51 protein-coding genes, 1 tRNA gene and 1 pseudogene (2 of these 53 running past the window's edge) are annotated in these 57,342 nt (G+C 70.2%); 29 read left to right on the top strand and 24 right to left on the bottom strand.

What is annotated here, in order from left to right; all coding sequences use genetic code 11:
- The 8 genes from typA to ddaH form a co-directional block, all read left to right on the top strand.
- On the top strand, window positions 1-1,555 hold the 3' portion of the coding sequence (gene typA, locus ACPW96_RS09385; RefSeq protein WP_425820163.1) for a translational GTPase TypA. It extends 359 nt beyond the left edge of the window; only the last 1,555 of its 1,914 coding nucleotides appear in the window; the start codon falls outside the window, past its left edge; the stop codon is at window positions 1,553-1,555.
- 75 nt (window positions 1,556-1,630) lie between these two features.
- Window positions 1,631-2,359 carry an AzlC family ABC transporter permease gene (locus tag ACPW96_RS09380; RefSeq protein WP_425882838.1) on the top strand — a complete coding sequence of 243 codons (729 nt, stop codon included), beginning with the start codon at window positions 1,631-1,633 and terminating at the stop codon, window positions 2,357-2,359.
- Window positions 2,356-2,670: an AzlD domain-containing protein gene (locus ACPW96_RS09375; RefSeq protein ID WP_425820165.1), complete on the top strand. Its 315-nt coding sequence runs from the start codon at window positions 2,356-2,358 to the stop codon at window positions 2,668-2,670. Before ACPW96_RS09380 ends, ACPW96_RS09375 begins: the two co-directional genes overlap by 4 nt.
- Before the next feature lie 22 nt (window positions 2,671-2,692).
- On the top strand, window positions 2,693-3,121 hold the full coding sequence (locus ACPW96_RS09370; RefSeq protein WP_425882837.1) for a DUF6113 family protein: 429 nt from the start codon (window positions 2,693-2,695) through the stop codon (window positions 3,119-3,121).
- A 9-nt stretch (window positions 3,122-3,130) separates the two neighbouring features.
- A complete protein-coding gene (fdxA, locus tag ACPW96_RS09365; RefSeq protein ID WP_425820167.1) occupies window positions 3,131-3,451 on the top strand; it encodes a ferredoxin in 321 nt (106 codons plus the stop codon).
- A 4-nt stretch (window positions 3,452-3,455) separates the two neighbouring features.
- Window positions 3,456-4,574 (top strand): succinyldiaminopimelate transaminase, encoded by a 1,119-nt coding sequence (gene dapC / locus ACPW96_RS09360; RefSeq protein WP_425820168.1) that lies wholly within the window; start codon window positions 3,456-3,458, stop codon window positions 4,572-4,574.
- A gap of 128 nt (window positions 4,575-4,702) precedes the next feature.
- Window positions 4,703-6,007 (top strand): citrate synthase, encoded by a 1,305-nt coding sequence (locus tag ACPW96_RS09355; protein ID WP_425820169.1) that lies wholly within the window; start codon window positions 4,703-4,705, stop codon window positions 6,005-6,007.
- Window positions 6,008-6,011: 4 nt separating this feature from the next.
- Window positions 6,012-6,770: a dimethylargininase gene (gene ddaH, locus ACPW96_RS09350; RefSeq protein ID WP_425882836.1), complete on the top strand. Its 759-nt coding sequence runs from the start codon at window positions 6,012-6,014 to the stop codon at window positions 6,768-6,770.
- A gap of 33 nt (window positions 6,771-6,803) precedes the next feature.
- Here the strand turns inward: ddaH and ppk2 are convergent, their stop codons facing one another.
- Together ppk2 and dapD are read right to left on the bottom strand one after the other, a co-directional pair.
- Window positions 6,804-7,697 carry a polyphosphate kinase 2 gene (ppk2, locus tag ACPW96_RS09345; protein WP_425820171.1) on the bottom strand — a complete coding sequence of 298 codons (894 nt, stop codon included), beginning with the start codon at window positions 7,695-7,697 and terminating at the stop codon, window positions 6,804-6,806.
- Window positions 7,698-7,723: 26 nt separating this feature from the next.
- The gene (dapD, locus tag ACPW96_RS09340) at window positions 7,724-8,680 is read right to left on the bottom strand and encodes a 2,3,4,5-tetrahydropyridine-2,6-dicarboxylate N-succinyltransferase (RefSeq protein ID WP_425882835.1); all 957 of its coding nucleotides are present in this window, start codon (window positions 8,678-8,680) and stop codon (window positions 7,724-7,726) included.
- A 67-nt stretch (window positions 8,681-8,747) separates the two neighbouring features.
- On the opposite strand from dapD, the gene dapE reads away from it, so the two are divergent.
- The 3 genes from dapE to ACPW96_RS09325 all read left to right on the top strand — a co-directional run bounded on the left by dapE (window position 8,748) and on the right by ACPW96_RS09325 (window position 11,318).
- Window positions 8,748-9,824, top strand: a complete 1,077-nt coding sequence (gene dapE, locus ACPW96_RS09335; RefSeq protein WP_425882834.1) for a succinyl-diaminopimelate desuccinylase — start codon at window positions 8,748-8,750, stop codon at window positions 9,822-9,824.
- Window positions 9,806-11,062 carry a mannosyltransferase family protein gene (locus tag ACPW96_RS09330; protein ID WP_425882833.1) on the top strand — a complete coding sequence of 419 codons (1,257 nt, stop codon included), beginning with the start codon at window positions 9,806-9,808 and terminating at the stop codon, window positions 11,060-11,062. Before dapE ends, ACPW96_RS09330 begins: the two co-directional genes overlap by 19 nt.
- An 82-nt stretch (window positions 11,063-11,144) precedes the next feature.
- Complete coding sequence (locus ACPW96_RS09325; RefSeq protein ID WP_325485000.1) at window positions 11,145-11,318, top strand: DUF3117 domain-containing protein; 174 nt, start codon at window positions 11,145-11,147, stop codon at window positions 11,316-11,318.
- 67 nt (window positions 11,319-11,385) lie between these two features.
- On the opposite strand, the gene ACPW96_RS09320 is transcribed toward ACPW96_RS09325, so the two are convergent.
- The gene (locus ACPW96_RS09320) at window positions 11,386-12,024 is read right to left on the bottom strand and encodes an O-methyltransferase (protein WP_425820175.1); all 639 of its coding nucleotides are present in this window, start codon (window positions 12,022-12,024) and stop codon (window positions 11,386-11,388) included.
- A gap of 71 nt (window positions 12,025-12,095) precedes the next feature.
- On the opposite strand from ACPW96_RS09320, the gene ACPW96_RS09315 reads away from it, so the two are divergent.
- On the top strand, window positions 12,096-12,476 hold the full coding sequence (locus ACPW96_RS09315) for a Sec-independent protein translocase TatB (protein WP_425820176.1): 381 nt from the start codon (window positions 12,096-12,098) through the stop codon (window positions 12,474-12,476).
- Between the two features lie 62 nt (window positions 12,477-12,538).
- Here ACPW96_RS09315 and ACPW96_RS09310 read toward each other — a convergent pair whose 3' ends face one another.
- The 3 genes and pseudogenes from ACPW96_RS09310 to ACPW96_RS09300 form a co-directional block, all read right to left on the bottom strand.
- Window positions 12,539-13,642 carry an Mrp/NBP35 family ATP-binding protein gene (locus tag ACPW96_RS09310; protein ID WP_425882832.1) on the bottom strand — a complete coding sequence of 368 codons (1,104 nt, stop codon included), beginning with the start codon at window positions 13,640-13,642 and terminating at the stop codon, window positions 12,539-12,541.
- Window positions 13,590-14,205 (bottom strand): annotated as a pseudogene (locus tag ACPW96_RS09305) (DUF1003 domain-containing protein); the annotation flags it as partial. The gene ACPW96_RS09310 and the pseudogene ACPW96_RS09305, both read right to left, overlap by 53 nt.
- Window positions 14,205-15,530 (bottom strand): magnesium transporter MgtE N-terminal domain-containing protein, encoded by a 1,326-nt coding sequence (locus tag ACPW96_RS09300; RefSeq protein ID WP_425820179.1) that lies wholly within the window; start codon window positions 15,528-15,530, stop codon window positions 14,205-14,207. The pseudogene ACPW96_RS09305 and the gene ACPW96_RS09300, both read right to left, overlap by 1 nt.
- 84 nt (window positions 15,531-15,614) lie before the next feature.
- Here ACPW96_RS09300 and ACPW96_RS09295 point away from each other — a divergent pair, with 84 nt between their 5' ends.
- Together ACPW96_RS09295 and ACPW96_RS09290 are read left to right on the top strand one after the other, a co-directional pair.
- Entirely contained in the window at window positions 15,615-16,313 is a 699-nt protein-coding gene (locus ACPW96_RS09295; protein ID WP_425882831.1) for a general stress protein, read from the top strand.
- Complete coding sequence (locus ACPW96_RS09290) at window positions 16,310-17,014, top strand: alpha/beta family hydrolase (RefSeq protein ID WP_425882830.1); 705 nt, start codon at window positions 16,310-16,312, stop codon at window positions 17,012-17,014. The genes ACPW96_RS09295 and ACPW96_RS09290 overlap by 4 nt, the downstream gene beginning before the upstream one ends.
- Here ACPW96_RS09290 and ACPW96_RS09285 read toward each other — a convergent pair.
- The 3 genes from ACPW96_RS09285 to ACPW96_RS09275 all read right to left on the bottom strand — a co-directional run bounded on the left by ACPW96_RS09285 (window position 17,011) and on the right by ACPW96_RS09275 (window position 21,472).
- Window positions 17,011-18,801, bottom strand: a complete 1,791-nt coding sequence (locus ACPW96_RS09285; RefSeq protein WP_425882829.1) for a gamma-glutamyltransferase family protein — start codon at window positions 18,799-18,801, stop codon at window positions 17,011-17,013. The genes ACPW96_RS09290 and ACPW96_RS09285 overlap by 4 nt on opposite strands.
- Window positions 18,802-18,948: 147 nt before the next feature.
- Entirely contained in the window at window positions 18,949-20,394 is a 1,446-nt protein-coding gene (locus ACPW96_RS09280) for an aminopeptidase P family protein (RefSeq protein ID WP_425882828.1), read from the bottom strand.
- 49 nt (window positions 20,395-20,443) lie between these two features.
- Entirely contained in the window at window positions 20,444-21,472 is a 1,029-nt protein-coding gene (locus tag ACPW96_RS09275; protein WP_425882827.1) for an endonuclease/exonuclease/phosphatase family protein, read from the bottom strand.
- 83 nt (window positions 21,473-21,555) lie between these two features.
- On the opposite strand from ACPW96_RS09275, the gene ACPW96_RS09270 reads away from it, so the two are divergent.
- Window positions 21,556-22,425, top strand: coding sequence for a PHP domain-containing protein (locus ACPW96_RS09270; protein WP_425882826.1), 870 nt, complete (start codon window positions 21,556-21,558; stop codon window positions 22,423-22,425).
- 107 nt (window positions 22,426-22,532) lie between these two features.
- Here the strand turns inward: ACPW96_RS09270 and ACPW96_RS09265 are convergent, their stop codons facing one another.
- Window positions 22,533-22,958 carry an SHOCT domain-containing protein gene (locus ACPW96_RS09265; RefSeq protein WP_425882825.1) on the bottom strand — a complete coding sequence of 142 codons (426 nt, stop codon included), beginning with the start codon at window positions 22,956-22,958 and terminating at the stop codon, window positions 22,533-22,535.
- A gap of 119 nt (window positions 22,959-23,077) precedes the next feature.
- Window positions 23,078-24,541: a DEAD/DEAH box helicase gene (locus tag ACPW96_RS09260; protein WP_425820187.1), complete on the bottom strand. Its 1,464-nt coding sequence runs from the start codon at window positions 24,539-24,541 to the stop codon at window positions 23,078-23,080.
- A gap of 190 nt (window positions 24,542-24,731) precedes the next feature.
- On the opposite strand from ACPW96_RS09260, the gene ACPW96_RS09255 reads away from it, so the two are divergent.
- Window positions 24,732-25,445, top strand: coding sequence for a ferritin-like fold-containing protein (locus ACPW96_RS09255; protein WP_425820188.1), 714 nt, complete (start codon window positions 24,732-24,734; stop codon window positions 25,443-25,445).
- Window positions 25,446-25,537: 92 nt separating this feature from the next.
- Here the strand turns inward: ACPW96_RS09255 and ACPW96_RS09250 are convergent, their stop codons facing one another.
- Window positions 25,538-25,828, bottom strand: a complete 291-nt coding sequence (locus ACPW96_RS09250; RefSeq protein ID WP_425820189.1) for a hypothetical protein — start codon at window positions 25,826-25,828, stop codon at window positions 25,538-25,540.
- A 1-nt stretch (window position 25,829) separates the two neighbouring features.
- Complete coding sequence (locus ACPW96_RS09245; RefSeq protein ID WP_425820190.1) at window positions 25,830-26,054, bottom strand: DUF3107 domain-containing protein; 225 nt, start codon at window positions 26,052-26,054, stop codon at window positions 25,830-25,832.
- A 157-nt stretch (window positions 26,055-26,211) separates the two neighbouring features.
- Between ACPW96_RS09245 and ACPW96_RS09240 the strand changes: the two genes are divergently transcribed.
- Together ACPW96_RS09240 and ACPW96_RS09235 are read left to right on the top strand one after the other, a co-directional pair.
- Window positions 26,212-29,454: an ATP-dependent helicase gene (locus ACPW96_RS09240; RefSeq protein ID WP_425882824.1), complete on the top strand. Its 3,243-nt coding sequence runs from the start codon at window positions 26,212-26,214 to the stop codon at window positions 29,452-29,454.
- Entirely contained in the window at window positions 29,451-32,936 is a 3,486-nt protein-coding gene (locus ACPW96_RS09235; RefSeq protein ID WP_425882823.1) for a UvrD-helicase domain-containing protein, read from the top strand. The genes ACPW96_RS09240 and ACPW96_RS09235 overlap by 4 nt, the downstream gene beginning before the upstream one ends.
- Here the strand turns inward: ACPW96_RS09235 and ACPW96_RS09230 are convergent.
- On the bottom strand, window positions 32,834-34,120 hold the full coding sequence (locus ACPW96_RS09230; protein WP_425882822.1) for a phosphotransferase: 1,287 nt from the start codon (window positions 34,118-34,120) through the stop codon (window positions 32,834-32,836). The genes ACPW96_RS09235 and ACPW96_RS09230 overlap by 103 nt on opposite strands.
- Before the next feature lie 63 nt (window positions 34,121-34,183).
- Here ACPW96_RS09230 and nudC point away from each other — a divergent pair, with 63 nt between their 5' ends.
- Both nudC and ACPW96_RS09220 read left to right on the top strand, forming a co-directional pair.
- Entirely contained in the window at window positions 34,184-35,101 is a 918-nt protein-coding gene (gene nudC, locus ACPW96_RS09225; protein ID WP_425882821.1) for an NAD(+) diphosphatase, read from the top strand.
- Window positions 35,080-36,864 (top strand): ATP-dependent helicase, encoded by a 1,785-nt coding sequence (locus ACPW96_RS09220; RefSeq protein WP_425882820.1) that lies wholly within the window; start codon window positions 35,080-35,082, stop codon window positions 36,862-36,864. The genes nudC and ACPW96_RS09220 overlap by 22 nt, the downstream gene beginning before the upstream one ends.
- A 1,030-nt stretch (window positions 36,865-37,894) precedes the next feature.
- On the opposite strand, the gene ACPW96_RS09215 is transcribed toward ACPW96_RS09220, so the two are convergent.
- Complete coding sequence (locus ACPW96_RS09215) at window positions 37,895-39,373, bottom strand: zinc-dependent metalloprotease (RefSeq protein WP_425882819.1); 1,479 nt, start codon at window positions 39,371-39,373, stop codon at window positions 37,895-37,897.
- A 127-nt stretch (window positions 39,374-39,500) separates the two neighbouring features.
- Between ACPW96_RS09215 and ACPW96_RS09210 the strand changes: the two genes are divergently transcribed.
- From ACPW96_RS09210 to ACPW96_RS09200, 3 genes are read left to right on the top strand one after another with little or no spacing between them, the layout of a single operon-like run.
- Window positions 39,501-40,628, top strand: a complete 1,128-nt coding sequence (locus tag ACPW96_RS09210; protein WP_425882818.1) for a YlbL family protein — start codon at window positions 39,501-39,503, stop codon at window positions 40,626-40,628.
- 48 nt (window positions 40,629-40,676) lie between these two features.
- The gene (locus tag ACPW96_RS09205; RefSeq protein ID WP_425820198.1) at window positions 40,677-43,598 is read left to right on the top strand and encodes a UPF0182 family protein; all 2,922 of its coding nucleotides are present in this window, start codon (window positions 40,677-40,679) and stop codon (window positions 43,596-43,598) included.
- Window positions 43,599-43,600: 2 nt separating this feature from the next.
- The gene (locus tag ACPW96_RS09200; protein ID WP_425882817.1) at window positions 43,601-44,641 is read left to right on the top strand and encodes a zinc-binding dehydrogenase; all 1,041 of its coding nucleotides are present in this window, start codon (window positions 43,601-43,603) and stop codon (window positions 44,639-44,641) included.
- 27 nt (window positions 44,642-44,668) lie between these two features.
- Here ACPW96_RS09200 and ACPW96_RS09195 read toward each other — a convergent pair whose 3' ends face one another.
- Genes ACPW96_RS09195 through idi form a run of 7 tightly spaced genes read right to left on the bottom strand, consistent with a single transcriptional unit; the run spans window position 44,669 to window position 50,350 of the window.
- Window positions 44,669-45,562 carry a prenyltransferase gene (locus tag ACPW96_RS09195; protein ID WP_425882816.1) on the bottom strand — a complete coding sequence of 298 codons (894 nt, stop codon included), beginning with the start codon at window positions 45,560-45,562 and terminating at the stop codon, window positions 44,669-44,671.
- Complete coding sequence (locus ACPW96_RS09190) at window positions 45,559-45,885, bottom strand: lycopene cyclase domain-containing protein (protein WP_425882815.1); 327 nt, start codon at window positions 45,883-45,885, stop codon at window positions 45,559-45,561. The genes ACPW96_RS09195 and ACPW96_RS09190 overlap by 4 nt, the downstream gene beginning before the upstream one ends.
- Complete coding sequence (locus tag ACPW96_RS09185) at window positions 45,882-46,223, bottom strand: lycopene cyclase domain-containing protein (RefSeq protein ID WP_425820574.1); 342 nt, start codon at window positions 46,221-46,223, stop codon at window positions 45,882-45,884. Before ACPW96_RS09185 ends, ACPW96_RS09190 begins: the two co-directional genes overlap by 4 nt.
- Entirely contained in the window at window positions 46,223-47,809 is a 1,587-nt protein-coding gene (gene crtI / locus ACPW96_RS09180) for a phytoene desaturase family protein (protein WP_425882814.1), read from the bottom strand. Before crtI ends, ACPW96_RS09185 begins: the two co-directional genes overlap by 1 nt.
- A complete protein-coding gene (locus ACPW96_RS09175; protein WP_425820203.1) occupies window positions 47,806-48,744 on the bottom strand; it encodes a phytoene/squalene synthase family protein in 939 nt (312 codons plus the stop codon). Before ACPW96_RS09175 ends, crtI begins: the two co-directional genes overlap by 4 nt.
- Window positions 48,741-49,796 carry a polyprenyl synthetase family protein gene (locus tag ACPW96_RS09170; RefSeq protein WP_425882813.1) on the bottom strand — a complete coding sequence of 352 codons (1,056 nt, stop codon included), beginning with the start codon at window positions 49,794-49,796 and terminating at the stop codon, window positions 48,741-48,743. The genes ACPW96_RS09175 and ACPW96_RS09170 overlap by 4 nt, the downstream gene beginning before the upstream one ends.
- On the bottom strand, window positions 49,793-50,350 hold the full coding sequence (gene idi, locus ACPW96_RS09165) for an isopentenyl-diphosphate Delta-isomerase (protein WP_425820205.1): 558 nt from the start codon (window positions 50,348-50,350) through the stop codon (window positions 49,793-49,795). Before idi ends, ACPW96_RS09170 begins: the two co-directional genes overlap by 4 nt.
- A gap of 74 nt (window positions 50,351-50,424) precedes the next feature.
- On the opposite strand from idi, the gene ACPW96_RS09160 reads away from it, so the two are divergent.
- Window positions 50,425-50,895: a MarR family winged helix-turn-helix transcriptional regulator gene (locus ACPW96_RS09160; protein WP_425820206.1), complete on the top strand. Its 471-nt coding sequence runs from the start codon at window positions 50,425-50,427 to the stop codon at window positions 50,893-50,895.
- 60 nt (window positions 50,896-50,955) lie between these two features.
- Here the strand turns inward: ACPW96_RS09160 and ACPW96_RS09155 are convergent.
- Window positions 50,956-51,029 (bottom strand) — tRNA-Met (locus tag ACPW96_RS09155).
- A gap of 102 nt (window positions 51,030-51,131) precedes the next feature.
- Here ACPW96_RS09155 and ACPW96_RS09150 point away from each other — a divergent pair.
- Together ACPW96_RS09150 and ACPW96_RS09145 are read left to right on the top strand one after the other, a co-directional pair.
- Window positions 51,132-51,653: a DUF6328 family protein gene (locus ACPW96_RS09150; protein WP_425820207.1), complete on the top strand. Its 522-nt coding sequence runs from the start codon at window positions 51,132-51,134 to the stop codon at window positions 51,651-51,653.
- Window positions 51,650-52,450, top strand: coding sequence for a carbon-nitrogen hydrolase family protein (locus ACPW96_RS09145; protein ID WP_425882812.1), 801 nt, complete (start codon window positions 51,650-51,652; stop codon window positions 52,448-52,450). The genes ACPW96_RS09150 and ACPW96_RS09145 overlap by 4 nt, the downstream gene beginning before the upstream one ends.
- Window positions 52,451-52,483: 33 nt before the next feature.
- Here ACPW96_RS09145 and ACPW96_RS09140 read toward each other — a convergent pair whose 3' ends face one another.
- A complete protein-coding gene (locus ACPW96_RS09140) occupies window positions 52,484-53,590 on the bottom strand; it encodes an aminotransferase class I/II-fold pyridoxal phosphate-dependent enzyme (protein ID WP_425882954.1) in 1,107 nt (368 codons plus the stop codon).
- Window positions 53,591-53,781: 191 nt separating this feature from the next.
- Between ACPW96_RS09140 and ACPW96_RS09135 the strand changes: the two genes are divergently transcribed.
- The 3 genes in view from ACPW96_RS09135 to ACPW96_RS09125 are tightly spaced (at most 53 nt apart) and all read left to right on the top strand, a layout consistent with a single transcriptional unit that may run on beyond the window.
- Window positions 53,782-55,320, top strand: coding sequence for a S1C family serine protease (locus tag ACPW96_RS09135; RefSeq protein WP_425882811.1), 1,539 nt, complete (start codon window positions 53,782-53,784; stop codon window positions 55,318-55,320).
- A 53-nt stretch (window positions 55,321-55,373) separates the two neighbouring features.
- Window positions 55,374-56,639 (top strand): CDP-glycerol glycerophosphotransferase family protein, encoded by a 1,266-nt coding sequence (locus ACPW96_RS09130; RefSeq protein WP_425882810.1) that lies wholly within the window; start codon window positions 55,374-55,376, stop codon window positions 56,637-56,639.
- A protein-coding gene (locus ACPW96_RS09125) for a CDP-glycerol glycerophosphotransferase family protein (protein WP_425882809.1) crosses the window boundary here: on the top strand, window positions 56,636-57,342 show its 5' portion. It continues 730 nt past the right edge of the window; only the first 707 of its 1,437 coding nucleotides appear in the window; it begins with the start codon at window positions 56,636-56,638; its stop codon lies off the right edge, out of view. The genes ACPW96_RS09130 and ACPW96_RS09125 overlap by 4 nt, the downstream gene beginning before the upstream one ends.

Here is a 57,342-nt window from a genome sequence, read left to right as displayed (position 1 = left end):
CCGCTTCGTGCTGCGCAAGGCGCTGGAGGCGAAGCTCCCGGTCATCCTGCTGGTGAACAAGACCGATCGACCGGATGCCCGGATCGCCGAGGTCGAAGAGGAGAGCCACGACCTGCTGCTCGGCCTCGCCAGCGACCTCGTCGACGACGTGCCCGACCTCGATGTCGACGCGCTGCTGGATGTGCCTGTCGTGTACGCGAGCGGCCGCGCCGGCATCGCGTCGCGCACCCGGCCCGAGAACGGCACCCTGCCCGAGGGTGAGAACCTCGAGCCGCTGTTCGAGGCGATCCTCGAGCACGTGCCCGCCCCGGCCTACGACGACGACGCACCCCTGCAGGCATGGGTCACGAACCTCGACTCGAGCCCGTTCCTCGGCCGCCTCGCGCTGCTGCGCGTCTTCAACGGCACCCTGAAGAAGGGCCAGACGGTCGCCTGGGTCCGCCACGACGGCACCACCAGCAGCGCACGGATCACCGAATTGCTGAAGACTCGCGCACTCGACCGCTACCCCGCCGAGAGCGCCGGCCCGGGCGACATCGTCGCGATCGCCGGCTTCCCCGACATCACGATCGGCGAGACGATCGCCGATCCCGAGGACGTGCGGCCGCTGCCGCAGATCCACGTCGATGACCCCGCGATCTCGATGACGATCGGCACCAACACTTCGCCGCTGGCCGGCAAGGTCAAGGGCCACAAGCTGACCGCGCGCATGGTGAAGGACCGCCTCGACCGCGAGCTCGTCGGAAACGTCTCGCTCAAGGTCGTCGACATCGGCCGTCCCGACGCGTGGGAGGTGCAGGGCCGCGGTGAGCTGGCCCTCGCCATCCTCGTGGAGAACATGCGCCGCGAGGGCTTCGAACTGACCGTCGGCAAGCCGCAGGTGGTCACGCGTCGTGTCGACGGCGAGCTGCAGGAGCCGTTCGAGCACCTCACGATCGACGCCCCCGAGGAGTATCTCGGGGCCATCACCCAGCTTCTCGCGACCCGTCGCGGCCGCATGGAGGGCATGACGAACCACGGCACCGGCTGGGTGCGCATGGAGTTCGTCGTCCCTTCGCGCGGGCTCATCGGCTTCCGCACCGAGTTCCTCACCACCACGCGCGGCACCGGCATCGCAAACGCCATCTCGCACGGCTACGAGCCCTGGGCCGGCAGCATCGTCACCCGCCAGAACGGCTCCATCGTCGCCGACCGCAGCGGCGTCGTGACGCCGTTCGCGATCATCGCGCTTCAGGAGCGGATGTCGTTCTTCGTGCAGCCGACGCAGGAGGTGTACGAGGGCATGGTCATCGGTGAGAACTCGCGCAACGACGACATGGACGTGAACATCACCAAGGAGAAGAAGCTGACGAACATGCGTCAGTCGACGTCGGACACCTTCGAGTCGATGACCCCTCCTCGTCAGCTCTCGCTCGAGGAGAGCCTCGAGTTCGCCCGCGAGGACGAGTGCGTCGAGGTCACGCCCGAGATCGTCCGCATCCGCAAGGTGAACCTGGATGCCACCGAGCGCGCGCGCGCGACAGCCCGCCTCAAGCGTCAGGACGCGAACGCCTGAAGCCCCGCGCGAGCGGTCCAGAGGTCCCCAGGCGGCCCGCCGGCCGCGTCCCCGGCCCTGGGTAGGCTTCGTCGGGTGACGCACGAGCCCGATGTCGAGGCGCGCCGCGCCCGGCGGCAGGGCGTCGCGGTGGCGCTCGCGACGAGCGCGTACGGCATATCGTTCGGCGCGCTGGCCGTGGCATCCGGACTCGACGTCTGGCAGACGTGCGTCCTCAGCCTCGTGATGTTCACCGGCGGGTCGCAGTTCGCCTTCATCGGCGTGATGGCATCGGGCGGGCTCTCCGCGGCGCCGGCGGCGATCGCGTCTGCGGCGCTTCTCGGCGTGCGCAACGTGGCGTACGGCATGCGGATGTCGCCGGTCATCGGCCCCGGCTGGCCCAAGCGGCTGGCCGCCGCGCACTTCACGATCGACGAGTCGACGGCCGTCTCCCTCGCCCAGACCTCCCCGCGCGCCCGCACCCTGGGGTTCTGGGTCACGGGGGTCGCGATCTACATCGGCTGGAACGCGACGACCCTGGCCGGCGCGCTCCTCGGCGATGTACTGGGGGATCCGCGGGCGTATGGACTGGATGCCGCGGCCGCAGCCGCCTTCCTGGCACTGCTGTGGCCGCGGCTCCGCTCACGCCAGGCGATCGCCGTCGGTGCGGCGGCCGCCGTCGTGGCCGCCTGCCTCACGCCGTGGCTCATGCCCGGCCTGCCCGTGCTGATCGCCGCCCTGGTGGCCGTGGCAGTCGGCTGGTTCAACTGGCTGGGCCGTCCCGCCCCCGAGAACGGCGCCCAGCGCGCGCGGGGAACGCCATGACGATGTGGAACGCGGTGCTGCTCGCCGCCATCGCCTGCGTGCTGCTGAAGATGCTGGGGTACCTGACGCCCCCGCATTGGCTCGACGCTCCACGACCCGCGCGCATCAGCGATCTGCTGACCGTCGCCCTGCTCGGAGCCCTCGTCGCGGTGCAGACACTGGGCGACGGCATGGCGATCGTCGTGGATGCCCGGGTTCCCGCCGTTCTCGTGGCCGGGGTGCTGCTCTGGTTGCGCGCCTCCTTTCTCGTGGTGGTCCTCTCGGCAGCGCTGGTCGCGGCCCTGCTGCGCCTGCTCGGCTGGGCCGCCTGACCGGCGCGGGTAGACTCGCCGGATGCGCTCCAGGTGGCTCTCGCGAGCGGTTACGTGGCTGCTGGCCTTCCTGGTCGGCTGCGTCTACTCGCTGGCGGGGACGATCGCGCACGCCTACATGCTCGGCTGGTTCCCTCTGGGCCTCGTGCTCGCCGTTCTCGGCAGCGCAGCGCTGCTGATCGCCGTGCGCGCGCTCACATCCGATCGCTGGGCGACCCTGGCCACCGGCCTCGGCATGATGACGACGCTGGTGGTCATCTCGGGACGCGGTCCTGGCGGCTCCGTGGTCGTGCCTCAGGAGGGTCCAGGAACGATCTGGACGATCGCTCTCGCCCTCTGTGTGACGATCGTGGTGGCGTGGCCCGACATGTCGCGCATCCCCGGCCGCGCGCCGTCGGCACCGCCGCCGACCCCCCTCGGGTCAGACTCTGCTTCTCACGGCGCGACGTAGACTGGTTCGGTGACCTATGTGATCGCCCTGCCCTGCGTCGATGTGAAGGACCGGGCGTGCATCGACGAGTGCCCGGTGGACTGCATCTACGAGGGCGATCGATCGCTGTACATCCACCCGGACGAGTGTGTGGACTGCGGCGCCTGCGAACCGGTGTGCCCCGTCGAGGCGATCTACTACGAGGACGATCTCCCTGAGGAGTGGTCGGACTACTACAAGGCCAACGTCGAGTTCTTCGACGACATCGGGTCCCCGGGCGGTGCCGCCAAGGTCGGCGTCATCCACAAGGACCACCCGGTCATCCACGCCCTCCCCCCGCAGGCGCCGTAGCGCCGTGGGCGTCAGCGGTCTGGCCGACTACCCCTGGGACGCGGTCGCACCGTACGCCGCCCGCGCTCGCGCGCATCCGGATGGCATCATCGACCTGTCGATCGGATCGCCCGTCGATCCCACACCGGGCATCATCCGCGACGCACTCCGCGATGCGACCGACGCGCATTCCTACCCTCAGACGACGGGGACGCCGGCGCTGAGGGCCGCGATCGCCGACTGGTTCGGCCGTCGGAGGGGCGTCCCGGGGCTCGGCCCCGAGCACGTGCTGCCGACCATCGGCTCCAAGGAGCTGGTCGCGCTGCTGCCGACGCTGCTCGACCTCGGTCCCGGCGACGTCGTGGTCCACCCGCGCGCCGCGTACCCGACCTACGAGGTAGGCGCGCGCATCGCCGGTGCCACCCCGTTCGCGAGCGACGATCCGCGGGAGTGGCCGGCCGAGACGAAGCTGGTGTGGCTGAACTCGCCGGGCAATCCCGACGGGCGGGTATGGGATGCCCAAGCCCTGCGAGACGCGCTGGCCGGAGCGCGCGCGAGGGGGGCCGTGCTCGCTGGCGACGAGTGCTACGCCGAACTGGGCTGGGACGCGCCGTGGGATACGCAGCCGATCCCGTCCGTGCTCGACCCCGGCGTCACGAGCGGCGACGTCACGGGGGTGCTCTCGGTGTACTCGCTGAGCAAGCAGTCCAACCTGGCGGGCTACCGAGCGGCGTTCCTCGCCGGCGACCCGGTGCTGGTGAACCGGCTGCTGACGGCCCGCAAGCACATGGGCCTGATGCTCCCGGCGCCGGTCCAGGCAGCCATGACGGTCGCGCTCTCGGACGACGTGCACGTCGAGGCGCAGAAGCAGCGGTACAGGGCACGGCGCGACATGCTGCGACCCGCGGTCGAGGCGGCGGGCTTCCGCATCGACCGCAGCGAGGCCGGTCTCTACCTGTGGGCGACGGAGGACCGCGACGCGTGGGAGAGCATGGAGCGCCTGGCGGCCCTCGGCATCCTCGCCGGACCGGGCCACTTCTACGGACCCTTCCACCCGCATCACGTGCGACTCTCGCTCACCGCGACCGACGAGCGCATCTCCGCAGCGGCCGCCCGGCTCACCGCGGCGCAGCCGGCCTGGTAGCGGATTCCTCCACCCGAACGGCCCGTTGTTTGGCGGTGTCAACTGAGGCTTCGGGGGGCTACTAGGCTGTAACGGCGGCCCACGAGCCGAGCGAGACCCATCACGACCAGAAATCGCGAGGAGGCGCCGTGAGCGACGCGGGAACGCCCATTTCGGACCAGACGGCTACTCTGCATGTGGACGGCAGAACGGCCGAGTTCCCCGTTCACCGCGGCACGAACGGTGCGGCGAGCATCGACATCGCTTCGTTCACGCGGCAGACGGGCCTCACCACCCTGGACTACGGATTCGTGAACACGGCGGCCACCAAGTCCTCGATCACCTACATCGACGGCGACAGGGGAATCCTGCGCTACCGCGGCTACCCGATCGAGCAGCTGGCCCAGAACAGCACCTACCTCGAGGTCGCGTGGCTGCTGATCTACGGCGAGCTTCCGACGGCAGACGAGCTGGCGGCATTCGATGACCGCATCCGTCACCACACTCTGCTGCACGAGGACCTCAAGCGCTTCTTCTCCGCCCTGCCGCACACCGCGCACCCGATGTCGGTGCTCTCGTCCGCGGTCTCCGCGCTCTCGACCTACTACGAGCGCGAGTCCGACCCGGCCAACCCCGAGCACATCGAGCTGAACACCATCCGCATGCTCGCGAAGCTCCCGGTGATCGCGGCCTACGCCCACAAGAAGAGCATCGGTCAGGCCTTCCTCTACCCCGACAACTCGCTGAGCTTCGTCGACAACTTCCTGAAGCTCAACTTCGGGGTGCTCGCCGAACTGTACGACGTCAACCCCGTCATGTCGCGGGCGCTCGAGCGCCTGCTGATCCTGCATGAGGACCACGAGCAGAACGCGTCGACCTCGACCGTTCGGCTCGTCGGCTCGACCGGCGCCAACCAGTTCTCCTCGATCTCTGCGGGGATCAACGCGCTGTACGGACCCCTGCACGGCGGGGCCAACGAGGCCGTGCTCGACATGCTGGGTCGCATCCAGGCATCCGGTGAGGGAGTCCGCCGCTTCGTTGAGCGGGTCAAGAACAAAGAAGACGGTGTCAAGCTCATGGGCTTCGGGCACCGCGTCTACAAGAACTACGACCCGCGCGCCAAGCTCGTGAAGGAATCCGCCGACGAAGTGCTGCGCGAACTGGGGGTGCACGACCCGCTGCTGGATCTCGCGAAGGAGCTCGAGGAGATCGCGCTCGAGGACGACTACTTCAAGGAGCGCCGCCTGTATCCGAACGTCGACTTCTACACGGGTGTGATCTACAAGGCGATGGGATTCCCCACGCGCATGTTCACCGTGCTCTTCGCCATCGGCCGTCTCCCTGGCTGGCTGGCGCACTGGCGCGAGATGCAGGTCGACCCGCAGACGAAGATCGGTCGCCCGCAGCAGCTGTACGTCGGTGCGCCCGAGCGCCAGTACCCGGGCGCCCGCTGAGGCCATGCCCCGGCTCCTGGTTCGGCCGCCGTCGCCCCTTCTCGCCGACGGAGAGCTGACGCACCTGGATCGCTCGCCCGTGGATGCGGAGCTCGCGACCCGGCAGTGGCAGACGTACGTGGATGCCTATCGCCGACGCGGCTGGACGATCGTCGAGGCGCCGGGCGCCGACGAGCACGCGGACGGCGTCTTCGTCGAAGACGCAGTTGTGATCTTCGACCAACTCGCCGTGCTCACGAGGCCCGGCGCCGCGTCGAGACGCGGAGAGGTGCAATCGGTGCGCCCGGTGGTCGAGCAACTCGGTCTCGAGATCGCGTCCATCGAGGAACCGGGAACGCTCGAGGGCGGCGACGTTCTGAAGGTCGGCCGCGTCGCCTACGTCGGCGCGAGCTCCCGGACGAACGCCGACGGGATACTGCAGCTGCGGGCGCTCGTGGAGCCCCGGGGGTGGACCGTGCGAGAGGTGCCTGTGACCAAGGTGCTGCACCTCAAATCAGCGGTCACGGCCCTGCCGGACCGCACGATCATCGGCTATGAACCCCTGGTCGATGACCCGTCGCTCTTCGATGCCTTCCTGCCCGTCCCGGAGGAGCACGGCACCGCGGTCGTCGTACTCGATGAGCGCACCGTGCTGATGTCGGCCGACGCTCCGGCAACGGCCGAGGTGTTCGCCGCCCGCGGCCTCCAGGTGCAGACCGCGCCGGTGACGGAGTTCGAGAAGCTCGAGGGCTGCGTCACGTGCCTGTCGGTGCGGGTCCGCTGAGGCGCGACACGCCCCGGTGCCCCGCGCGGCGACTCACCCGGCCTTCTTGCGCTCCTTCTTGGCGATCTGAGCCGCGTCCTTCTCCTTGTCGCGCTTGCTCTTCTTGCCCTTGACGCGCTCCTCCTCGCTGCGGCGCTCCAGCTCGGCGGAGTAGTCGGGAACCTGCGAGTTCTCATCCTGCGGCGGGCGCTCGTACCCACCCGATGGCGGGCGGGGCGGGATGACGATCTCCTCGCGCTCGACGAGCTCGTAGGGGATCTGCGACAGCAGGTGCGCGATCGCGTTGATGCGACTGCGGCGCTTGTCGTCGGAGTCGACCTCCCACCACGGCGCCTCCGGGATGTTCGTGTGCACGAACATCGTGTCCTTCGCGCGGGAGTAGTCCTCCCACTTCGTGATGGAGAGCACGTCGTTCTGGCTCAGCTTCCATCGCCTCATAGGATCGGCCAGCCGCGAATGGAAGCGCTCCTCCTGCACCTCGTCAGAGACGCTGAACCAGTACTTCAGCAGGATGATGCCGTCCTCGACGAGCAGGCGCTCGAAGATCGGGGTCTGGTGAAGGAAGCGGTGGTACTCGTCGCTCGTGCAGTAGCCCATCACCTGCTCGACGCCGGCGCGGTTGTACCAGGATCGGTCCATCAGCACGATCTCGCCGGCTGCGGGAAGGTGTGGCACGTACCGCTGGAAGTACCACCGGGTCTTGTCACGGTCGCCGGGGGCAGGCAGGGCGACGATCTTGCTGACCCGAGGGTTGAGGTACTCGGTGACGCGTTTGATGGTGGAGCCCTTGCCCGCGGCATCCCGTCCCTCGAAGATCACCACGATGCGGGCGCCGCTCGCCTGCACCCAGGCCTGCATGTCGACCAGCTTGGCCTGCAGCACCATCAGTTCGGACTCGTACAGCTTCTTGGACATTCGGTTGGCCATGGGGCTCCTTCGCCGTCTGTGCGACTCTACGCGTGCAGCACTTCGTTGAGGGTGACCCCCGCGCCGGTGCGCGGGACCGCTTCGACGGCGCCGGTGAGCGAGTTGCGGCGGAACAGGATGCCGGGGACGCCGGACAGCTCCGCGGCCTTGACGCTCTGCAACGTGCCGTCCGCTCGGCGCGAACGATCCGGCAGCACGACCTTCGTCCCCGCGGTCACGTAGAGGCCGGCCTCGACGACCGAGTCATCGCCGATGGAGATGCCGACCCCGGCGTTCGCGCCGAGCAGAGCACGGGCGCCGATCGAGACACGATGCTCGCCGCCGCCGGACAGGGTTCCCATGATGGAGGCTCCGCCGCCGATGTCGCTGCCGTCCCCGACGACGACCCCCTGGGAGATGCGTCCCTCCACCATGCTGACACCCAGGGTGCCGGCGTTGAAGTTCACGAAGCCCTCGTGCATCACCGTCGTGCCAGGCGAGAGGTACGCGCCGAGGCGCACGCGCGAGGCGTCCGCGATCCGGACGCCGACCGGGGTGACGTAGTCGAGCAGGCGCGGGAACTTGTCCAGGCCCTGCACCTGGATGCCGTCGCGCAGCAGCAGGGGGCGGAGGCGGGTGAAGTCGTCCGGATGCATCGGCCCGGCGTTCGTCCACGCCACGATCGGCAGGTGCGTGAAGATGCCATCGAGATTCACCTCGTTCGGGCGCACGAGCAGGTGCGACAGGGCGTGCAGGCGCAGATAGGCATCCGGCGTGGACGCCGAAGCGGCATCCAGATCGATCTCGATGGTCACGTCATCGACCGTGACCGCCCGACGCGGGTCGGCGACCGCGAGCCGATCGACGCCCTCGCCGACGATCTGAGGATCGCGGCCCTGCGGGATGCGGCCGGTGCGCGGTGCGGGGAACCACGTGTCGAGGATGGTGCCGTCTGCGGAGATCGTGGCGAGGCCGTCGCCCCACACCTGCCGGGATTCGCTCATCCCTCAACGCTAGCGGCTGGCATCCGGGCGGATGAGGGGGTGGACATCCGCTGGATAGACTCGGTGGATGCCCGAGCTCGATCTGACCGCGTCATCCCTCGATCTCACCCGAACGATCTGCGACATCCCGAGCGTGTCGGGCGACGAGGCCGGACTGGCCGACGCCATCGACGCCGCCATCGGCTCGCTCGGCCACCTCGAGGTGTACCGCGACGGCGATACGATCGTCGCCCGGACGGGCCTCGGGCGGGCGCAGCGTGTGGTGATCGCCGGTCACATCGACACGGTGCCCATCAACCAGAACCTGCCCACCCGCGACATCCACAACGACGGCGAGGCCTACCTCTGGGGCCGCGGGACGGTCGACATGAAGGCCGGTGTCGCGGTGCAGCTCAAGCTCGCGGCCGAGCTGGCCGAACCCCGGGTCGACATCACGTGGATGTGGTACGACCACGAAGAGGTCGACGCGGACCTCAATGGGCTGACGAGGCTCGCACGGACGCGCCCCGACCTGTTCGCAGGGGACTTCGCCATTCTCGGTGAGCCCTCCAACGGCACCGTCGAGGGAGGGTGCAATGGCAACCTGCGGGCGATCGTGCGCACGCACGGCGTTCGCGCCCACAGTGCACGGGCGTGGATCGGCGAGAACGCCATCCATGCCGCTGCACCGGCGCTCGGGCGCCTGGCCGCCTACCGGCCGCGCGATATCGCCGTCGACGGTCTGGTCTACCGCGAGGGGATGAACGCCGTCCGGATCAGCGGGGGAGTAGCGGGCAACGTGATCCCTGACCTCTGCGAGATCGAGGTCAACTACCGCTTCGCCCCCAGCCGCACCGCGGAGGAGGCGGCGGATCACGTTCGCAACGTCTTCGAGGGCTTCGATGTCGACGTGGTCGACCTGGCGCCCGGAGCGCGACCCGGTCTCGACGCCCCCATCGCGCAGGAGTTCTTGGCGGCGGTCGGCGGCGAACCGCAGCCCAAGTATGGGTGGACCGACGTGGCGCGCTTCTCCGCCATGGGCGTGCCGGCCGTCAATTACGGCCCCGGTGACCCGCATCTCGCGCACCACGACGAGGAGCGTGTGCCCGTGGCACAGATCGACGCCGTGGAGCAGGGCCTGCGGGCGTGGCTGAACGGCGGCTGACGCTGAAGGCACCGGCTGATCGACGCTGGGCCGGGCTGCCGGCCGCGCTGCGGATCGGCATCCTCTACGTCGCAGCCCGGTTCGTCACCACCGGATTCCTGCTCCTCGCCGCCCACCTGGCCGGACCGGGCTCACGCTTCGGCGAGGATGCGACCCTTTCGCATTTCATCCTCGGCTGGGATGCGCAGTGGTACTGGCTCGTGGCGCTTGAAGGCTATCCGAGCCAACTGCCCCTCACCGACACAGGACAGGTGGCCGAAAACCAGTGGGCCTTCATGCCCGTGTTCGCATATCTCGCGCAGCTGCTGGGCGGCCCGCTGCGGGCCGCCGGCATCGGCGGGTCGTTGGGCCCATGGGGAATCGGTGCCTTGACGATCTCGCTGGTCGCGGGCTACCTTGCCTGCCTCGTGCTGTACCGGGTGCTCCGCGACCGTCAGGATGCGGCGACGGCCACCTGGGCTGCCCTGTTCTTCGCCGCCGGCCCCCTTTCCGTGCTGTTCCAGGTCGGGTACGCCGAGTCGCTGTTCCTGCTCTGGCTGATGTTCTCGCTGTGGTGCGTGCAGCGTCGCCGCTACGGATGGCTGTACCTTCTGATCCCCCTCATGGGATACACCCGGCCGGGCGTGCTCGCGTTCGCCCTGTTCCTCGGGATCTACGGCGTGTGGCGATGGTTCTCGCGGCGCCGGGAACCACTGGGTGCGGGCGAGGTTCTGCACATCCTCGCACTCGGCGCACTCGCAGTGCTGGTCGGCTTCTCCTGGCAGGTGCTCGCCGGATGGGTGACCGGGGACTCCGGCGCCTACCTCGCGACGGAGCTCGCCTGGCGACGAAGCTGGATCCGCGACTCGACCGGCGTCTTCGTTCCGTTCGACGGCTGGATCCAGGGCGCCGCGTTCTGGTTCGGGGTGTGGGGGCTGGGCGCCGGAACCGGCTACGTCGTGCTGGCGCTGCTCGGCATCGGGCTCGCGGGGTTGCTGCTGTTCGAGCCGCACGTCAAGTCCCTCGGGGTGGAGGTTCGGCTCTGGGCGGCGAGCTACCTGCTGTATCTGCTCGCCGTGTTCTTTCCGCAGTCCAGCTTGTTCCGGCTGCTGCTGCCGCTCTCGCCGCTGTGGGGAGCGGTCGCCGCACCCCGCTCGACGGTCTACCGCGTCTCGGTGCTGGCACTCTGCCTGATCGGACAGTGGTGGTGGATCCACAACATGTACGCACTGGGCAATACGTACTGGCAGATCCCGTGACTCGATGCATCCACCGGTGAATCGGAGAGGCCGTGGAGGGGGATAAACTTGAGGTGCAGACCAGCGACGAAAGGGAGCCACGATGGCAGCCATGAAGCCGAGAACCGGAGACGGGCCAATGGAGGCCGTGAAGGAGGGTCGACTCATCATCGTGCGCGTGCCGCTCGAAGGTGGGGGGCGTCTCGTCGTCTCCGTCAACGACGCGGAGGCCAAGGAACTCTATGGCGTGCTCGGTGGGGTAGTCAACGCCGCGTAGCACCGCACGTCACACGAAAGGCCGGGTCGGATGATCCGGCCTTTCGCGTCGGTGCCGGCGTGCCTGCTCAGGCGGGGCCGGCGATCGTGGTGAGTTGGAGAAGACCTTCGCCGATGGTGGAGAGTGCTCCGATCACGGCGGGCGAGGCCTGGGTCTCCTGAATGAGCGACCGGTAGGCCTTCGTGGCCTCGTCGCGCTGCACCGGATCGGCGACCTTTCCCCCGTTGAGCACTCGCGGGATCAGTACCGTGCCGCCGAGGCGCACCAGCCTCAGCCCGTGCTCGACGTACTCGATGACCTTCTCCGGGTCGGCGTCCACCAGCACCACGTCGTACGACGCCTCGTTCATCCGGGGCAGCACGTCACTGGCCCGCCCGGTGATGAAGCGGGCGCGGGCGGCGGGGATCTTCGCCTCGGCGAAGGACTGACGCGCAACGCCGAGATGCTCGGGTTCGCTGTCGATGGTGGTGAGCGTCGCGCGCGGCGAGCCGTGCAGCAGCCACAGTCCTGAGACGCCCGCTCCCGTCCCGATCTCGACGATGTTGAGGGCTCGGGATGCCGCCGCGATCACCGCGGCCTGCGCGCCGACGCCCGGGCTGATCGGCGCCGCGCCGATCTCGAGGGCGTGCGTGCGGGCCCGGGCGATGTGCTCGGGTTCGATGATGGCGTCCCGCGCATATCTGGCGTTCGCGTCGTGCTCGCTCATGGGTCCTCCTCCGGCCAGGTTACGCGGGGGATCCGCGCGCCGGGCACAGGCGCGACCGGTAACCTGGAGCCATGTTCTTCGGGCTTACGATCGAGAAGCTCATGCTGATCGGCGTGATCGCTGCGATGCTCGTGGGTCCCGAGCGCCTGCCTCGCTACGCGGAGGGCCTCGCACGCTTCGTCGGCCGGGCCCGCGAATACATGCGCGGGGCCAAGACGAGGGTGCGCGAGGAGATGGGGCCCGAGTTCGACGACGTCGACTGGCGCAAACTCGACCCCCGGCAGTACGACCCGCGGCGCATCATCCGCGAGGCCCTGCTCGATGACACCCCTGTCGCCCCGGTGAAGGCGGTCTCGCTCGGCGCGGCGGCGATGGCGACGGCCGGCAAGCCGATCGAGCGGCCGGTGTTCACCGCGGCCGAGCCCCCGCCATTCGACTCCGAAGCCACCTGACGCCCGGGCATCCTGGTCTGCAGTGACCAGCGGCACTCGGTGTGCGCGGCGATCGTGCGCAGTCAGCGCGGCGTGAGCGGCAGCGACCGCCCCGCCAGCCCGCGGCGCGTCGCGGCGAGAGAGGCGGCCAGCGACTCGATGGCCACCGCCGCCGCGTCCTCGGGATGCGCGATGACCACCGGTTCCCCCGTGTCGCCGCCGGCGCGCAGCGTCGTGCTCAACGGGATGGAGGCGAGCACCTCGACGCGCTCGTCGGCGGTGGAGAGCGCCTCTGCCACCTGAGCGCCACCACCCGAGCCGAAGAGCTCGAGCCTCGTTCCGTCGGGGAGGGTCATGGCGGCCATGTTCTCCACGACCCCGACCACTCGCTGGCCGGTCTGGCGGGCCACGAGTCCGCTGCGCACCGCGACATCGGAGGCGGCGCTCTGCGGGGTCGTCACGACCAGCACCTCGGCATTCGGCAGCAGCTGCCCCACGGTGATCGCGATGTCGCCGGTTCCGGGCGGCATATCGAGCAGGAGCACGTCGAGGTCGCCGAAGTAGACGTCCGTCAGGAACTGCTGAATGGTGCGGTGCAGCATCGGCCCGCGCCAGGCGACGGCCCCCGTCGGCGACTCGCCCTCCCGGCGGAGGAACATGCCGATCGAGATCACCTTCACGTCGTGGGCGATCGGAGGCAGCATCATGTCGTCGATGCGGGTCGGGGATGGGATCGCGCCGTCCCGGGCGAGCCCCATCAGCGCGGGGATCGAGAAGCCGTGCACATCGGCGTCGACGAGCCCGACGGCGAGGCCTCGCCGCGCGAGGGCGATGGCCAGGTTGGCGGTGACGCTCGACTTGCCGACCCCGCCCTTCCCGCTCGTGACGGCGATCACGCGCGTCAGCGAATCAGGGCCGAAGGGCATGGTGCGTGCCGCCCTGCCGCCCCGCAGCCGGTCCGTGAGCGTCCGCCGCTCGTCCGGTGTCATGACGCCCACCTCGACGTCGACGGAGGTGACGCCGGGAACGGACGCGGCGGCCGACCGCACATCGGATTCGATGCGCATGGCCGCGGGGCACCCGACGATCGTCAGCGCGATACCGACGCGCGCAGCGCCTGAATCCACGGAGATCTCGCGCACCATGTCGAGTTCGGCCAGTGGCCGCCGCAGCTCGGGGTCGATCACCGCCCCGACTGCCCGCCGGACCGACTCGGCCGTGGTCCCGTTCCTCATCGGCCGTCGCCGTCGGCGTGGTCCTCGATCTTCTCGAGCGTCGCCCTCAGCTCCGTGCGAAGCACATCCTTCGTGACGACGTCCGCGTGGAAGTCCGCGACGGCCATCCGCAGCGCGACGATTTCACGGGCGAGGTACTCGGTGTCCGCGAGGTTGCGCTCGGCGCGCTGGCGGTCCTGCTCGATCTGCACGCGGTCGCGGTCGTCCTGACGGTTCTGCGCCAACAGGATCAGAGGCGCCGCGTAGGACGCCTGGAGGGACAGGATCAGCGTCAGCAGCGTGAAGTTCGTGGCCCGCGGGTCGAACTGCAGCTCCACCGGCGCGAACGTGTTCCACATCAGCCACACCGCGACGAAGACGGTCATGCCGATCAGGAACCCTGAGGTCCCCATCCCTCGCGCGAACGCTTCGGAGAATCGGCCGAACCGGTCGCGCGACGGCTGCGGATTGCGGCTCAGCATGCCGGAACGGCCGCGGGGGGCGTCGAGCGACGGCTGGCGGGACGCGCGTGCCATCAGCGCCTCCTCACGGCGCCTCGGGGGGTCCCCGTCGCCGCAGAGCGCGCTGTCAGGATCGCACCGGCCGAGGGTGCTGGGGCCACCACGTCGCCGTCGTGCGAGCGCCAGTCATCGGGCAGCAGGTAGTCCAGCACGTCGTCGACGCTCACGGCGCCGACGAGGCGATGAGCCTGATCGACGACGGGCAGCGAGACGAGGTTGTAGCTGGCGAGCATGCGGGCCACTTCGGCCGCGGAGGCCGTGGCGGTGACGGCGTCGAGCGAGTCGTCGATGATGGCGCCGAGGCGCTCGTGCGGCGGGTAGCGCAGCATCCGCTGGAAGTGCACGACGCCGAGCAGGCGCCCGGTGGGCGTCTCGTACGGCGGCAGCGTGATGAAGACGGATGCCGCGAGGGCCGGATGCAGCTCGTGCCGGCGGATGAGCGCCAGGGCTTCGGCGACCGTCGCCTCCGCCGAAAGCACGATCGGCTCCGGCGTCATCAGACCGCCGGCGGTGTCGGGGCCGTAGGCGAGCAGCATCCGGACGTCGTCCGCCTCCTCCGGCTCCATCAGATCCAGCAGCTGCTCCAGCCGTCCCTCGGGAAGCTGTGCAAGTAGGTCTGCGGCGTCATCCGGCTCCATGGCGTCGAGGATGTCTGCGGCGCGCTCGTCGCCGAGCTGTTCGAGGATGTGCACCTGCTCGTCTTCTGGCATCTCTTCGAGGGCGTCCGCGAGGCGCTCATCCGACAGCTCCTCGGCCACCTCGATCATGCGCTCGTCCGGCAGGTCGAGCAGCGTGTTGGCGAGGTCGGCGGGCTTCAACTCCGAGTAGCTCGCCACGAGCTGCTCCGCGGACTGCGCCTGCCCCGGTGCCTGGTCCTCCCGGACCTCCGACCACGACGCGAACGTCGTCGGGCCCTTGGCGAACGGCGACGCGCTGGTCTTGGGCTTGCGAAGGAAGAGCTGACCGACGGCCCACTCGCCGAGGCGGTTGCGCTCGATGGCGACATCCTCGATGACGGCGGTGCCCGACCCGTCGACGAGCTGGATGCGGCGGCCGATCATCTCGGCCATCACGCGCACCTCGCCCCCTCGTGGTTCGAAACGGCGCACGTTGATGAGACCGGTCGTGATGACCTGGCCGAGGGCGACCGATGTCACGCGCCCGATCGAGAGGAACACATGGCGGCGCCCCGGGATCTCGCAGACGAGCCCCACAACGCGCGGAGGGTCGGATTTTCGGTACACGACGACGACATCGCGGACCTTGCCGAGCCGGTCGCCGGCGGGGTCGAAGACGGCGCACCCCTGGAGGCGCGCGACGAACACCCTCTGCGTACTCACGCTTCCAGCGTAGCCCCGGGATCCCGCACCGCCCCGATCATGCGCGGCCGTGGGTGCAAGTACGGAGCATGGGAGAATGGGGGCATGAGCATGTTGGGTGGTCCACAGGTCTCCGGCAACACAGAGGTCGGCGAGATGGTCGCGTCGTTCCCCGAGTACGAGGCGGCGCAGAAGGCCGTCTCCAAGCTCATCGCCGCCGAGATCGCGGCGCGCGACATCGCCATCGTCGGCTCCGGTCTTCGATCCATCGAGCGGGTGACGGGCAAGCTCGGCTACGCGACGGCGGCCCGATCGGGTGCCATCAACGGCGTGCTGATCGGGCTGTTCTTCGCCGCCATCCTCGTTCTGGGCAGCCCTGCAGTGCCGATCCAGGCATTCGTCGGCGTGCTGTTCGTCGGCATCGCCGTCGGCATGCTGCTGAGTCTCGTCACCTACTCCTTCGTGCGTCGCCGCCGCGACTACGCCAGCGTCGTACAGGTGACCGCCGATCACTACGAGGTCACCGTCGCCTCGCGCAGCATCCACCGGGCTCGCGAGATCCTCGGGCGCACGACAGTCGTCGACTCGTCCACCGTGGCCGCCGTCGACCCCATGCCGCCGGTGCGGCAGCAGCCGGTCGCGCAGCCAGAGCGCTCTGCTTCGCCCCGCGATGGCGAGACCGAGCCGCCCCGCTATGGGGAGAGGGTGGCTCCGGCCCCCGATCCCGCGGGGGGCGAAGCATCAGCGCCCGGGAATGCCGGCGCGGACGACGCCGGTGACGGTGCACCGAGCCGGAATCGATGACCGACGAGGTCGCGCCCCGGCTGTCTGTCGACCTTCCGGCCGGCACAGTCGAGGTCTCGGCCGATCACCAGCGGCCCGACGACGCCTGGGCCACGATCGTCATCGCGCACGGCGCGGGTGCGGGATACCGGCATCCGTTCCTCGTCGGCTTCGCGCGCGGCATGCGTGCGGAGGGCGTGGCGACGCTGACGTTCAACTTCCCCTACCTGGAGGCCGGACGCCGGATGCCGGGCCCGGCGACGCACGCGATCGCCGCCTGGCGCGCGGCCATCGCTTTCGCGGTGTCCCGGGCCGATGGCGCCCCGGTCTGGGCGTGCGGCAAGTCCTACGGCGGCCGGATGGCGTCGATGGCGGTGGCCGACGCCGCCGAGCTCGCCGACGCTGTCAGCGGGCTCGTGTACCTGGGCTATCCGCTGCATCCACCGGGCGACGACACGAAGGTGCGGGCCGCGCACCTCCCGGTCATCGGCGCACCGCAGCTCTTCGTCGAGGGCACCCACGACCCCTTCGTCGATCCGCATTCGCAGCTGGACGAGGCGGTCGCCTCGTGTCGGGACGCCACCATCGAGTGGATCGATGGCGGCGGGCACTCGTTCGAGGTGAAGGGCCACAAGCGCACTGCCGACGAGATCGGCTCCCAGCTCGCGCCACTCGTCGCCGCGTTCATGCGGTCACGCCGACCCGACCCGACGGCGGCTTAGCGCCCCGCGGCGTATCCCTGTCCTCCGCGCGGGTTGGCCGCTGCCCACAGCAGCCCGCTGTCGCGGTCGATGCCGACGGCGGAGAGCCGCCCGAGCGACCAGTCGCCGGTGCGCGTCACCGAATGCCCCCGAGCCCGCAATCCGGCGATCACGGCTTCACCCAGGCGGTCCTCGACCACGGCACCCGCCACCTCGTAGGTGCGCGGCCAGAAGGAGTCGACCAGCGCGGTGGTGTGCAGCATAGGCGCATCGATCGCCTGCTGGGGAGAGTAGCCGCCCACGAGCATGCGCAGAAGCGCCGGCAGCTGCCACTGGTCCTGCTGATCGCCGCCGGGCGTGCCGAGGGCGATGACGGCTCGTCCGTCGCGGAGGACGAGCGTGGGGCTCAGGGTCGTGCGCGGCCTCGACCCGGGGCGGAGCGCCGAGGGAGAAGCCTCATCGAGCCAGGTCATCTGCAGGCGGGTTCCGAGGCAGAACCCGAGCTCCGGGATGGTGGGGGAGGACTGCAGCCACCCGCCGGACGGAGTCGCCGAGATCATGTTGCCCCAGCGGTCCACCACGTCGATGTGGCACGTGTCCCCGCGCGTCTCGCCGCTCTTCGCCACCGTCGGCTCGCCAGTGCCGGGACCACTCGCCGAATCGAGGCTCGAGCGCAGGGGCGGGGCGAACGGCGCGCGACCCGGAATTCTGCCCGGCCGCCACTCCCGCGACGCCTCGGCGCCGAGAAGCGCGCGGCGCGTGTCTGTGTAGGCGTCGGAGAGCAGCACGTCGAGCGGCACATCGGCGTCGCCGTAGTACGCATCGCGGTCGGCCAGCGCGAGCTTCAGCGCCTCGAGCACGGTGTGGGCGCCCAGCTCGGTCGACGGGTCGAGGCGATCGTCTTCGAGCCCGTCCAGCAGCCGCAGCGCCTGCAGCAGCACCGGGCCCTGACCCCAGGCGGGGGTCTTGGCGATGGTGTGCCCGCGGAAGGATGCCGTGGCGGCCTCTTCGTACGACGCCTCGAAGGCCGCGAAGTCATCGGGAGTCAGAACGGCCGCATGATCGGTGCCCGTGGAGTGCCGATGGGGTGTTGCGAGGAACTGGGACGCCGCTCGAGCCACGACCCCGGCGCGCCATTCCCGGCGGGCCGCGTCGATGCGTGCGACCCGGTCCTCCGCGCCGCCGCCCGCGGTGATCAGCCGCTCGAGGACCGCGGCGTACGCCGGGTTGCGCACCACGGTGCCGGCGACGGGAACCGTCCCGTCCGGCATCCACAGCGCGGCGGACGAGGGCCAGTGATCACGGAACAGGTCCGCGACCCGCGCGATCGTGGCGGCGGCCGAGGGCAGGAGAGGATGACCGTCGCGCGCGTAGCCCATCGCGTAACCCAGCACGTCGGCCAGCTCGAGGGTGCCGTGGTCGCGCAGCAGCAGCAGCCAGGCGTCCACCGCGCCGGGGACGGCCGCCGCCAGGCCCCCGGCTCCCGGCACGAGGTCGAGTCCCTCGCTGCGCATGTGAGCGATCGTCGCGCCGGCCGGGGCGGGCCCCTGCCCCATCAGCACGACCGGGGTGCCCGGGTCCTCCGCGGTGACGAAGAGACCCGTCATGTCGCCGCCCGGCCCGTTCAGGTGCGGCTCCACCACATGGAGTACGAATGCACCCGCCACCGCGGCGTCGAAGGCGTTGCCCCCGCGCTCCAGCACCGCCTGGGCGCTGGCGGTGGCGAGCCAGTGCGTGGACGCGCTCATGCCGAACGTGCCCGTGAGCGTGGGCCGCGTGATGAATGCGGGCGCAGGAGTGAAGGTCATGGTGATCCTGACGACGGGTGCTGTCAGCGCAGGGGTCTGCTGCGCGGTTCCTGAGCGAGGAGCGTGGCGACGAGGCGAAGGGCGCTCAGCGACCGCGGCTCTCGGTTGACCCGAGACGAAGCACTTGTGCGGAGCGAGGCGTGCGCATCAGCGCACCCCGAGACGAAGCATCCAGGCCTCGACCTCGTCCGCGGTGCGCGGGATGGCGGCCGACAGGTTCACGGGCCCGTCCTGGGTCATCAGGATGTCGTCCTCGATGCGAACGCCGATGCCACGGTACTCCTCCGGCACCGTGAGGTCGTCGATCTGGAAGTACAGTCCGGGTTCGATCGTGAACACCATGCCCGGCTCGAGCAGGCCGTCGTAGTACATCTCCCGGCGCGCCTGCGCGCAGTCGTGCACGTCGATGCCCAGGTGGTGGCTCGTGCCGTGCACCATGTAGCGGCGGTGCTGCCCTCCGTTCTCGGCGTCGAGCGCCTCGTCTGCGGTCACCGGCAGCAGGCCCCATTCCGCGGTACGCCGGGCGATGACCTGCATCGCCGCCTCGTGCACGGCGCGGAACTTCACACCGGGCCGCGCCGCGGCGAACGCGGCATCCGCGGCCTCGCGCACCGTCTCGTAGACGCGACGCTGCACGTCGGTGAAGGTGCCGCTCACGGGGAGCGTGCGGGTGATGTCGGCGGTGTAGAGGCTGTCCATCTCGACGCCGGCGTCGATCAGGATGAGGTCGCCAGGCACGACGGCCCCGTCGTTGCGCGTCCAGTGCAGGTAGCAGGCGTGGGGGCCGGATGCCGCGATCGTGTCGTAGCCCTCCGAGTTGCCGTCGCTGCGCGCACGCTGGTGGAACACCCCCTCGACGATGCGCTCCCCGCGGGGGTGCTCGAGGGCGCGCGGCAGCTCCCGGATGATGTCATCGAAGCCCCTCTCGGTGACATCGACAGCGAGCCGCATCTGCGCGATCTCGTACTCGTCCTTGACGAGGCGCATCTCGCTGACGAAACGCGTCAGGTCCTCGTCGGTTCCGACCAGCAGGTCGTCGGCGGATGCCTCGAAGGCGTCGATGTGCGCCGTTGCCACGCCCAGGTCCGCGGCTACCGCGGCGAGCGATGGCCGAGGTCCGATCCAGAACTCGCCGATCGTCGCGTCGGAGTAGAACTCGCTCGTCGTGCGGTCGGCGCGTTCGCGGAAGTAGAGGGTCACGTCGTGACCGTTCCGGGTCGGTTCGAACACGAGCACCGACTCGGGCTCGGCATCGCTCGCCCAGCCGGTGAGGTGCGCGAAGGCGGAGTGGGGTCGGAACGGATAGTCCGTGTCGTTGCTGCGTGTCGCCAGCGAGCCGGCCGCGACGACCAGGCGCTTGCCGGGGAACGCGGCGGACACGACCGCCCGGCGTGCGGCGGCGAACGACGCCTGCTCGCGCGCCGGCGGCATCGTGTGGGGGCGCTCGGCCCAGCCGGTGGAGATCGTGTCGAGAAAGCCCTTCGGGAAGGGCTGGCGCCGGTTCGTCGTCGAGCTCGGGGACTTGGCCGGTTCAGCGGATGCGGGCTCGGCGGGAACGGCGTCGATCGTGTCGGTTTCGCCTTCGGTGCTCATGCATCCAGTGTCGCACGCAGGTGCGACGGGCGCTTCGCCGGCTCGTGCCTCAGCCGGTCGGCTCGAGCTGCACGATCAGCGGGCGGTGGTCGCTGCCGGAGCCGTCCATCGAGCGCAGGACGACCGACCCCGTCGGCTCCCAGTGGCTCGAGTAGAGCACGTGGTCGATCGGCGCGCCGGCGAGCGCCGGGAGGGCGCTCGACCAGGTGCCGACAGCCCCGTTCCCGGTCGCGACGGCCGCATCATCGCACCGGCCGAGCGTTGCGCCGTCGACGCCGAGTCCTCCCATGTGATCGACCGTGGCGTTGAAGTCGCCGGCCATGATCACGTTGCTGTCGGCGCACTGATCGGCGAGCCACCGGAGATCATCGCGCCAGCTGCCCATGTAGGCCGGCCGCGGGGCGACGGCGTGCACCGCGACGACGATGGGACCGTCCCCGTCCACCGGCATGGCGACCGCGCTCGGAACGACGTTCGTGTTGCTGGACCCGTCGCGCGAGGACTCGATGACGGAGTAGTCCCCGAGGTCGGGGGAGATGAGGATCGTCGTCTCCCATGCCTGAGGGCCGTTCTGGATCTCGGTGTTGTACTGCACGTGGTGCACCCACATGGGGCGCCCCAGGTCGCGCATCGCCACTGCGACGTTCTCGCCGACCGACGCCGCGGTCTCGGGGAGCGCGATGATGTCGGCATCCATGGTCACCGCGGTCTGAGCCACCGCCGCCGCCGGGGTGGCTTCACCGGCCGTGTTCCACGTCATCACGCGCACGCTCGTCGCGGTCGCCGAGGGAAGCGTGTCGGCGCCGAGGCCGCGGGAGACCAGGACGCTCCCGTTCGCGATCACGGCGAGCCCGGCGACGAGCGCGATCGAGAGCGCGAATCCGCGCACCGGGCGCCACGTCGCGAGCAGCAGCGCGACGAGCACGGCGGCGGCGAAGCCCACCACGACGAGTCCGCGGAACGAGATGATCTGCGCGATCGGATAGGTGCGCTCGAGCCGGAAGAAGGGGGGCCATGTCAGCACCGCTGCGGCGATGGCGAAGAGCACCGTCGCGAGGATTCCGAACAGGCGCAGCACGGGGAGACTCTAGGTGAGCAGGCTGGGAAACCGGCGAACGCGGGGCCGCGCGGGCGTGGCGGGGGCGGCGCTACGCTCGAAGGATGACGGGGGAGCGGCGGTGGGAGGGTCCGAGCGACCTGCACCTGCATTCCCTCCGATCCGATGGCACCGAACCGCCGGCCGCGGTGATGCAGGCGGCCCACCGCTACGCGCTGCGCACCGCCGCCCTGACCGACCACGACACGACGTCCGGGTGGGCCGAGGCGGCCGACGCGGCGACCTCGCTCGGGATGACCTTCCTCCCGGGCATGGAGCTCTCGGCGAAGCAGGAGTGGCGGAGCGTCCACATGCTCGCGTTTCTCTTCGATCCGGATGATGCGGCCCTGCGCGCAGAGATGGACCGGATCAGGGGCGATCGCATGGGACGCGCCGAGCGCATCGTCAACAAGATCGCCCGCGACTACGACCTGACCTGGGATGACGTGGTGGAGCAGACGCACGGCGACGCCACAGTCGGACGCCCGCACATCGCGGACGCGCTCGTGGCACGGGGGCTCGCGCGCGACCGGGCCGCAGCGTTCGCCGGCATCCTGAACCCCCGCCAGGGCTACTACGTGCCGCATTACGCGCCGGACCCGCTCACCGCCGTGCGGCTGATCGTCGGCGCGGGCGGCGTCCCGATCATCGCGCACCCGACACCATCGGGACGGGACCGTATGATGCCGCCCGACGTCCTGCACCGGCTGATCGACGCCGGTCTCGCCGGCTTCGAGCTCGACCACCGGGAGAACACCGAGGGAGGCAAGAAGATCCTGCGGGCGCTGGTGCAGGAACGCGACCTGATCGTCACCGGGTCGAGCGACTACCACGGCCTCGGCAAGCCCAACCTTCCCGGCGAGAACACGACCGCGGACGAGATGGTGCAGCGGATCATCGACCTCGGCACGGGAACCTCGCCCGTTTACCCCTGACGCGAAGCGTCGTCTCTTGAGGTCCTGACGCGTGGGTCGTCTCACGCGCCGAAACGCGAAGCGCCCCTCCTCTTCAGCAAGAGGAGGGGCGCATCACGAGAACGAGGTCAGCCGGCGAGCGCCTTCGACTTGATCGCATCGAACTCCGCCTGCGTGATGGCGCCGGAGTCCAGCAGGGTCTTGGCCTTCGCGATCTCCTCGGACGGGCTCGACGACGTGGCGACGGACTTGATGTACTTCGCCTGGGCATCGCGCATCTGCGCGGCCTGTGCGGCGCCGCGCTCCGCCATGCCACCGCCACGGGCGATGAGGTAGACGAACAGAGTCAGGAACGGGAAGAAGATCAGCGCGATGATCCAGATCGCCTTCGCCCAGCCGTTGAGCTTGTGGTCACGGAAGAGGTCGCCGATGACGGCGAACAGCGCGAACAGATAGGTGATGAAGATGAAGGCCCAGAGGAACCACCAGATGAGGTCACCGATGGATCCCCAGAATCCCTGGTATTGAATGGTTTGAGCTTCGATGAACCGCACGGACATGCCTTCTTTCGACGAGGTCTTGGGGCGCACATCGCGCCTGGAATCACCCCAGCGCCGTGGTCGGTCGTGCCCGATGTGCGTCCTCGCGTGTCCCCGCTCAGCGTCGGCGCGGGTCAGGCCTGCGGTGCCGCGCTGGCTCCGCGACGGCGCCGACGCCGGCGCTGCGAGGGCGCCTTGCCGTCGTGGTGCTCGGTTCCGCCGCCGTCGTGGGTGCCGCCGCCTTCGACGGGACCATCCGTGTTGGTGGGATGGCCATGCTCGGCCGGGACGAGATCGCCTTCGGCCTGAGCGGGTCCTCGACCTGCGGCGCGGGTGCGGCTGCGGGTGCCCCGCGGGGAGCCGTTGCGGGATGCCGGTGCATCCTGCGTCTTGATCGTCTGGGTGCGCGGTGCGGTGACCAGGCGACCCTTGGTGCCGGCCGGGATGTTCAGGTCCTCGTAGAGGTGCGGGCTCGACGAGTACGTCTCGACGGGCTCGGGCTTGCCGAACTCGAGCGCGCGGTTGATGAGCGCCCACTTGTGGAGGTCGTCCCAGTCGACGAACGTGACGGCGATACCGGTCTTGCCGGCGCGGCCCGTCCGCCCCGCGCGGTGCAGGTAGGTCTTGTCGTCATCGGGGATGGTGTGGTTGATGACGTGGGTCACGTCGTCCACGTCGATGCCGCGGGCGGCGACATCCGTGGCGATGAGGATGTCCTTCTTGCCGGCCTTGAATGCCGCCATCGAGCGCTCGCGCTGCTCCTGACCCATGTCGCCGTGCACGGCCGCGGCGTTGAATCCGCGATCGTTGAGCTCGTCGACGAGCTTCTGCGCGGCACGCTTCGTGCGGGTGAAGACGACGGTCTTGCCGCGGCCGTCGGCCTGCAGGATTCGCGCGATCACCTCTTCTTTGTCCAGGGAGTGCGCGCGGTAGACGAGGTGCTCGATGTTCGCCTGCATGAGACCCTCGTCGGGGTCGGTCGCCCGGATGTGCACGGGGTTGGACATGAAGCGGCGGGCCATGGCCACGATCGGACCGGGCATCGTCGCCGAGAAGAGCTGCGTGTGCCGGATCGCGGGGACCTTCTGGAAGATCTTCTCGATGTCGGGCAGGAAACCCAGGTCGAGCATCTTGTCGGCCTCGTCGAGCACGACCTCGGTGGCGTGCGAGAGGTCGAGCAGACGCTGGTTGTTGAGGTCGATGAGGCGGCCGGGCGTGCCCACCACGATCTGAGCGCCGGCCTTCAGCTGGTCGATCTGTCCCTCGTACGCCTTGCCGCCGTAGATGGCGACGACGCTGGTGGAGCGGCCCTGGGTGAGCATGTCGATGTCTTCGTAGACCTGCACGCAGAGCTCGCGGGTCGGGACGACGATGAGCGCCTTGACGCCGGGAGCGGGGTCGGGGCCCAGGCGCTGGACGACGGGGATGCCGAAGCCGAAGGTCTTTCCGGTGCCGGTCTTGGCCTGTCCGATGATGTCCTGGCCGGGGAGACCGAGGGGGATGGTCTGCTCCTGGATGGGGAACGCGTCGACGATGCCCTTGGAGGCGAGGACGTCGACGATGTCCTGATCGACGCCGAGGTCGGCGAATGTAGTCACAGTGAGAATGCCTGTCTGGCGGTGAGATCCGCCGGAGGGGGTGATCCACGCCCTTCACTCAGCCACAGGCGCGGGGTCCAGGTCCGATGCCGGGACGCCACCAGCCTACCGGAGGCGTCTGGACGCCATCCCCAGCCGCTGCCGCGACGCGCGGCCGTGCGCCGGAACGACGCGCCGTTAGGCTGAGGGGGTGGTGAAGTGGTTCTGGCAGCGCCGCCCGGAGGGGCGAACGCTGTCCCTGCGTTCACGGGGAGATGCCGGAGACGCGCGACGCGTGGACTTCGAGGAACTCGCGCCGGAAGTCGACACGTTCCTCGGTCAGGCGGCGTATCTCCAGCTCGGCTACTTCGAGACGCTCACGCGACTGATCCGGGCGACGCCGGAGCTGGCCGAGAAGGAGGCGCTCTCCCGTGCGGCGGGAGCGGCGCTGACCAAGCATCGGGAACTGGTCGAGCTGATCCGGGAACGCGGCGGGGAGCCGACCGAGGTGATGCTGCCCTTCCGGGAGCAGCTCGACGCCTTCCGCCGCAAGACCATCGGCAAGCGGCCGCGGGAGACGATGCTCTCGGTGCATGTCACCGCCGGCATGCTGGATGACTTCTACCTCGCGCTCGCGTCGAGCTATGCGGACACGGGGCGCCGCGTCGCGCGCATCCTGAAGGCCGACGATGACCGCCAGTCGATCGTGGAGATCATCCAGGCCACGATCGAGAGCGATGAGGAGTGGCGCTCGCTGCTGTCGCTGTGGGGGCGTCGCCTCGTCGGCGACACGCTCCTCGTGGCACGAGCCGCGCTGCGGCCGACGACCCTCGGCGCGGCCGACGAGAAGCGCGTCGAGCCGGTGTTCACCGAGCTGATGGCCGCGCACGCCCGCCGCATGGACGCCATGGGCCTCGCGGCGTAGCCGCGGTCGGGCGCAGCGGCGTAGCCGCGGTCGGGCGCAGCGGCGTAGCGCGAGCGGGCGCAGCGGCGTAGCCGCGGTCAGACGCGGCGTGATCAGGCGATGCCGAGGCGCGTGCGCTCGCGGGTGTCGTGGGCGATGCGCGAGCGGCTGAGAATGCTCACGGCGACGTAGGTCACCACGATCGGCGCCAGGATGGACGCCGCCCACAGCCACGGGTTGTCCTCGGCGAGACCCGCCCACTGCAGGACGGTGTAGAGCACCCCGGCGGTGGCTGCGCCGATCGCGGGGGCCAGCACCACACCGCGAGTGGAGCGGTGAGGCAGCACGAAGTGCAGCACCATCCCGGCGACGGCGCCGGCGATCAGCGCGAGCAGGATCAGCACGTCAGGCCACGAACCCCACGCGGCGCGACTCCTCGCTGCCGATCTCGATGTAGGCAAGGCCCGCCGTGGGGACGACGTACTGGTTGCCCTTGACGTCGGTGAAGGTCAGATGCGTCGATCCGGAATCCAGCGCGCTGGCGACGGACTTCTTCAAGCTGTCCGCCGATTCGGAAGTGTCGAAGCTCAGCTCGCGACCGGTGTTGGTGATGCCGATGCGGATCTCCACGGGATGACTGCCTTTCGTAGCGCGCGCCCCACCCGGGGCGACACGGCAACTCTACGACACCGCCGGTGAGGCCTCGGCCGTGTCGGCAACGCTGAGGGCGAACGCTCTCCGGCCTGTCCGAGGAGCGGTGTCGGAGCGCGCAGGTAGCGTTGAAGGCATGACTTCCCAGGGCGCTCGCGTGGCTCGGCAGAGCACCCTGGATGCCGCACAGCGGGCGGTTGTGGAGCTGCCGGCCGATGCGTCCGCCGTTGTGGTCGGTGCTCCGGGAACGGGCAAGACCACGACGCTCGTGGCACGGGTGGAGCGACTGCTGGACGAGCAGCTCGAACCGGAGGAGGTGCTGGTGCTGACGCCGTCGCGGCAGAGCGCCACCGACCTCCGCGACGTGCTGGCACTGGCGGCGGGCACGGCGACGCCCGGTTCTCTCGCGCGCTCCGTGGCGTCCTTCGCCTTCCACGTGGTGCGCGCGTCGGAGGTCCATGCGGGCGCCGAGCCGCCGCAGCTGCTGACCGGCGCCGACGAGGACCAGATCGTGCAGGACCTGCTCGAGGGCGACGACCTGGATGCCGCGGCCGGGCACAGCCGGTGGCCAGAGTGGGTGGGCACCGGCATCCGCTCGTCCAAGGCGTTCCGCAGCGAGGTGCGGGCGTTCATGGCGGAGTGCGCCGCGCTCGGCATCGAGCCGCCGACCCTTGCTGCGCTGGGGTCGGCTCAGGACCGAGCGGTGTGGGTGTCGATGGCTTCCTTCATGGCGGAGTATCAGCGGGTGCGCACCGCCATGCGCGGCGCCCACCGCGACCCCGCGGGGCTGGTTCGCGAGGCCGCGGCGATCCTCCGCACGGCCGAGCCTGGGGCCGCATCGCTCGGGCAGCTGTCCCGACTGCGAGCCGTGCTCGTCGATGACGCGCAGGAACTGACGCTCGGTGGTGTCCAGCTGCTCGAGGCGTGTCGTGGGCGCGGAATCGCCGTGATGGCGTTCGGCGACCCGGATGTCGGCTCTGGAGCGTTCCGCGGGGCGGCGCCCGAGCACTTCGCCCGGCTCGCCGCGGTGCTCGGCGAGACGCACGTCGTGGCGGCGCCCCATCGCGGCACGCCGGCCCAGGCCGATCTCGTGCGCCGCGTGACCCAGCGCATCGGCGCGGCTGGGATCGTCGCGCATCGCACGCCGCCGGAGGGGCACCGCGCCAGCGAGCCGGGGGTGTGGGGCGGAGCCCCACAGGGGCAGCGCGCCAGCGAGCCGGGGGTGTGGGGCGGAGCCCCACAGGGGCAGCGCCTTACCGATGACCCGTCGGTGCGGGCGGTCATCGCGAGATCCGCCTCGGAGGAGTTCGACCTCATCGCCCGGCTGCTCCGCGAACGGCATGTGCACGACGGAGTCGCGTGGGATTCCTGCGCCGTGATCGCGCATGACACGCGACAGGTCGCAGCCCTCGAGGCCGAGCTCGCGGCACGCGAGGTGCCGGCCAGGGCCAGCGGACCGGGGCGTGCTCTCGGTACGCGCGCGCCGGTGCGCGACATCCTGCACCTCATCACCCTGGCGACCAGTGAACCCGCATCGTGGACGGCCGCCGACGTCGATGACGCCCTCACGGGCGCCTTCGGCGGCCTCGATCCGGTGAGCCTTCGACGGCTGCGCACCACCCTCCGTCATGCGGAGGTCGCGCAGGGCGGCGAGAGGTCCGCGCGGGAGCTGCTGCGGTCGGCGCTGGCGAATCCGCTGGAGTTCGCCCTGATCGACACGCGGGAGGCTCGGCGAGGAGGGCGGGTGGGCGACGGGCTCGCCCGCGTCCGGGAACAGCTGGGACGCGGGGCCACTGTCCACGACCTGCTGTGGACGGCGTGGGAATCGAGTGGACTGGAGCGGGCGTGGGGAGCCGCGGCCCGCGGCACGGGTCCACTGGCAGAGCAGGCCAATCGTGATCTCGACGCGCTCGTCGCTCTGTTCCAGGCAGCGAAGCGCTTCGTCGAGCGCGAGCCCGGCGAAGAGGCGATGGTGTTCGTGCGCCGACTGCTCGACTCCGATGTCGCCGACGACTCGCTGACCGCACCGCCGCCGCGGTCCACGGTGCGCGTGCTGACACCCGCCGCGGCGCTCGGCGCCGAGTTCGACACCGTTGTGGTTGCCGGCGTGCAGGAGGGCGTCTGGCCCAACGTGCGCCTGCGTGGCGGACTGCTCGAGACATGGCGGCTGGGCGACGCACTGGCGTCCCCCGACTCGACGGCGCCCGACGTGCTCGACCGGCGACGCACGGTGATGCACGACGAGCTGCGGCTGTTCGTGCGTGCCGTCTCGCGTGCACGCAACCGCGTCGTGGTGACGGCGGTCGATGACGATGACACGGGGCCGAGCGTGCTGTTCGAATTCCTCCCCGAGCCGGAGCGGGGCGCGAAGGGGAAGGAGCATCCGCTCTCGTTGCGCGGTCTCGTCGCCCAGCACCGGCGGGCCCTCACCGATCCGGGGGCGTCGGCGGGCGCGAGACGTGCGGCTCCTTCGCAGCTGGCTCTGCTGGCGGATGCCGGCACCGCAGGGGCCGATCCGGTGGAGTGGTACGGAGTCGCTCCCGCCACCACCACGGCTCCGCTCCGCGACATCGTGCAGGAGGGGGTCCGCGTGTCGCCGTCGCGACTGCACGCCCTCGAGGAGTGCGAGCTCAACTGGGTGATCGCCGACCTGGGCGGTGACACGCGAGGAGGTCCCGTCGCGGGTCTGGGCGTTCTGCTGCACAGTGCGATGGAGACCGCCGATGGCATCGACCAGGAGAGTCTCTGGAAGGTCGTCGAGGCGCGGTGGGGCGAGCTCGAGTTCGACGCGGCATGGCGCGAGCGCCAGTCGCTCACGAAGGCGCGCGATCTGGTGCGCCGCCTGCACGTGTATCTTCGCGAGTTCGAGGCGGCGGGCGGCTCGCTGATCGGCGCCGAGCCGCACTTCGAGATCCCGCTGCCGTTCGACCCCGCTGCCGGGGAGGACGGCGGGCCGGGCATTATCGTCAGCGGGTACATCGACCGGGTCGAGCTGAGCGGCGCCGGCCATGTCGTGATCGTCGATCTCAAGACGGGCAAGAGCGAGCCGCAGACCGATGCCAAGGTCGCCGACAACCCGCAGCTCGCCGCGTACCAGCTCGCCTTCGAATCCGGGCTGATCACGGGGACCGACGGTCGTCCGACCGGGGGCGCGAAACTGCTCGTCCTGGTGCCGTCATCCAGCAAGGCGGATTTCGTGACGCCCACCCAGCAGCCGTTCGACGACGAGCGTCGCGCCGCCTTCCTCGCACGCGTCCGAGCCGCAGCGTCGACGATGGCGGGCGTTTCGTTCACCGCACCCTACGAGGACCACTGCCGCAAGGACCACTCCTACGGCCTGTGCCGCATCCACACCGTGCGCGCGGTGAGCGCGTCGTGACCCGCGCTCTCAGTGCCGGGGTGATCAGCGCTGCCCTCGGACAGTTCCCGCCGACGCCCGAACAGGCGGCGGTCATCGAGTCCGAATCGGCGCCCGCCCTCGTGGTGGCGGGTGCCGGCAGCGGCAAGACCGAGACGATGGCCGGTCGCGTGGTGTGGCTCGTGGCGAACGGCATCGTGCGCCGAGACGAGGTGCTGGGTCTCACCTTCACTCGCAAGGCGGCGGGAGAGCTCGCCGAGCGCATCCAGCACCGCCTGGCTCGTCTCGCGGAATTCGAGGCGCGGGGGCTGCTGCCGGCTCTTCCCTCATTGCACGCGAGCGGCGAGCTGGCGCCGTTCTTCGATCTGCAGCGGCAGGAGGAAGAGGAGAAGGATGCCGCGGCGCGGGCCGGGCGCGACATCCGCGCGGTGGAGCTGCGCTTCGCCGAGCGCCGTCGGTCGAGACTGGACGACCTCGCGGCGCGGGCCGGCGCGCCGTCCGCCGCGCCGTCGGGTGCCGACGACCTGCTGCTGCGCCCCACGGTCGCGACGTACAACAGCTTCGCCGATCAGATCGTGCGGGAGAACGCGGTGCTCCTCGGGCGGGATGCGGAGGCCGCGATCCTGTCCGAATCAGCGGCATGGCTGAAGATGCGCAAGGTGGTGCTCGCGTCCGATGATCCGCGCCTGGAATCCCGCACCGAGGCGCTCAGCACGCTGATCGACGGCGCGCTCCGCATCGCTCGCGACGCGGTCGACAACCTGGCGGAGCTCGACGACATCGCCGCCTTTCCGGAGTCGTTCGCGGACGTGCTTGATCGCCCGTCGACGTCGGCGCGCGTGAGTGTCTACGCGGACATCGCCACGGCCGCATCGAAGGTCGAAGGACTGTCCGTGCTCGCGGATCTCGCGCGTGCCTACAACAGCGAGAAGCGCAGGCTCGGCGTGCTGGACTACTCCGACCAGGTGGCGGGCGCCCTGGGAGTCGTTCGATCCCACCCGGCGGTCGGCGAGGAGCTGCGCAGTCGCTACCGGGTCGTGCTCCTCGATGAGTACCAGGACACCTCGGTCGCGCAGACCGATCTTCTGGCGGCGCTCTTCCACGACACCGCCGTGATGGCCGTCGGCGACCCGCACCAGTCCATCTATGGGTGGCGCGGGGCGAGCGCCGGCAACCTCGGGGGCTTCGCCGCAGCGTTCGCGCCCGCGGGCGGCTCCCGCGAGTTCGCGCTGATGACGAGCTGGCGCAACAGCCGCGTGGTGCTCGACGCCGCCAACGCCGTGCTGCAGCCCCTGGCGGCCACCAGCCCCGTGCCGGTGCGCGAACTGCGGCCGCGTCCCGGTGCTCCGGAGGGAGCCCTCGAGATCATCTTCGAGGCCGACCTCGACGCTGAGGCAGACCGTGTCGCCGCGTGGTTCGCCTCGGTGCGCCGGGATCGGGCCGCCGCCGGGCGTTCGACCACCGGCGCCGTGCTGTTCCGCAGCAAAAGGCACATGGTGCGGTTGAGGGAGGCGCTGTCGGCGGCCGAGATCCCGAGCCGGATCCTCGGCCTCGGCGGCCTGCTCACGACGCCGGAGGTGGTGGATGTCGTCAGCGCGCTGCGCGTCCTGCAGGATCCGGCCGCGGGCTCGGCGCTGATCCGCCTGCTGTCGGGGCCGCGATGGGCGATCGGACTCGCCGACCTGCGCACACTTTCGGCACTGGCCGAGCGCATCGCCCGCCATGACTTCGCCTTGCAGCCCCTCGCGCCGGAGGTGGCGGCGCGCATGCGGTCATCGGCGGGCGATGAGCAGGGATCCCTCATCGAGGCGCTGGATTTCGTTCGTCGGCACCCCGACGACCATGGATGGCTCACCGGATTCACGCCCGAGGCGCGTGAACGCCTGCGTGAGGCCGGCGCAGTGATCGCCGGCCTGCGGGCGTCGGTCGGGCTTCCCATCCCGGAGCTGGTGCGCCTCATCGAGCTCGAGCTGCGTCTGGACATCGAACTGGCGGCCAATGAGATGACCGGCTCCGCACGTGTCGCATCCGCTCAGCTTCGCGCCTTCGTCGACGAGGTGCACGCCTTCCTCGCCACCGACGAGTCCGGATCCATCGCAAGCCTGCTCGCATGGCTCGACCACGCCGAGCAGCTCGACGAGTTCGCGCCCCGCACCGAACCGCCCGAGGACGATGTCGTGCAGCTGCTCACCATCCACGGCTCGAAGGGCCTCGAATGGGACGCCGTCGCCGTCGTGCGCGTGGTCGAGGGCGAACTGCCGTCGGCGCCGCGGGACACCAAGGGGTGGCTCGGATTCGGCGTGCTTCCCAACTCCTTCCGGGGGGACGCGCCATGGCTGCCCGAATTCGCCTGGAGTCGGGAGGATGCGCCGACTCAGCAGGATCTGAAGCAGAACCTGACGGCGTTCGTGGATGCCAACCGGGCGCGGCAGCGCGAGGAGGAGCGCCGTCTGGCGTATGTGGCGGTGACGCGCGCCAAGGATCACCTGCTGATCTCCGGCTCCAGCTGGGCCGGCAACAAGGAGTCGCGGGACCCGGCGCCGTACTTCGATGAGATCACCCGGGCCATCGGCCGGGAGGGCTTCAAGATCACGGCGGGCGAGAACCCCTACGTCGGGCGGCGTCGGCTGCTGGAGTGGCCCTTCGACGCGCTCGGCAGCCGTCGGCGCGCCGTGGAGGCGGCGGCCTCTGCGGTGCAGAGCGCGATCGCGGCGCCCCGGGGAGAGCCTTCGGCCGACGTGGCGCTTCTTCTCGCCGAGCGGGAGGCCCTCCGGCATCCGGTCGCACCCGACGCCCCGACCCGCATTCCGGCGTCGCGATTCAAGGACTACGTGACCGACTTCGCCGGCACGACGGCGTCGATCGCCCGGCCGATGCCCGAGCGTCCCTACCGCCAGACGCGCCTCGGCACCCTGTTCCACGCCTGGGTGGAGCATCGTTCAGGAGTCGTGGGAACAGCCGCCGCGCCGGATGATCCACTGTGGGAGCTCGACGACGACGAGTTCGTCGACGACGCGGCGGCCACGGATGCCTCGGCTGAGGATGCCGCCGAACTCGCGCGACTGCGAGAGATCTTCGAGCGATCCGAATGGGCGCCGCTTGCTCCCCTCGAGGTCGAGACCGAGATCGACTTCGTGCTGAACGCCGGATCGGACGGTGCCCGTGTCGTGATCTGCAAACTCGACGCGGTCTACCGGCGGGAGGACCGCGGCGGGCGCATCGAGATCGTGGATTGGAAGACCGGCCGGCCGCCGCGGACGGCGGCCGAGAGGGAGGAGCGGATGCTGCAGCTCGCCCTGTACCGGCTGGCCTATCACCGAGCGCGCGGGGTGCCGCTGGAAGACATCGACGTAGCGCTGTACTACGTGGGCGATGACCTCGTCGTACGCGGCGATCGGATCTACTCGGAGCCCGAACTCGCCCAGCGGTGGATCGCGGCCCGGGCCGCCCGCTCGGCTTCGACCTCTTCGTCGTCGCCGTTGCCATCGGCGTCGGAGGAGTGAGTCTTGGCATCGATCCACGCCGAGATGTCGATCGGCGCCGTTGACACGTCCTCATCGGGGGCGGGTCGACCGGTGACCCCGGACCGAGCGCCCGCGGAATGCTCCCGCTCGCTCGCGCTGAAGAGGGAGATCATCTCGGGGTCGTAGGCGTCGGTCTGCATCGACGTGTCGACATCGCTCGCAGCGGCGGGCTCCGGAACGCTGGCGAGCAGGGCGATCGCGTCGTCGACGCCGCCGGACGTCGCCGCTCCGGGGTCGAGGAGCGAGTCGGCACCCACGCCGTCGGCCAGGGCGTCCAGCAGCGCGGTGGCGTCATCCACGACGTCGGGCCGGTGTGCGTCTGAGCCGTGCACCAGCCACTGCGCGAACTCGAGCTCGGCGTACAGGCGCGCCCGGGTCTGCACGAAGGCATCGGGGGAGCGGTGCGCTGCGGCGGAGTAGGCGGCGTAGATGTCGTCCGAAGCCTCTGGAGCCGAGGCCAGCCAGCGCAGATCCACCGCGGGGTCGCCGACGGAGAGGCCATGCCAGTCCAGCACGCCGGTGACGGCGGGTCCCATGTCGGTGTCCTGGTAGAGGAACGAGGAGGCGGCCGCGCCGCCGAGGGTGACCGTGGACTCGAAGCGCCACAGTGCGTCGGCCTCGACGGCGTCGCGCCAGCGGACGGTGAGGCGCACCGGCAGCCGGCCCGTCGCGCCCGCCCGGTCGATCACCGTGCGGACGTCATCCCGAGCCTCTTCGGGAGTTCGCTGAGGGAGCCCCTCGGCGCGGACGACGGAGTGGGGGAGCGCGTGCAGGGATGCAAGGGCGTAGCCGATGGATGTCGCTGCCCCCTCACCCGGAGGAATGTGGGCGGCGTCGATGTGGAACCCGGGCAGCATGTCGCAGACGAGCGCACGTGCGTCGCCCAGGCCCGCCTCCCCGAGAAGTCGAGGGGCGCGGAAGCCAAGCAGCTCCCGCACGCCGGGTGTCAGGGCGCGCAGTGCGAGGGCCTCGGCGGCGAGCTCGCGGGCTGCCGTCGCATCGACCGGGGCACGCACGATGACGCTCGTCCCGTCGGCGAGCGAGACCACGGCCGAATCACAGCGCCCGGCTCCACCGGACGTCAGCGAGCCCACACCGGAGACCGATGCTCCGGGCACTGCCGACGTGACCGACGCGGCTAAAGTGAGGAGTGAGCGTGCCATGCCTTCAGGGTAGGTCGGTCGCGGGGAAGAGCCTCCGCGCCACGCCCGTGAGAGAGGGAGTCGATGACAGTGCCCCCCGATCCGGTCTCTCCTCCGCTGGCACGCGCGGATCTCGATCGCCGAGGCGACGAGCGGGAGACCGAGGGCCTTCTGTCATCGGCGCAGGCGGATGCCGGCAGCCGCGTCCTGGTCCTGCGAGGGGATGCCGCGCCGCTCGCGGATGCGGACGGATCGGCTATGCGGTACTCGTCCCCGGACGCCGTGGCACCGGGCGGCGAGTGGGCGTTCCTCGGACGCGACGCCGACGGCGCCGCTATGCTGCTGGCCGCCTTTCCCCGCGATGCCGATGAGCCGGTGGAAGCCCCGCACGGCTGGGGCGCGCTGCGCGCGGTCGGCGGCGGGCTGCCGGACTTCGACGCGGGCGTCTTCGTCGAGGGGCTGAGCCTCGGGCGATGGCTTCTCGACGCCCCGTTCTGTCCCGCCTGCGGCACGCGCACCGAGACCATCAAGGCCGGCTGGAGCCGCCGGTGTCCCGCCTGCGGGCGCGAGCACTTCCCCCGCACGGACCCCGCGGTGATCGTCGCGATCGGCAGCGAGGACGGGGATCGACTGCTCCTGGGATCGAACGCCCTCTGGGGCGGGAACCGCTTCTCCTGCTTCGCGGGCTTCGTCGAAGCCGGCGAGTCTCTCGAGGCCACCGTCTCGCGCGAGATCCACGAAGAGGCGGGAGTGCGCGTGCGCGCAATCCGCTATCACGGTTCCCAGGCGTGGCCGTATCCTCGTTCGCTGATGGTCGGCTTCCATGCGACGGCGGTGGATGACGCCGAGGCGGAAGCCGATGGAGCTGAGATCCTGCAGGTGCGCTGGTTCACGCGGGCGGAGATCGGCGACGCGCTCGAGGGCAGGAGCGAGATCGCTCTGCCGGGACCGGCATCCATCGCTCGCAGCCTCATCGCGTCGTGGCACGCGGGGGCGGCGTGATCGATCTTGCGCTGCAGGGCCTCGATGAACGGCAGCTCGAGGCGGTGACGGCGCTGCGCGGACCCGTCTGCGTGCTGGCCGGTGCGGGCACCGGGAAGACCCGCGTCATCACGCACCGCATCGCGCATGGCGTGGACACGGGGGCCTACTCGCCTGGCCGCGTGATGGCCGTCACCTTCACCTCGAAGGCCGCCGGTGAGATGCGGGGACGCCTTCGCAACCTCGGGGTGGAGGGCGTCGCGGCTCGTACCTTCCACTCCGCGGCGCTCGCGCAGCTCAACTACTTCTGGCCGACGCTGGCGGGCGACACGGCGCCGAAGATCGTCGACAACAAGGTGCGTCTGCTCGCACACGCGGCCGATGGCATCGGCCTCAACCTCGACACGCCGACCCTGCGCGACGTCGCGTCGGAGATCGAGTGGCGCAAGGTCACCATGCGCAGCATCGAGCAGTACGCCGCGCTCGAACGTGGCGTCGGCCGCATCGGCCCTGCGGTGGTGGTCAGCCTGCAGACCGCGTACGAGAAGCTCAAGGACGAACGCCGCCAGCTCGACTTCGAAGATGTGCTGCTCGCGTGCGCCGGGATGCTCGAAGCCGAACCGCGCGTCGCCCACGCCGTGCACGAGCAGTACCGGCACTTCACGGTCGATGAGTTCCAGGACGTCTCGCCTTTGCAGCACCGGCTGCTGGAGCTGTGGGTGGGCGACCGTCGGGACGTCTGCGTCGTCGGCGACGCCAGCCAGACGATCTATTCGTTCGCGGGCGCGGACGCCCGCTTCCTGCTGGAGTTCGCGAGCCGGCACGAGGATGCGCGGATCGTGCGGCTCGAGACGAACTACCGGTCGGATGCCGCGGTGCTCGCGGTGGCGAACGAGCTGATGCGGGGCCGGCCGGGGGCTCTGGAACTGCATGCGGCGAAGGGCGAAGCGTCATCGCCCACGCCGACGGTCACCGCATTCGACGATGACCGCGACGAGGCCGATGGGGTGGCTCAGGCGATTCAGACCCAGCTCGCCACGGGGATCCCCGGCGAGCACATCGCGGTGCTGTACCGCTCGCATGGGCAGTCCGCCGTGCTGCAGCAGGCGCTGGCCGCACGGGGGGTCGCGGCAACGGTGCTCGGCGGCAAGCGCTTCTTCGACATGCCCGAGATACGGCAAGCCGTCATGGCGCTGCGCGGGGCATCCGTCGCCCCCGTCGAGACCTCGTTCCTGGCTGCGGTGCGGGACGTGCTGCGTTCGCTCGGCCTCGCCGAGGACCCGCCACCGGCCGGCGGCGCGCTGCGCGATGCCTGGGAGGCGCGGATGGCCCTGCTCCGTCTGGCCGAGGCGGCGCCTCCGGATACCGACCTGCGAACCTTCACCGACATGCTGATGGCGCGAGCCCGCGACCAGCACGAACCGGAGCTGCGGACCGTGACGCTCTCGACGCTGCACGCGGCGAAAGGCCTCGAGTGGCGGCACGTGCACATCGTCGGGTTCGCCGAGGGGCTGCTGCCGATCTCGTACGCCTCCACCTTCGAGGCGGTCGACGAGGAGCGTCGGCTCGCCTACGTCGGCATCACGCGTGCCGCGCGAACCCTCTCGCTGTCGTGGTCGCGGGGCCAAGGGCGGTCGGCGCGAAATCCCTCTCGCTTCCTTGCAGAGATCGGCACCCGCACTCTGCGTGCGGCCGGTGCGTCGTCCATACCCGTCGTGCGGAAGCAGCGCTCAGAGTCACCGACCGCTGCGGCTGGTCCGGAGCGGTCGCGCCCGCGCGCATGAGGCGAGCCGCGAGGCCTCCGGCTTCCGCGGCGAGCGACATGGGAACCGTGGCGACACGGCGACCGATCAGCTGAGCCGCGAGCATCGGCCAGTCCGGGTCGGCATCGCGACGATGTGCGTGCGCGCATGCGAGGCATGCCGTGACGCCGGGCTGAACGTACGGGCCGATGGTCGCCTGGCCGCCGGAGAACACCAACGGCAGGTGGTGGATGTCGTCCCGCGTGAGGGCGGCCGCCGAGCGCGGCTCGACGATGTGCTGGGCGATCAGCAGCACGGGCAGCCCCGGCCGGGGCTGTTCGTCCGCCGCGACATCGTGCGGCGTGATCCCCGCGCTCTGCAACGACTGCCGGATCGCCTCGCGCACGTCCCGGTCGACGTCGCGATCGGCACGTACGGCCACGGCAAGGGGAGGTGCGCCGACCGCGTCGCGGGCCAGCAGCACGCGGTCGAGGGTGGCGACGAAGTCGCGCACCTCTCGATCGGGAACCCCGAAGGCGTCGGCCAGGTCGAGAAGTGCCGTGTCGGGGATGCCCCGATCCAGTTCGGTGAGGAGGCGCTGCTGCCACGGCGTCGGGTCATCGACCACGGCGACGGGCTGGATGCCGAACTGCAGGGATGCCGGCCCGCGCCAGAGGGTGGGGTAGGCGGGATCGAGGCGCAGCACCGTGGTCATGGGGCCGAGTCTGGCGCGCCTCCGATGGCCCCGGCGGTTCTCCACAGCGTCCAGACCGCTTTGCCGCGGCCTACGTCACCTGGGGAGGAGACGATGCGAACACCATCTTCGGAGAATGTCGCGGACTTCGGGCATCCAGGCCCAGATGAGCCGAAGTTGATTACATCTTCCGAAGTTGGTGGCACCGGCGAAGCCCGGGGTCCCATGGCGGGGCCCGACGACGAGAACACCGTCCTCGGAGCATGTCGCCGATTTCGGGCGTCCTGGGCGAGATGAGCCGAACTTGGTCACATCTTCCGAAGTTGGTGGCACCGGCGAAGCCCGGGGTCCGATGCCAGGGCCGACAACGAGCGTGGCCTACACCGGCCGGGGATCCTCCGGCCCGGCATCCGACTGTGGCGCATCGCCGTGGTCCGGCCCGGCATCCGCCGCCGGCGCATCGCCACCGTCCTCGGCGCCACCGTCCTCGGCGCCACCGCCCCCGGCACCACCGGAATCACCGGGCGCGTCGTCCTCGCCGGCCAGCAGCCGGGCAAGGGCGTCGTCCATCTCGTCCTGCACGGGCTCCTCGCCGCGCGCTCGCGCCTGCAGGCGCGCGATGAGGCCCGACGGATCGTCGATGTCCGTCGCCATCGGCATGAGGTCCGGGTAGTCCCACAGTGCGTCCCGGGCGCCGATGCCGACGGCATCCGTGACCGCCCGCCACATGGCCGCCGCTTCGCGAAGCCTGCGCGGACGCAGCTGAAGGCCCACGAGCGCGCCGAGCGCCTGCTCCGCGGGACCGCCGACCGCGCGACGACGCCGGGCGGTCTCGCCGATGCGGTCGGCGTCCGGCAGCCGCGACGTGGCGTCGGTCGTGACGACGTCGACCCATCCCTCGATCGTCGCCAGGAGGTTCTCAAGGCGATCGAGGGCCACCTTCTGCGCGTCGGACTGGCGGGGGAGCAGCACGCCGCTCTCGAGCGCCTGGCGCAGCTCGTCGGGTTCGCTGGGGTCGAACCTCGAAGCCAGCTCTTCGAGGGCATCCGTGTCGACGTGAATGCCGCGGGCATACTCCGTGACCTGCGAGATGACATGCAGCCGCAGCCACTTCGCGTGCCGGAAGAGGCGCGCGTGCGCGAGCTCGCGGGCCGCGATGAAGAGCGCGAGCTGGTCGTCCGGGATGTCGAGTCCGCGCCCGATCTCGGCGAAGTTCTGGGGGAGTATGGCCGCCTCGCCCGAGGGCATGACGGGGATGCCCACGTCGCCGCCGCTGACCACCTCGGTGGAGAGCCGGCCGACCACGTGACCGAGCTGCGTGGCGAACAGCGACCCGCCGACGTTGCGCATCAGGCGGCCGGCGCCCTCGACGACGCCCTTGAGCTCTTCCGGCGCCTGCTGCTCCAGGGCCGCCGTGAGCGCGTCGGCGATGCTGTTGGCGACGGGCTCGGCGAGCTCCTGCCACACGGGAAGAGTCTCCTCCACCCACTGGCCGCGTGTCATGGCGCGGGGTGGAGACGCGAGCTCGGCGATCTCCGTCGCCTCGCTCAGCCAGAGCCCGGCGAGCACGAACGCCTGGTCGAGGTCGGTGCGCTGGCCGGACGTGACGCTCAGGCCGTCCTGGTTCGCGATGTGGAGCGCCTGCCGCTTGGTGAGGTCCCACGAGATCCCACCGGTGCCGCTGCCAGCGAAGGCGCTCTGCAGGTGCTGCATGACCGTCGCCATCATCGCGGGGTCGATGTCCATGCCGGACAGCTTGGACAGCTGCTCCGCGTCGAGGTTCCCTCCCGCCGCGCCGAACAGCTGACGCATCAGCTCCTGGAACTCCTCTTCGGGAGTCCGGTCATCGTCTGCCACTTCAGCCGCCTTTCAGCCGCGTATCACCGTCGGCCTCTACGCTAGTCGCACGAGTCGTCGCACTCGCCGGCGGCGAACCCCTCGCCTTACGCCGGTCGCGAACGACCAGCCGGGAAGGTATCGCGTGGTGCTGATCGATGAGACCGTGGCCGTCGTGCCGGCGCCCAAGAAGCGGCTGCCCCGCGGCACGATCGTCGGTCTCTGGGCGCTCACGGTGGCGCTCGTCGTGCTGCTCATCATCACGTTCCTGCCCACGTCCTACGTGATCCAGCGCCCCGGACCCGTATACAACACGCTGGGCACGGCGACCGCCGCCGACGGGACCCAGGTGCCGCTCATCTCGGTCGAGGGTGCCGAGACGTTCGAGACCTCCGGCAGCCTGGATCTGACGACCGTCCAGGTGGTCGGCAACCGCGAGCGGACTCCGTCGTGGTTCGAACTGGCCAGCGCCTGGTTCGACCCCTCCAAGGCGGTCGTGCCCCTGGCATCGGTGTTTCCCGAAGGCCAGTCCAGCGATGAGCGCAACGAGCAGAACGCGACGCTGATGGTGGATTCGCAGCAGGAGGCCACGGCCGCCGCGCTCACCGAACTCGGCTACGACGTGGAATCGTCCGTGCGGGTCGTGGAGCTCGTCGAAGGATCCCCGGCCGAGGGGGTGCTCGAGCCGGACGATGTCATCGTCTCTGCCAACGGGACGCCCGTGGCCGACGCCGAGACCCTTCGCGAGATCATCCGCGCCGGCGAAGGCCAGCCGGTGGAGCTGAACATCCGTCGCGGCGGCTCCGACGAAACGGTGACGATCACCCCGGAGAGCCGCGAGATCGACGGCGAGGACACGTGGATCATCGGCGTCACACTCATCCACGACTACGAGTTCCCCATCGACGTCACGATCCAGCTCGACAACGTCGGCGGTCCGAGCGCCGGCATGATGTTCGCCCTCGGCATCGTCGACACGCTGACTCCTGAGGAGCTCACCGGGGGCGAGAACGTCGCCGGCACCGGCACGATCGACGCCGAAGGCACGGTCGGCCCGATCGGCGGCATCCGCCAGAAGCTCTACGGGGCTCGCGCCGCGGGCGCCGACTTCTTCCTGGCGCCGGAGAGCAACTGCGACGAGGTCGTGGGGCACATCCCGAACGGTCTGAGGGTGTTCGCGACGGGCACTCTCGAAGAGTCCATGACGGCCCTGGACGCCATCGCGGATGGCGGAGATGTGGCGGATCTTCCCACCTGCACGGGCGCGGCAAGCTGACGGCTGCCGCTCGGCTTACCCTCAGATCCGCCCGCCTAGGATGGTCAGGTGACCACGACGTCGGCTCCTCGCCCCGCCACCCCCAACCGCTCCAGACGAATCATCTCGATCTCCCTCGTGGTGATCGCAGCCCTGGTGATCGGGTTCTTCGTGTTCGCAAGCCTGTTCGCCGACTGGCTGTGGTTCGAGCAGCTCGGCTTCGAATCGGTCCTCGTCACCCAGTGGGTGGCGCGCGTGACGATGTTCCTCGTCGGCTTCATCGGAATGGCCCTCCCCGTCTGGCTGTCCATTCAGCTCGCCTACCGGCTGCGCCCGGTGTACGCGCGCCTCAGCTCCCAGCTGGACCGCTACCAGGAGGTGGTGGAACCGCTCCGCCGGCTCGCGATGTGGGGGATCCCGATCTTCTTCGGCCTTTTCGCCGGCTTCGCCTCGTCGTCCCAGTGGGAGACCACCTGGCTCTGGTTCAACGGCGTCGCCACCGACGTGCGCGACCCGCAGTTCCAGCTCGACACCGGCTTCTACCTGTTCGCGATGCCCTTCTACTCGGCCGTTCTCGGATTCGCATCCGCCGTGCTGCTGCTCTGCCTGCTGGTGACGGCCGTCGTCTCCTACCTCTACGGGTCGGTCCGCATCGGCCAGCGCGAGCTGCGCATCTCCAAGGGCGCCCGCATCCAGGTCGCCGTCATCGCGGGTCTCTACCTGCTCGTTCAGGGCGCGAGCCTCTGGCTGGACAGGTACAAGACCCTCGTCGACCCGGGCGAGCGCATCACCGGCCCCGGCTACACCGGCGTCAACGCCGTCATCCCGGGTCTCACGATCCTCTCGATCGTCGCCGTTCTGGTCGCCATCCTGTTCTTCGTGACCGCCATCATCGGCCGGTGGCGGTACCCCCTGATCGCGACCGCGCTGCTCATCGTGTCGGCCATCGTCGTCGGCGTCGGCTACCCGTGGATCGTGAACACCTTCCAGGTGCAGCCGAACCAGTTCGCGCTCGAGAAGGACTACTACCAGCGCGGCATCGACATGACGCAGCAGGCCTACGGCATCGACGGTCTCGAGAAGAGCGACTTCCAGGCGGTGACCGACGTGGGCCCGAACCAGTTGCGGGCGGATGCCGCGACCACGGCGCAGATCCGCATCATGGACCCGACCGTGATCAGCCCGACGGTGCGGCAGCTCGAGCAGTACCGCTCGTACTACCAGTTCCAGGACCCGCTGGATGTCGACCGCTACAACATCGACGGAGTGTCGCAGGACACCGTCACGTCGGTGCGCGAGCTCAACATGGATCAGCTGGGCGCCGCTGCCTCCTGGCAGAACACGACGCTCGTGTACACGCACGGCTACGGCGTCGTCGCGGCGAAGGGCAATGACCGCACCACGGACGGCGATCCCGTCTTCCTCGAGCGCGGCATCCCCGCCGCGGGGTTCCTCTCCGACCAGGAGGACTTCGAGCCGCGTGTGTACTTCGGCGAGTACTCGCCGGAGTACTCGATCGTCGGCGCCCCCGAGGGCACGGCCCCCGTCGAGCTGGACTACCCCTCAGGCGAGGACGGCGCGAGCGAGACCAAGACGACGTTCGAGGGCGACGGCGGCCCCAGCATCGGCAGCGTCTTCAACCGCCTCATCTACGCCCTGCGCTTCCAGTCGGAGCAGATCCTGTTCTCGGACTACGTGAACGAGGACTCGCAGATCCTCTACGACCGCGACCCCAGCGTGCGTGTGCAGAAGGCGGCGCCCTACCTCGAGATCGACAGCGACCCGTATCCGAGCGTCGTCGACGGCCGCGTCGTCTGGATCATCGACGGCTACACCCTGAGCGCCAACTACCCGTACTCGACGACGGTGAGCCTGCAGCAGGCCATCTCCGACTCGAACACGACGGCCCAGCGCTTCGCCCTCGACAACATCAACTACATCCGCAACTCGGTGAAGGCCACCGTCGACGCCTACGACGGCTCGGTGACGCTGTACGCGTGGGATGCCGAGGACCCGATGCTGCAGGCGTGGCAGAACGTCTACCCGACGACGGTCAAGCCGATCAGCGAGATGTCCGGCGACCTGATGAGCCACGTGCGCTACCCGACCGATCTGTTCAAGGTGCAGCGGTACGCGCTCGGTGTGTACCACGTCGACGACGCGCAGTCCTTCTACCAGCGGGACAACGCGTGGCAGACGCCCAACGACCCGCAGCTCGAGACGCAGCTGCAGCCGCCGTACTACCTGACCATGCAGATGCCCGGTCAGGATGCGCCGACCTACTCGATGTTCACGAGCTTCATCCCGTCGTCCGAGGGGACGGCGTCGAGGAACGTGCTGATGGGCTATCTCGCCGTCGACTCGAACGCCGGAAGCGAAGCGGGCGTTCGAAGTCCGGACTACGGGAAGCTGCGGATGCTGGTGGTCGACGCCGACACGACGATCCCCGGTCCCGGGCAGGTGCAGAACACGTTCAACGCCGACCCGATCATCTCCTCGCAGATCAACCTGCTGAAGCAGGGGCAGTCCGAGGTGCTGAACGGCAATCTGCTCACCCTTCCCGTCGGCGGCGGTCTGCTCTACGTGCAGCCGGTGTTCGTGCAGGCATCCAGCGGCACGCAGCTCCCGCAGCTGCAGAAGGTGCTGGTCGCATTCGGCAACGAGGTGGCCTTCGAGGACACGCTGAACGAGGCCCTCGACGCCCTGTTCGGAGGCGACTCCGGCGCGGACACCGGTGATGCGGACGTGCCGACGACGCCCGACCTCATCCCCGATCCGGAGGCTCCGGCTCCCGAGCCGACCGAACCGGCGGACCCTGACGCACCGGAGGTCCCGTCCGGTGACCCGCGCGAGGCCGCTCTGCAGGAGGCCCAGGAGGCGCTCGTCGCCCGCGAGGCCGCTCTGCAGGCCGGCGACTGGGCCGCCTACGGCGCGGCGGACGAACGGCTCACGGCGGCCATCGAGACGCTTCTCGAGCTCGAAGGCCAGTAAGCGTGCGCGGGCTCGTCTTCCATGCCGTCGGTGACGTGCGCATGGAGGACGTGCCCGACGCGCGTCTGGTGGAGCCGACGGATGCCGTCGTGCAGACCGTCGCCGCGTGCGTGTGCGGCAGCGACCTGTGGTGGTACCGCGACGCCTCCACTAAGGCGGCGGGCTCGCGGTGCGGCCATGAGCTGATCGGCACCGTGACGGAGGTCGGCGCGGAGGTGCGCGACATCCGCCCCGGCGACTTCGTGATCGTGCCGTTCTGCTACTCGTGCGGGTTCTGCCCGGAGTGCCGTGCCGGCGTCACGAGCGCCTGCCGCAACGGGGGAGCCATCGGCGGCGCAAACGGCGACGGCGGCCAGGGCGAGGCGGTGCGCGTGCCGTGGGCCGACGGCTCGCTCAAGGTCGTGCCCGGCGGGCGCCCTGCAGACGACGGTGTGCTGGCATCGCTCCTGACGCTGTCGGACGTCTTTCCGACAGGCCACCACGCCGCCGTCGCGGCCGGGGTCCGCCCGGGATCCACCGTGGCCGTGGTCGGCGACGGGGCGGTCGGCCTTCTCGGCGTCCTCGCCGCCGCGCGTCTCGGCGCCGACCGCATCATCGCCCTCAGCCGCCACCCCGACCGCCAGGCGCTCGCCCGGCGCTTCGGCGCGACGGACATCGTCGCGGAGCGCGGACGTGAGGCCACCGCCGCCGTGCGCGAGCTCACCGACGGTGTCGGCGCGGACGCCGTGCTGGAGTGCGTCGGACTCGACGAGGCCATGCAGACCGCCTTCCGCATCGCTCGGGCGGGGGCGGATGTCGGCTACGTCGGCGTTCCGCACGGGGTGCAGGTGCCGGTCGGCTACAACTTCTCGCGCAACATCGGACTTCGCGGTGGCGTGGCTCCGGTGCGCACCTACCTCGATGAACTGCTGCCCGAGGTGCTGGAGGGAGCCGTCGAGCCGGGACTCGTCTTCGATCTGCGGCTGCCCTTCGAGCGATTCGCCGACGGCTACGCCGCGATGACGGAGCGCCGTGCGATCAAGGCCTGGGCGGTCGCCGGTTGATGGCGGCCCCCTGACCGTCTCCCGCCCTCAGCTCGTCAGGATCCAGAACCAGATCAGGAGCAGCGTGACGCCGAAGCCGGCGAGCTGATTGATCCAGAGGAACCTCTTCCAGCCGCGCGTGGCCTCGGCCGCCGTTTCGTCCGTCACGTGCCGGAACGGCCACACCGCCAGCAGGTACGGCACGACGAGCAGCGCCGCGAGCGGACCGGGCCAGGCGGTCGCCAGCATCGCGACCCCCGCGAGTGCGTAGCAGACCAGCGCGAACCGGACCGTCCATGCCGGTCCGCGAGCGGTGGCGATCGAAGCGATCCCCGCTTCCCGATCCGCAGCGACATCCTGCACCGCACCGAAGGCGTGCGAGGCCACCCCCCACAGGGCGAAGGCGACGATGATCGCCAGCAGCTGCGGCGTCCAGACAGCCCCCGCCAGCACCAGTCCATAGACCGCGGGGGAGAAGAAGTGGATGCTGCTCGTGACCGAATCGGCGAACGGCACCTCCTTCAGGCGCAGCGGCGGCGCGGAGTAGAAGACGACGAAGAACATGCTGGCGGCCAGCACGATCCACGACTGCCAGCTGCCGATCACCGCCAGGTAGATGAGGAAGGGGATGCACAGAACGGCGGCGGCGGTGAGGGTGATCGGGTGCATCCGGCGATCGAGCACGGCGCCGTGCGCGCCGCCCTTGCGGGGATTGCGCAGGTCGGATTCGTAGTCGAACACGTCGTTGATCCCGTACATCGCGAGGTTGTAGGGGATCAGGAAGAACAGCGTGCCGATGATCAGCGGAGCATCGATCTGCCGCGTCGTCAGAAGGTAGGCGGCGGCGAAGGGGTACGCGGTGTTGATCCAGCTGACGGGTCGCGACGACACGAAGAGCGTCCGCAGGACGGATGCCGCTCCCAGGCGTTCCGCGGCGCTCACGCCGTCGCTCCGTCGGCGGTCGCGGGGGTGCGCGGCGCGAGGAGCGTGAAGACCGCGGGAACGAGGAACGCCGCGCACAGCGCATACGTGAAGTCCTCGATCGGTGCCAGTCCGATGCGCAGTCCGCTGAGATGCTGCTCCGGGTAGGTGAACAGGCCCGCCGCGATCATGACGTTGTCGAAGATCGCCGTCAGTGCGATCAGCGCCACCGACGCGATTCCGGACGCCGCCATTCGACGGCCGAAACCCGGGTGGCGGAGCGTGCTGAGCGCGACGAACGCCGTGACGGCGAGGAACGGGAGCGTGATGACGGTGTAGGTCATGCCGTCTCCGCCGCGGTGCGGGACCTGCGCCTGGCGAGCATCCGGATCGACGCGCTCCACAGCACGACCGCCAGATAGGAGAGGAACGCCAGGAACAGGGGCTCCTCGAGCGGAAGCTCGGGGGCGAGCAGGATGCCGATGAAGATCGGGCTGTCTCCCTTCACGAACACGCCCGTGGCGATGCCCACGGCATCCCACACGAGGAAGAAGGCCGTGCCGATGCCGACCGCCGCGGCCGTGCGGCCCGGTACGGCGAAGGCCGCCAGGCGGAAGCGCCAGTCGAGCGTGGCGATCCCCGCCGCGGACACGAGGATCGCGAGCAGATACAGTCCGGGCATCACACGCCCAAGGCTACGGGCTCGGGCAGCGGGCCCGCGCTCCGGTCGCCTCGGAGCCGTTTGATCACGAGTTCCGCGCTGATGAGGCACATCGGCAGGCCGATTCCCGGCAGTGCCGATGAGCCGGCGTAATACAGCCCGTCCACCTTTTTCGATACGTTCCGTGGCCGGAAGACGGCGCTCTGGCGCAGCGTGTGCGAGAGACCCAGGGCGTTGCCCCGCCATGCGTGGAGGTCCGAGTGGAAGTCGGCCGGTGCGATGGTGCGGCGCTCGACGATGCGGTCGGCGAGGTCCGGGATGCGGCACCAGTCGGAGATCTGCGCGAGGACGCGGTCGGCCGCCGCCTCGACCGCCGCGTCGCCGTCGCCGTCGACGCCGCCATGGCCGAGCGAGGTGTCGGCGGGAACGGGCACCAGCACGAAGAGGTTCTCGTGCCCGGCCGGCGCGACGCCGGTGTCGGTCGCGCTCGGGCGGCAGATGTAGACGGACGCCGGATCGGGCACGCGGGGGCTCGCGCCGAAGATGTCGTCGAAGTTCGACCGCCAGTCCTCGGCGAAGAGCAGGGTGTGATGGGTGAGCTGGGGAAGCTCGCCCTCGACACCGAGCAGCAGCAGCAGAGCGCCGGGACTCGGCTCGCGCTTGGCCCACCACTCCTCGGGGTAGGACTGCAACGCTCGGGGGAGCAGCGACGTCTCGGTGTGGTGGAGCTCGGCCGCCGAGACGACGATGTCCGCCGACAGCACGCGCCCGTCGGTCAGCCGCACGCCCGTCGCCTTCGCCTTCGATGCGGGCTTGGACGCGCCGGCATCCGAGGAACCCGCCTCGGTCGTGATCTGCGCGACCTCCGCCCGGGTCTGGATGCGCACGCCCCGTTCCGTGGCCAGGCGGGCGATGGCCTGAATGATGCTGGTGAATCCGCCGCGGGGGTAGAGCACGCCCTCGTCGAGGTCGAGGTGACTCATCAGGTGGTAAAGGCTCGGCACGCCGTACGGCGAACCGCCGAGGAACACCGCGGGATAGCCGAGCACCTGGCGCAGACGCGGGTCGGCGAAGCGCTTGTCGATGTAGCCGGCGAGGCTCCGCGTCAACAGGGGCGCGAGCTGCGGCATCCGCTTCAGCATCTCGGGGCTGCGCAGCGCCGCGGTGCTCTCGTAGGAGTCGTAGAGGAAGCGGGTCACGGAGAGGTCGTACGCGTCGGCGGCCGAGTCCAGGTAGGCATCGAGCTTCGCGCCGGCGCCTTCCTCGACGCCCTCGAAGAGCGCTCGCGCCTGGGCGCGGCCCGACACGATCTCGAGCGGCTCGGGGTGATTCTGCGTGTACACACGGTAAGCGGGAACGAGCGGAACGAGGTCGAGCTGCTCCTCGGCGGTCGTGCCCAGCATGCGGAAGAAGTGGTCGAACACCTCGGGCATCAGGTACCAGCTGGGGCCGGTGTCCCACCGGAAGCCACCGCTCTCCCAAGAACCTGCCCGACCGCCGAGCTCATCGCGCGCCTCGAGCACGGTGACCTCGTGCCCTTCGTCCGCGAGCAGCGCCGCCGTGGCGAGCCCGGCGATCCCGCCGCCGATCACGATCGCGGTGCTCATGCGCGCTCCTCCTGGTGGCCCCGGCTTGCTGACGCCGGCGCGTGATGGGGCTCCGCCGCAAACCCCCGGCTCGCTCGGGAGGCCCGTGGAGCCCGGCCGGCGACGGCCCTGGCGGCGAGTGCGAGCTTGACGGGATCGGGCACGCGTACACGTCCTTCTGTGTCGTTGCGTCGGAGGCGGGACGAGAGTTCGGCGAAGAGGTCGTGCGCCGCGGTGACCGCCCGACGGCAATCCTTCGGCAGGTCGGGAATGACGGCGGCCGCCGCCGCGAGGTCGGCGTCGATGCGATCGAGCACATCCGCGCGGGTGATGGTCGTGCCGTCGATGGCGAGGTAGTCGCGGCCGAGTGCGCCGGCATCGTGCTGCCGGTCGCGCAGGAAGTTCACGTCCTGGAATGCGGCGCCCAGCCGTCGTGCGCCCTCGACCAGGTGCGGAGCCGGCGCCGGTGGCGGTTTCTGTCCCACGCCGACGAAGGAGCGAAGGCACATCAGCCCCACGACCTCGGCCGAGCCGTACACGTAGTCGTCGTGCGAGGCGCTGTCGTGCGATGTCACGGTGAGGTCGGTGCGCATCGACGCGAAGAACGGGGCGATCAGGTCCGCCTCGATTCCCGACGCGCGCGCGGTTCGCGCGAAGGCGTGCACGATCAGGTTGGCGCTGAAACCGCGGTCGATCGCGGCCAGGGTCTCCGTCTCGAGCTCATCCAGCACGGCATGCGCCTGCGCATTCGACATCCCGGACTCCTCGCCCGGCCCGTCCACGATCTCGTCGGCGATGCGGACAAGGGCGTAGATGTTGCGGACATGCGGGCGCACGCGCGGGCCGAGCAGCATCGCGGCCATGCCGAACGACGTCGAGTAGCGGCGGATGACCTCGCCCGCCGCCGCGTCAGCGGTGCGGTCGTACAGCGCGAGCCCGGTCGAGTCCGGCTTCACGGGATGCGCCCCTCGACGGCGTGGGCGAGCTCGCGCAGCATGCGCCGCGCCTCGTCGGGAAGCCGGGCGGCATCGACGATGGCCTGCGCCTCGTCGATCGTCTGACGCACCATGTCCTGCAGGCGTCGCCGCGCCCCTGTTCCCTCCAGCGCGTCCTGCGCGCGCCGCAGCGCGATCGGCCCGGTGTGGGCGAGCGCCAGCGCGCCCTGCACATCCGTCCACGACCCCGTGTCCCTGGCGAAGGCGATGAGAGGGGTCTTCTTCGCCTCGCGCAGGTCGGCGCCCTCGGGCTTGCCGGCCTGTGCGTCGGTTCCGAATGCGCCGATGAGGTCGTCCACGAGCTGATACGCGAGACCGAGGCGGGCGCCGAAGCGCCGCAGCACGGCATCCGTCTCATCGTCCGCGCCGGCGAGCGTCGCGCCCGCGCGCAGGGGAGCGCAGAAGGAGTACACGGCTGTCTTGTCGTGGGTGGCGGCGAGGATCGCATCGGGCGCGCCGTCGAGGATCGCATGCTCGACGTCGGCGAGCTCGCCCGCCGCCGAGACCACGACCGCATCATCCAGCTGATCGAGCAGGCGTCGTCGCGTGTGCTCGTCTGCCTCGGCCAGCGCGATCATCCGCTGGGCGGCGTGCAGCAGCAGGTCGCCGGCGAGGATGCCGGCGGTGTCGCCGAGCAGCTCGGAACCGGCGGCATCCGCTCCGTGCTCGACGGCGCGGGCACGGAACTCGCCCGAGATGTTCGGGATGCCGCGGCGTACGGTGTCGCGGTCGATGACGTCGTCGTGGGCCACGAGGGCGGTGTGGAGCAGTTCGTACGAGGCCGCGACGGGATAGAGGGCGGGCGTCGTCGCCGGGTCGCCGCCCAGCGCCCTGAAGGTGGAGACCACCAGCGCCGGTCGCCAGCGCTTGCCCCCGCGGATGGCGCGGCGCATGGCCTTGGCGAGAGCGTCGAAAGCCGCGCCGCGGCCCGCCATCCGCCGATCGATGTCCGAGAGCGCGCGCTCGAGTTCGCGGTTCAGCTGCTCTTCCGCGTCCGCGGCCAGGGGTGTCATGAGGCGCGTCGTTGAACGAGCGGATCCGCGATGTTGAAGAGGTGCAGCTGTTCGGCCTGGAGCACGAGCCAGGGGCTGAAGGCCCACGGCGTTCCCGACAGCGACGACGCCAGGTCGGCGGGGTGGACCCACCGCGCTTCGGCGACCTCGAGCGGGTTGAGGCGCAGCTCGTCATACGTGCGCGCGGTGTAGACGGGGCAGACCTCGTGCTCCACGATGCCGCTGGCATCCACTGCGCGATAGCGGAAGAGGGGGAGCGCGAGCTGGATGTCGGTGAGGGTGATGCCCAGCTCGTACTCGGCACGGCGGTGCACGGCCTGCAGCACCGGCTCGGCCGGGCGAGGGTGGCCGCAGAACGAGTTGCTCCACACGCCGGGCCAGGTGGTCTTGCCCAGCGCGCGGCGGGTCACCAGGACGCGGCCCTCCTCGTCCATGACGTGGCACGAGAACGCGAGGTGAAGAGCCGTGTCCGTGCCGTGCACGCTGCTCTTCGGGGCGGTGCCGATCTCGCGGCCCTCGTCATCCAGAAGGACGACGTGATCGGTGTCGGTCATGAGTCCTCCATTTGCTAGTTTATCTAGCGATCTGTGTTCGTTGATGATACAACGGCAGAGGAAGGGGTGTCCACATGGCTGGATGGGCCGCGCCGCGTACCCCGCACGAGGACGCCGTGCTCGGTGTTCTTCATGCCGTGCGCGCCTTCAGCGACGCCATGGACCGCATGTACGGAGAGATCAAGGGCGACATGGAGATGAATACCACGGACCTCGCCGCCCTCCGGATGCTCGTGGTGCGAGAACAGCGGTCGACGGATGTCAGCCCGCACGATCTCGCGCGTCATCTCAGGATATCCACCGCCTCGACCAGCAAGCTCCTGGATCGGCTATCTGCTTCGGGTCATGTGGAGCGCCGCCCGCACCCCCGGGATCGGCGTGCGCGCATCGTCGTCCTCACCGACGAATCACGCCAGGCGTTCTACACGCACTTCGGCGCGCGCCTCGAGGCGATGAGGGCCGTTGCCGACCGGTACACCGACGAAGAGCTGGCCGTCATCACCCGATTCATCGGGGAGATCTGCGAGGTCGTCGACCCCCAGTGATGCCGCTCGCGCAGGCAAGGAAAAAGTCCCGGAAACCGTGCGGTTTCCGGGACTTTCTTGTTGCGGGGACAGGATTTGAACCTGCGACCTCTGGGTTATGAGCCCAGCGAGCTACCGAGCTGCTCCACCCCGCGGCACAAGAATTAACTCTAGCACGGCCTGCGGAGTCGGTCGAACCACGGCGGAAAAGAGGCACCTCGGTTGCCGCGGTGAGCGGCAATGGCAAGGATGATCAGATGGCCGCCACGAGGGACACCCGCCCAGGAGACGACCTCGACGACGGCCGCGACGAAACGCCGAGCGAGCGTTACGACCGCAACTGGATCGAGGTGCTGCAGGAGCTTCGGGTGCTGCAGACGGGCACGCAGATCCTCACCGGGTTTCTCCTGGCCCTGGCGTTCCAGCCGGCTTTCGCGGACCTCGACGAAGGGGAGCGCACGTTCTACCTGATCCTCGTGGTGCTCTCGGCACTCAGTTCGATCATGGCGCTGGCGCCGGTATCGCTGCACCGCGCGCTGTTCCAGCGGCGGGCGAAGGCGAACGTCGTCGCGTACGGGCACGCCGCCCTCATCGCCTCCCTCGCCACGGTCTCGCTGCTCCTCGTCGGTGTCGTGGCTTTCGTCTTCGAAGTGGTGATCGGAGACGCCGCGGCATGGGTCGCCGCGATCGTTCTGGGCATCCTCATCCTCGTGCTCTGGGTGATCGCCCCGCTGCGCATGCGGGTGCGGCTGGCATCACACAGGCGGTCCGACACGTGAACGCCCTCGCGATCGCCGTGGCGCAGTTCGCCCCGACCGCCGGCGCGGGCGCGAACCTCGAGCTGATCGGCGAGCTCGTCGCGAGGGCGCGCGGCCGTGGCGCGGGGCTCGTGCTGTTCCCCGAGTACTCGAGCTATTTCGTCGACCCCTTCGACGAGTCGGTCGCCGACAACGCCGAGGACATCGACGGCCCGTTCGTCCAGGGTCTGAGGACGCTCGCCGCCCAGCACGGCGTGCACATCGTCGCGGGGCTGCTCGAGCGAGGATCCGATGACCGTCGCGTGCGCAACACCGTGGTGGCAGTGGATGGCGAGCGGATGCTGGCACGCTACCGGAAGCTGCACCTGTACGACGCCTTCGGACAGCGCGAGTCGGACTGGATCGAGGCGGGCGAGATCGAGCCGCCGCAGACCTTCGAGATCGACGGCCTGCGATTCGGACTGATGACCTGCTACGACCTGAGGTTCCCGGAGGTGTCTCGCCTGCTTGCGGACGCCGGAGTGGATGTGGCCCTCGTGCCGGCGGAATGGGTGCGTGGTCCGCTGAAGGAGCACCACTGGCGCACCCTGCTGCACGCGAGGGCGATCGAGAACACGATGTACGTGGCGGCCGCCGATCATCCGCCGCCCCTCGGCGTCGGGCACTCGATGATCGTCGATCCCCAAGGAGTCGAGATCGCCGCCGTCGGTACGACCACCGATGTGGCCGTGGCCCATATCGAGCGCGACGCGATCTCGAATGTCCGACGCGTGAACCCCGCGCTGCGGCTGCGCCGCTTCGGCGTCACACCGCTCTGAGACCCGGGACGAAGCCGCGGGCGCCGGGTGCCCTCAGCCGAGCGCCGCGAGCCGGGATGCCGCCTCTTCGAGCACCTCGACGCGCTTGCAGGCGGCGAACCTGACGAGGGTCGCGTAATCGGCGCGCCGTTCCGGAGTGGCGAAGGCCGTGAGCGGGATGGCGACCACCCCCGCGCGGTCCGGAAGCGCGCGGCAGAACTCCGCGGCATCCGTGGCGCCGATGCCCGCGGCATCCGCCACGACGAAGTAGGAGCCATCCGGCACGGACACGCCGAAACCGGCGGCACGGAGACCCTCGACCAGCACGTCGCGCTTGTGTCGGAGCGTCTCGGCGATCCCGTCGAAGAAGTCGCGACCGAGGCGCAGTCCCGTCGCGATGGCCGGCTGGAACGGAGCCCCGTTGACGTACGTGAGGAACTGCTTGACGGTCAGCACGGCGTCGACCAGTTCGGCAGGCCCGGAGACCCAGCCGATCTTCCACCCGGTTGTCGAGAACGTCTTGCCGCCCGATGAGATCGTCAGCGTGCGCTCCCCCGCGCCGGGCAACGTGGAGATCGGAACGTGGGGAACGCCGAACGTGAGGTGCTCGTAGACCTCGTCGGTCACGATGATCGCGTCGTGCAGGTGCGCGAGGCGCACCACCTCGTCGAGGACCTCCCGCGAGAAGACCGCGCCCGTCGGATTATGAGGGTCGTTGACCAGGATGATGCGGGTGCGGTCGGTGACGGCATCCGCCAGCCGTTCGAGGTCGGGCTGGAAGTCCGGCCAGCGCAGCGGCACCGTGCGCATGGTCGCGCCCGCCAGCGCGACGCACGCCGCGTACTCGTCGTAATACGGCTCGAAGACCACGACCTCGTCCTCGGGACCGTCGAGCAGCGCGAGCAGGGTCGCGGCGATCGCCTCGGTCGCTCCCGCGGTGACGATGACGTCTCGATCCGGATCGAGGTGGAGGCTGTAGAACCGCTGCTGATGCTCGGCGATCGCCTGCCGGAGATCCTGGATCCCGCGCCCGGGTGGATACTGGTTCACTCCGTGTGCGATCGCATCGCGGGCGGCCTCGAGCACCTGCGCGGGCCCATCCTCATCGGGGAAGCCCTGGCCCAGGTTGATCGCACCCGTGCGGGCCGCCAGGGCGCTCATCTCTGCGAAGATCGTCGGTGCGACGACCCCTTCCGCGGACAGCAGCCCGGCACCGGCGGCCGTGCGCTTCCAGGGGCCCGGAATGTTTCGCATCCCGCCCAGGGTACTCGCATAGGCGAATCCCATCCGCGGCATATGAAACGCACAGATACCCCGGGCACTCTGGAGGGAGCTTGTCAGAAGGAGCACTCATGACCGAGAACAACGGCGACATCCCCGCCGAGACCCCCCAGGCCCGCCAGGGCGTCGAGTCGCCGTCGCAGCCGTCTGCGCCCGCGCCGGCTCCCGCTGCATCGGGCGCCCCTGCCGCTCCCACCTACCGCCCCGCGCCGCCGTTGCCCTCCGCCCAGCCGTGGACCGCGCCGCAGCAGACGGCACCCACTCAGCCCCTCGGGTCGTCCGCCGGCACCGGTGACGACCGCGCATACGCCGGCCCGCCCACCGGGCAGTCCTTCGGCGTCACCGCTCCCCAGCAGTCCTACGCGTGGGCGCCGAGCGCTCCCGCCGGCGCCGCGACGGACACCAAGAAGAACAAGGGTGCCGGCAAGGTCGTCGGGCTCATCGTCGCTGCGGCCCTCGTCGGCGGTGCGGCAGGACTCGGCGGAGCGGCCGCCGGCAACTCGCTGTTCCCGGGTCAGACGCAGAGCCCCGCGGCGGCGCCCTCGGCCGTGACCGTCAACAACCCCGACGACGTCAACGCGACCACCGCGATCGCGACGAAGACGCTGCCGAGCGTCGTGACGATCGAGGTCTCCTCCGGTTCCGCCGGTGGCAGCGGCTCGGGTGTCATCCTCACCTCGGACGGCTATGTCGTCACCAACACGCACGTCGTGACGCTGGACGGCGCCACCGCGGACCCCGCCATCCGGGTCACCACGTCAGACGGACACCTCTACGACGCAGAGGTGGTCGGACTGGACCCGGTCTACGACCTGGCCGTCATCAAGCTCGCGGATGCCGAGGGCCTCACGCCCATCGAGTTCGCCGACTCCTCCGACCTCAACGTCGGTTCGAGCACGGTGGCGGTCGGCGCGCCCCTGGGCCTTGCGAACACCGTCACCACCGGAATCGTCAGCGCGCTGAACCGCAGCATCGAGATCGCCTCCGCCGCGGTGCCCGACACCGGTGACGAGTCCGACCAGAGCGAAGAGGCCCCGGCGCCCGGGGAGGGTGGACCGTTCACCTTCGACATTCCCGGGCAGCAGCAGTCGCAGACCCCGTCGGAGACGATCTCGATCTCCGTGATCCAGACGGACGCGGCCATCAACCCGGGCAACTCGGGTGGCGCGCTCGTCGACGGCGAGGGCAGGCTCATCGGCATCAACGTGGCGATCGCCAGCGCCGGCTCCTCGTCCGGCCAGTCCGGCTCGATCGGCGTCGGCTTCTCGATCCCCTCGAACGTCGTGCAGCGCGTGACCGACGAGATCATCGAGAACGGCGTCGCGACCCACGGCCTCCTCGGCGCCAACGTGAGCGCCGCCAGCTCGATCGAGGGCTCGACGATCGCGGGTGCCTACATCGCCGCCGTCAGCGAGGGCGGTGCCGCCGCGAGCGCCGGGTTGCGCGAGGGCGACGTCGTCACCGAGTTCAACGGTGTGCCGATCACCGACCAGGTCGACCTCACGGCGCAGGTGCGCGCAGCGGCCGCCGGCAGTGACGCGTCGCTCACCTACGTGCGCGACGGCGAGTCGGTCACCGTCGATGTGACGCTCGGGACGCTCGGAGAGTAGCCCAGGCGCAGCAGTCCAGAATCAAGGACGCCACCCCGCGATAGGCTCGCGGGGTGGCGTCCTTCTCGTTCGGCGCGGGCAACGCGCAGAAGCTCGTCCGCATCCCGCTGTACCTGCTCGGCCGCATCGCCACCCTGCTGATCCCGCGCCGCGACGGCGCCTGGGTGATCGGGTGCGGGGCCGGCATCGGAGACGGAGCGCTCGCTCTATGGGATGTCGTACGCCGCGAGCGACACGACGCGATCTGGCTGACGGGATCTCCCCGAGAGACGGCGGATGCCGCGGCACGGGGCATACCGACCGCACCGAAGCACTCCGTGCGTGGCTTCTGGCTCACCGCCCGTGCGGGCATCGTGGTGGTGACGCACGGCTTCGGCGACGTCAACCGCTACGCCGTGTCCGGCGCATTCCTGGTGCAGCTCTGGCACGGCATCCCCCTGAAGCGCATCGGGCTGGACTCGCCGGAGACGCTCCGCAGCGGCATCCTGCCGTCGTCGGTGCTGGTGCGGGCGGCGCTTGGCGCCATGTACCGTGGCGCGACCCGGCGCATCGGCGTGCTGCCCGCGGCCTCGCACCTCGCCCGAGGCCGGTTCGAGTCGGCGTTCTCGCTGCCGGAGGATCGCGTGCCGGTGACCGGCGAGCCACGGGTCGACGTGCTCTCGGTCGGCACCGAGCAAGGGCGCCGCGCCGCGGCGACGGAGCTCGTGTCCGGGCTGCTCGGCGAGCTTCCGGCGGACAGCCGGATGGTGCTCTACGCGCCGACGTGGCGCGACGGCGATCCGGATCCGGCGATCCCGGATGCCGAGGAGTGGCGGGCGCTCGTCGATGTGCTGGAGCACCGGAACGCCGTGCTCGTGGTGCGCTCCCATCCGCTCGGCGCGGGGGAGTACCGGCCGCCGTTCGACACCGATCGGGTCCGAACCCTGGGAAGCGGCATCCTCGCCGACATCACGCCCGCCCTGCCCGCGTTCGCGGTGCTGGTCACCGATTACTCGTCCCTCGCATTCGACTGCGCGCTCGTGCCCGTGCCGGCCGTTTACCTGGCGCCCGACGTGGAGGCCTACGCGCAGCGCCGCGGCTTCTACGGAAGGTATTCGGACGTCGCCGGCGACGACTACGCCACGACCTGGAGGGCCGCGGCCGCGCAGCTGGAGGCGATCCTCGGCGACGAGACAGTTCACGCAGAACGGGTCGAACGGTCGCGAGCCCTCAGCGGGCGCGTGCACGCGCATCGCGACGGCCGCAACACGGCGCGGGTGTACCGTGCCATCATTTCTCGCGCCGGCGCAGCCGCCGGCGCTCCGAAGGGAGCCCCATGACCTCCGCCCGCTTCACGATGGACGGCACGCCCGCCTTGATCGTCGAGGGGAACGGACCAGCGCCGAGCAGCGCCGAGCTGGTGGGCGGACGCGCGCGCTCGACCGGCGTGGTGGAGGGCGATGACGCGGGTTGGACCGCCACGATCCCTCTCGAGGCGGCGCGCTGGGGCGGCCCGATGCTTCCCCTGCCGACCGGGGACTACGAGCTGCGCATCGACCGGGCGGAGCCCTCGCATCCTGTTCCGCTCGCCATGCTGGGCACCCTCCGGGCGAGCCTCGAGGGGCACACCGTGCGGATCGGTCCGCCGATCGACCCCGCCTACGATTCGGGCGAGGGCCAGGACGCCCTCGAGCGGCGCTACGCCGCGCGTGCCGGCGGCACCCTGGAGAACGCGGTCTTCTTCGAGAGCTTCTACGGGCGCAACGCGAGCTGCAACCCCCTGGCGATCGATCGCGAGCTCGCCGTTCGATCGCCGTCGCTGACGCGTTACTGGAGCGTCGTGGACTACTCCGTGCAGGTGCCGGACGGCGCTCTCGCCGTCGTCGAGGGCAGCCCGGAATGGTGGCGTGCCCGCGGTGCCTCCCGTTTGATCGTGGTGAACGACTGGCTGCGCCGGCGCTACTCGCGCCGCCCGGGGCAGCGGGTGCTGCAGACCTGGCACGGGACACCGCTCAAGCGGCTGGCCCTGCATCGTCCGGGCTT

Origin of the sequence: Micromonospora sp. DT81.3, assembly GCF_049847225.1 — a bacterium.
GTDB lineage: Bacteria > Actinomycetota > Actinomycetes > Actinomycetales > Microbacteriaceae > Microbacterium.
Note: the sequence above shows the minus strand (reverse complement) of the source record. Positions and strands in the feature narration are given on the sequence as shown.

Coding starts and splice junctions, on each gene's coding strand:
- ACPW96_RS09375 (WP_425820165.1), top strand. CDS start 2,356: ATGACGATGTGGAACGCGGTGCTGCTCGCCGCCATCGCCTGCGTGCTG.
- ACPW96_RS09370 (WP_425882837.1), top strand. CDS start 2,693: ATGCGCTCCAGGTGGCTCTCGCGAGCGGTTACGTGGCTGCTGGCCTTC.
- ddaH (WP_425882836.1), top strand. CDS start 6,012: ATGCCCCGGCTCCTGGTTCGGCCGCCGTCGCCCCTTCTCGCCGACGGA.
- ppk2 (WP_425820171.1), bottom strand. CDS start 7,697: ATGGCCAACCGAATGTCCAAGAAGCTGTACGAGTCCGAACTGATGGTG.
- dapD (WP_425882835.1), bottom strand. CDS start 8,680: ATGAGCGAATCCCGGCAGGTGTGGGGCGACGGCCTCGCCACGATCTCC.
- dapE (WP_425882834.1), top strand. CDS start 8,748: ATGCCCGAGCTCGATCTGACCGCGTCATCCCTCGATCTCACCCGAACG.
- ACPW96_RS09325 (WP_325485000.1), top strand. CDS start 11,145: ATGGCAGCCATGAAGCCGAGAACCGGAGACGGGCCAATGGAGGCCGTG.
- ACPW96_RS09320 (WP_425820175.1), bottom strand. CDS start 12,024: ATGAGCGAGCACGACGCGAACGCCAGATATGCGCGGGACGCCATCATC.
- ACPW96_RS09315 (WP_425820176.1), top strand. CDS start 12,096: ATGTTCTTCGGGCTTACGATCGAGAAGCTCATGCTGATCGGCGTGATC.
- ACPW96_RS09295 (WP_425882831.1), top strand. CDS start 15,615: ATGAGCATGTTGGGTGGTCCACAGGTCTCCGGCAACACAGAGGTCGGC.
- ACPW96_RS09290 (WP_425882830.1), top strand. CDS start 16,310: ATGACCGACGAGGTCGCGCCCCGGCTGTCTGTCGACCTTCCGGCCGGC.
- ACPW96_RS09285 (WP_425882829.1), bottom strand. CDS start 18,801: ATGACCTTCACTCCTGCGCCCGCATTCATCACGCGGCCCACGCTCACG.
- ACPW96_RS09280 (WP_425882828.1), bottom strand. CDS start 20,394: ATGAGCACCGAAGGCGAAACCGACACGATCGACGCCGTTCCCGCCGAG.
- ACPW96_RS09270 (WP_425882826.1), top strand. CDS start 21,556: ATGACGGGGGAGCGGCGGTGGGAGGGTCCGAGCGACCTGCACCTGCAT.
- ACPW96_RS09240 (WP_425882824.1), top strand. CDS start 26,212: ATGACTTCCCAGGGCGCTCGCGTGGCTCGGCAGAGCACCCTGGATGCC.
- ACPW96_RS09230 (WP_425882822.1), bottom strand. CDS start 34,120: ATGGCACGCTCACTCCTCACTTTAGCCGCGTCGGTCACGTCGGCAGTG.
- nudC (WP_425882821.1), top strand. CDS start 34,184: ATGACAGTGCCCCCCGATCCGGTCTCTCCTCCGCTGGCACGCGCGGAT.
- ACPW96_RS09190 (WP_425882815.1), bottom strand. CDS start 45,885: ATGACCTACACCGTCATCACGCTCCCGTTCCTCGCCGTCACGGCGTTC.
- ACPW96_RS09185 (WP_425820574.1), bottom strand. CDS start 46,223: ATGCCCGGACTGTATCTGCTCGCGATCCTCGTGTCCGCGGCGGGGATC.
- crtI (WP_425882814.1), bottom strand. CDS start 47,809: ATGAGCACCGCGATCGTGATCGGCGGCGGGATCGCCGGGCTCGCCACG.
- ACPW96_RS09170 (WP_425882813.1), bottom strand. CDS start 49,796: ATGACACCCCTGGCCGCGGACGCGGAAGAGCAGCTGAACCGCGAACTC.
- idi (WP_425820205.1), bottom strand. CDS start 50,350: ATGACCGACACCGATCACGTCGTCCTTCTGGATGACGAGGGCCGCGAG.
- ACPW96_RS09160 (WP_425820206.1), top strand. CDS start 50,425: ATGGCTGGATGGGCCGCGCCGCGTACCCCGCACGAGGACGCCGTGCTC.
- ACPW96_RS09150 (WP_425820207.1), top strand. CDS start 51,132: ATGGCCGCCACGAGGGACACCCGCCCAGGAGACGACCTCGACGACGGC.
- ACPW96_RS09140 (WP_425882954.1), bottom strand. CDS start 53,590: ATGAGCGCCCTGGCGGCCCGCACGGGTGCGATCAACCTGGGCCAGGGC.
- ACPW96_RS09135 (WP_425882811.1), top strand. CDS start 53,782: ATGACCGAGAACAACGGCGACATCCCCGCCGAGACCCCCCAGGCCCGC.